The following is a 57,671-nucleotide window of genomic DNA, read 5'->3' on the forward strand; positions in this document are numbered from 1 at the left end:
CCGGCCGTTTTCGCTGAGGCAGGAGCCGAATCGAAAACCCCGCCCGGCGCGACGGGCGCGACGGGGCGCCAGCCATAAGACACGGCCGCGCAGCGGCTTCCCTTCCCGAGCGACGGTGCAACCGGAGCGACGAGGGTGGCGGCCGACGGCTCTGCTCGCACATCCCAGCGCGAGGGCGAAGCCGAGCCGAAGCGGGGCCCGGGACATTCCTCGACGAATCGTTACTCGAGTCCCGCGTAATGGCCGCGCATGGTGTCGAGGTAGGCCTCGAGGTTGCGGCCGGGAAGATCGGCGAAGGTCTCGCCCGCGTCGCGGCAGTCGGCGATGCGGTCGGGGCGGAAATTGCGGAACGCCTGGCGGTGGCGGCACCAGGTACCGAGGGTCCACGCGCCACCCCAGAAGGACAGGCACAGCGGTTCCACTTCACGCGTGGTGCCGCGTCCTTCGGCATCGCGATAGTCGAGGCAGAGCACGCGGCGCGCCAGCACGGCCGCGTGCAGGCGGTCCAGCATCACCGCGACGTGGTTCTGAAAAGGGTCGCGCCAGATGGGCGCGAAGATCTTCGACTGCGCGGATTTTTCGCGCAGGTCGGGCGGCAACACCGCCTCGATCTTGATCAGGGCGGCCTGCGCCTCCCGCGCCAACCGCTCGCCGGCGAAGGCCCGGACGAAGCGGGTCCCGGCGACCAGTGCCTCGAGTTCGTCGGCGGAGAACATCAGCGGCGGAATGTCCGAGCCCTTGCGCAGGATGTACCCCACGCCGGCCTCGCCTTCGATGGGTACACCCGAGAGCTGGAGGTCGGCGACGTCGCGGTAGACCGTACGCAGCGAGACCTCGAGGGTGCTGGCCAGCTGCCGCGCGGGCAGTGCGGTGCGCCGCCCGCGCAGGGCGTTGATGATGAGGAACAGGCGGTCGGCACGGCGCATGCCCGAATCATCGCCTCCCGCGCGCGGCGCGGGAAGCGGCGATGGTCACGGCCGCGCATATCCGCCGGCTCAGGCGGCGGCCAGGGTCTGGGCGCGAGCGAGCGCCGCGTCCTGCACCACGGCACGGACGATGGCCGGTCGCACCATCAGCCTCGCCACGTACTGCTCGAAGACGTCCCGGCGCGGCACGATGCCGAACTTCATCGTCCAGTCCAGCGCGCTGGCCCAGAGGATGTCCGCCGCGGTGAAGCGCTCGCCGAACAACCAGGGGCCCGGCGTGAGTTGCGCTTCGATGGTGTCCATCACCGTGTCGAAGTCGCCATAGGGACAGGTCGAGACGGGCGCCGGCTCGTGCTTCATGAAACGGTCCATCACGGCCGGTTCGAAACACGAACCGTAGAACGCCAGCCAGCGGAGGTACGGTCCACGCAGGGGATCGCGCAGCCCCGGTGCCAGGTCCGCTTCCGGATAGAGATCGGCGAGATAGGTGAAGATCGCCGGGCGCTCGGTGACCAGGCCATCGAGGTGTTCGATAGCGGGAACCTTGCCCATGGGATTGACCTTCAGGTACTCCGGGCGGCGCTGCTCACCCTGGGAGAGGTTCATCACGTGCATGTCGTACTGCGCACCCAATTCCTCCAGCAACATCAGCGTGCTGCCCGAGCGGCTGTTCGGCGCGTGGTGGAACTTGATCCTGTTGGCGTTCATGCGGTGATTCCCTTGTCTGTCAGCGATGAAATGGATGGGCGATGCGGAGGACGAGCGAGCGGGTGGGCGCCGTGGCGGCTCCCGCTGGCGGCGCCGGTGTCGTCGTCGGGGGCGAAGCGGTACTGGCCATCCATCAGCATGCCGCGGCGCCCGAGTGGCGCGTAAAGGTCGGCGAGCCGTTCGAGGAACCGATTCATGCGACTACCCCTTCCCGTTGGTGTGAAGGAGAGTCTGCGCGGGGGCTGCTGACAACGTACTGTCAGCAGTCCCTCTGGCGCCATTCACCCGCCACCCGGACAATGCGGGTTTTCGCGCCAGGGCTCCTTCCGATGACGAAACCCATTTCCCTGATCCAGTTCCTGATCGAAGAGAAGCGCGCGGGGCATATCAACGCCCAGCTCAGCTTGCTCATCGAGGTGGTGGCCCGCGCCTGCAAGCGCATCTCCGTCGCCACCGGCAAGGGGGCGCTGGGCGGGGTGCTGGGCAACGCCGGCTCGGACAACGTCCAGGGCGAGGCGCAGAAGAAGCTCGATGTGATCTCCAACGAGATCCTGCTCGAGGCCAACGCCTGGGGCGGTCACCTGGCCGCTTGCGCCTCGGAGGAAATGGAAGACCCGCAGCCGATCCCCGACGCCTACCCCAAGGGCAACCACCTGCTCCTGTTCGACCCGCTCGATGGCTCTTCCAACATCGACGTCAACGTCTCGGTGGGCACCATCTTCTCCGTCCTGCGCTGCCCGGATGGCGTCACCGAGCCGAAGGTGGAGGATTTCCTCCAGCCCGGCACCGAGCAGGTGGCGGCGGGCTATGTCGTCTACGGCCCGAGCACCCTCCTGGTGCTGACCTTCGGCCACGGGGTGCACGAGTTCACCCTCGACCGCGAGCACGGCAGCTTCGTGCTCACCCGCCGCGGCATCACCATTCCCGCGGAGACGGGCGAGTTCGCCGTGAACATGTCGAACCAGCGCCATTGGGAAGCGCCCATGCAGCGCTACATCGGCGAGTTGCTGGCCGGTGCCAACGGCCCTCGGGGGCGCGACTTCAACATGCGCTGGGTCGCCTCGATGGTGGCCGACGTGCATCGCATCATCACCCGTGGCGGCGTCTTCATCTATCCGCTCGATGCCAAGATCACGGCCAAGGGTGGCACCGGCAAGCTGCGCCTGATGTACGAGGCCAACCCGATGGCCTTCATCGTGGAGCAGGCCGGGGGTGCCGCCACCACCGGTCGCGAACGCATCATGGATATCCAGCCCAGCGCCCTGCACCAGCGTGTTCCGGTCTTCCTCGGTTCGCGTAACGAGATCGAGGTGGCGACCCGCTATCACCTCGAGGCCGACCAGACCCGCGGTTGACGTTCCGGCCGGGCGGCCACGCCGCCCGGCTTCCGCCATGAGCCGGTCATGCCGCCGCCGCGCGCATGCCCGATGATCCGCCTGCCATCCTCCCGGTCCCTTCCATGCCCTTCCGCCGCGCCCGTCATTGGCTTCCGCTGGTTTTCGCCACCCTGCTCGCCGGTTGTTTCGGCGGCAGCAAGCCGGACACCCGCCCCGACACCGCCCTGCCCGTGCTGGCGGCGAAGCCGCGCATCGGGCTCGCCCTGGGTGGCGGCGCGGCCAAGGGCTTCGCGCATATCGGCGTCATCAAGATGCTGGAAGCCAGCGGCATCCATCCCGACGCCGTCTCCGGCACCAGCGCGGGCAGCGTGGTCGGCGTGCTCTACGCGAGCGGCATGGATGGTTTCCAGCTGCAGGAACAGGCTTTCGCGCTCGACGAGGGCAAGATCCGCGATGTGCGTTTCTTTTCGGGCGGCCTCGTCCAGGGCCAGAAGCTGCAGGACTACGTGAACGAACTGCTCAGGCAGAAACCGATCGAGAAACTGCGCATACCGTTCGCCGCCGTGGCCACGGAACTGGAGAACGGCTCGCGCGCCGTCTTCATCCGAGGCAACGCGGGCCAGGCCGTGCGCGCGTCGAGCAGCATTCCCGGCGTGTTCGAACCCGTGGATATCAACGGCAAGCACTTCGTCGACGGGGGCGTGGTCAGCCCGGTGCCCGTGGACGCGGCGCGCCAGCTTGGCGCCGACATCGTCATCGCCGTGGATATCTCGGCTCGCCCCGACGGCAGCAATCCCGACAGCATGGTCGGCATCGTCGGCCAGTCGATCACGATCATGGGACGCAAGCTGGCCGAGCAGGAACTCGCCCGGGCCGACATCGTGATCCGGCCGAAGGTGGGCCAGATCGGCCCGACCGACTTCGACCAGAAGAACGTCGCGATCCTCGAAGGCGAACGTGCCGCGCTGGCGGCCATCCCCGCGATCAGGGCGAAGATCGCCGAGAAGACGGCCGCGATGGGCAAGCCACCCGTCGCGGCGGCGACGCACTGATCAGCCGGCGTCCACCAGCGCCAGGGCGGATTGACGGCCCAGCGAGAGGATCTCGTCGGAGAGGGCCGGATCGGCCACCGCCCGCGACAGCGACAGCGAGCCGACCAGGGAGGCGAACACCGCCATGGCCAGGGTGCGGCGACGCTTGCCACGGATGCTGTCGGGAAGGGTCGAGACGATGAGTTCGACCATCTCGGTATAGCCGTCGGTGAAGGCCGCGCGCGTTTCGACGGGACGCCGCGCCATCTCCGCCGACAACGCGGCGGCGACGCAACCGGCTTCGGGTGCGTCGCGATGTTCCGCCGACAAATAGCTGTTGACCAGCGCGCGGTAGCTTTCGCCACGCGATGCCGCCACGCGTTCGCCCAGCCGTTCGACGGCGCTGGCCGCCGCCATCGCCACGCTTTCGCGGACGAGGTCTTCCTTCGAGCCGAAGTGGTTGTAGAAGCCGCCCTGGGTCAGGCCGACCTCACCCATCAGGCTGACCACCCCGACGGCGTCGATGCCGTCGGCGCGGAAACGCTGCGACGCCGCCTCGACGATCTTCTGGCGCGTCTGTTCCTTATGGCCTTTTTCGTAACGCATGCTGCTCGCTCCCCAGGGATTCTCCCTGCCCGGAGCTATTGTAGCCAATCCTTGCGCGTTGAAATGTCGAGCGTCATGGGGCCTTCCCGGCGGATCACAGCTGCCTGCGATCCGCCACGTCCTTCGCCGTCACCGTGCCTTCCTTGCCACCGAAGTGGCGGATCACGTAATTGGCCAGGGCCGCCACCTCGGGATCGCTATAGGCGTGGCCGAAGGCGGGCATGTAGATGTCGGTCTGGCCGATGCGCATCTTCACCCCTTGCAGGATCGCCTGGGTGACATTCGCGCCACGCGGATCGTTGACGCCGCGCGTACCGGCCAGGCCGGCGTTCGGTGTCTGCTGTCCCGCGCCGTTCCACTGGTGGCAGCTCGCGCAGGCACCCTCGAACAGGCGCTGTCCGTCCACCTCGGCGGTCGGATCGTCGCCGCCCGGTGCCACCGCGCTGGAGGCGACCATGGCCTTCGGCGCCGGATCGACCACGATGGGGTCCTTGCCTTCGCGTGGCGGCACGGTGCGCAGCCATGCGACGAGGGCCGCGGTGTCTTCCGGTTTGAGGAACTGCAGGCTATGCGCCACGGCCTCGCCCATCGGGCCGTTTGCCGAGGCATGGCCGGCGGCGTAGCCCGTGCTCAGGTACTGGACCAGGGCTTCGTCGCTCCACTTGCCGACGCCGTGCTCCGGGTCCGAGGTGATGTTGTACGCACGCCAGCCCTGCAGTTCCTGACCCGCCAGTTCGTCGCGATGGTTCAGCCCATAGCCGAGATTGCGTGGCGTATGGCATTCGGCGCAATGGCCCAGCGCACCGGCCAGATAGGCGCCTGAATTCCATTCGGGCGAACGCGAGGCATCCGGTTCGAAGCGCTGGCTGCGGAAGAACGCCGCGTTCCAGAAACCCATCGCCCAACGCTGGTTGAACGGGAAGCCGAGATCGTTCGGCGTCTCCGGCTGGCGCACCTTGGGCAAGGTGAAGAGGTAGGCCTTGATCGCCAGCACGTCGGCTCGGCTCAACTGCGTATACGAGGTGTACGGGAAGGCTGGATAAAGGTGCTTGCCATCCTTGCGCACGCCTTCGCGCACCGCGCGCACGAATTCGTCGTCGCTCCACCGGCCGATACCGGTTTCCTCGTCGGCGGTGATGTTGGACGAGTAGATCGTGCCGAACGGCAACTTGAAGGCGACGCCGCCGGCAAACGGCTTTCCCGTTTCGGGAACGGTATGGCAGGCGATGCAGTCGGCGGCGCGGGCAAGGTATTCGCCTCGCGCCACGGGATCGGCGTTGGCGGGCGCACCGGCGATCGCCGGTGCCGTGCCATCGGCTTTATCCGTGCGGTTGAGCACGAAGTAGGCACCGGCGCCGATCACGATCAACAGAAGGACGATGATGAGGAAACGTTTCATGCCACGTCCTCCTTGCCCGTGAGGATGCCAGCTACTTTCTTCAACGCGTCCGGCGACTCGGCCAGTTGGGTGCGCGACACAGGCAGCTCGCGCAGGCGAATGCCGGTCGCGGCGAAGATCGCATTGGCCAGGGCCGGCGCGGCGATCGCCGTGCCCACTTCACCGATACCGCCCGGCGCTTCGTCGTTTTCCACCGAATACACGTCGATCTGCGGCACCTCGTTCATACGGAGGTTACGGTAATCGTGGAAGTTGCTCTGCTCGATGGCCCCGTTCTTCAGGGTGATGCCGCTGTAGAGCGCCGCGCTCAGTCCGAAGAGCAGGCCACCCTGCATCTGTGCCTGCACCGAACTCGGGTTGATGGTGATGCCGTTGTCCACCGCCACCACCGCGCGGCGCAAGCGCACCTGGCCTTGCGCGGTCACTTCCGCTTCCACGATCGCGCAGACGTGGCTGCCGAAGGGCGAGCCCACGGCGATCCCGCGTCCGACGCGTGCGGGCAAGGGCTGGCCACCCCAGCCGATCTTCTCGGCGGCGAGGTTCAGGACGCCAAGGGCGCGCGACCCAGGCTTCATCAGCGACCGGCGGTATTCGAGCGGGTCCTTTCCGGCCGTGTGCGCAAGTTCGTCGATGAAGCTCTCGACGATGAACAGGTTGTGCGTGGGGCCGACGCCGCGCCACCAGCCCACGACCAGGCCGGGAGGCATGACGTGATAAGCCCACTCGACCAGGGCGTTGTCCATCTCGTAGGGAAGGTCGGCGGCGGACTCGATCGCGTCGCTGTCCATGCCGTCCTTGCCCATCGCGGCGGGCAACCAGCGGCCCAGCACCGTGCCGCTGGTGATGCGGTGTTGCCACGACGTGGGCTTGCCATCGTCGCCGAGCGTGGCGGAAATGCGGTCGTAGTACAGCGGACGCACGCGGTCGTGGCGGATATCTTCCTCGCGGCTCCAGATCACCTTCAGTGGGTAGGACACCTGTTTCGCGAAGGCGACCGCCTGTTCGACCTGGTCGGTTTCCAGGCGGCGACCGAAGCCGCCGCCGAGATACTGGTTATGCAGCACCACGGCCTGCTCGGGAATACCGCAGATGCGAGCCGCTTGCCTTACCACGCGCGTGGGCACCTGGGTGCCGGTCCACACTTCACAGTGGCCCGGCGTGACGTGCACGGTGGCGTTCAACGGTTCCATCGTCGCGTGGGCGAGCATGGGCGAGACGAAGGCAGCCTCCACGCGCTTGCCGCCCGTGGGCGCTTCGCCTTTCGGCTTGCGGCCGACCAGCGCCTTGCCGTTGCGCGAGGTCTCCTGCAGCGCGGCGATGAGGGTCTGGGTGTCCAGCTTCGCGTTGACGCCGGGCTTCCACTCGATGTCCAGCGCCTGCAAGCCCTGCTGGGCGGCCCAGTAGTGCTCGCCGACCACGGCCACCGCGTCGCCGAGCTTGATGACCTCGATCACGCCGGGGATGGCGCGGGCCTTGCTGTCGTCCACGGCGCCCAGCGTGCCGGCGAGTTCGGGGCTGGTCTTCACCGCCGCGAACTTCATGCCTGGCACCTTCACGTCGATGCCGAACTGCGTGCCACCGTTGACCTTGTCCGGCGAATCGACACGGCGCAAGGGCTTCCCGATCAGCGTGAAATCCTTGCGTTCCTTCAGCTTGACGCTGGCGGGCTGGGGCAACCGTCCGGCCGCATCGGCCACGGCGCCGAAACCCAGCGTGCGTCCGGAAGGAACGTGGGTGATGACACCGCGGGCCACCGAACAACCTTCCGGATCGACATGCCACTGCGCGGCCGCCGCCGCGATGAGCATCTCGCGCGCCACCGCGCCAGCCTCGCGCAGGGCCTGCCACTGCCCACGCGTACTGGTGGAGCCGCCGGTGGCCTGTTCGCCGCCGAGCAACGCCTGGCCATAGAGCGCGTCGTTCGGTGGCGAGTGCTCCACCTTGATCTGGTCGAGGCCTACGCCGAGCTCCTCGGCCAGCATCATCGCGATACCGGTATAGATCGACTGGCCCATTTCCGCCGAAGGCATGACCAGGCGCACGCCACCGTCGGCGTCGATGCGGATGAAGGCATTGGGGGCGAATGGCGGGTTGCCATCGGCTGCCGCGACGGCTTCGTCGCCAGGCTGCCGGCGCGGATTCATCTGCGCCACGGCGGGCCCCATGCCCGCGCTCCACAGGAAAGCGACGGCGAGACCGCCGCCAGCGAGGCGGAGCGCCTGGCGGCGTCTCTCGTCGATCGAGCCGCTGCGATCGTGCGCGCTCATGCGGCACCTCCCTCGACGATCACCTGCAAGCCGTTGGGCTGGCCTGTCGCGGCCTGCTTGATCGCCTCGCGGATGCGCACATAGGTGCCACACCGGCAGATGTTGCCGGACATGGCGGCATCGATATCGCGATCGGTCGGGTTGGGCGTGCGGGCCAGCAAGGCCGCCGCCGCCATGATCTGGCCCGACTGGCAGTAACCGCACTGGACGACATCGATGGCCAGCCATGCCTGCTGCACCTTGGTGCCTTCGGGCGTGGCGCCGATGCCTTCGATGGTCGTGATCGCCCGGTCGCCCACGGCCGATATCGGCAGCTGGCACGAGCGCACGGGCTGGCCGTCCAGGTGCACCGTGCAGGCGCCGCACTGCGCGATGCCGCAGCCGAACTTCGTGCCGGTCAGGCCGACCACGTCGCGCAAGACCCATAACAGGGGCATATCCGGCGGCACGTCCGCCTGACGATCCTCACCATTGACGCGCAACGTGACCATGACGGCTCCTTGGGGCTAGGCGGACCAAACGGTTCCGCTGGCGGGATGCATGACAACGTGCAGCTTACGACGAAACCCCATGCGGGCGTTTTGCTGGAATCGGCGCATTTGAAAAAAACGCTCGCGCCTGGTGGAACCCGGTTGCTCTTGTGGGAGCCGACCTTGTCGGCGATGGGTGCTTGCCTCGACCTGACCCGCTGCCGCGGGATCGCCGACAAAGTCGGCTCCCACCAGGTTGCCTCGATCCTGCCCCCTGCCCCCTGCCCGCGCCGCTATCGGCGCAAGGGATTCGCCTCGACGCCCTCGTTGGTGATCTTCACCGGGAGGATGTGGCCTTCCTTGTCGAAGTACATGCGGTCGATCGAGGTCTCGCGATCGTTCGCCTTCGTGTGTCCAAGAGGACGGCGGTGGTAGACGATGTACCAGCTGTCGTCCTTCGCGACGTGGAAGAGCGAATGGTGGCCGGCACCGGTGGCGATCTTCGGGTCTTGCTGCAGGATCTTGCCAAGTCGCTTGAATGGTCCCATCGGTGAATCGCCGATGGCATAGGCGACGGAATAGTCCGGGCCGCCCCAACCGCCTTCCGACCACATGAAGTAATACTTGCCGTCACGCTTGAACATCATCGGCCCTTCCACGTACTCCGGCGCGGGCGTGATCTCCTTGAACAGTGTGCCGTCGGCCATCGGTTCCACGGTGGTGAAGTCGGCTTTCAGCTTCACGATGTTGGCATGCTTCCAGCCCCCGTAGATCATGTACCAGGTGCCGTCGTCATCGCGGAACACGAACTGGTCGATCGGCTGCGCACCATTGTGGAACGCACCGATGAGCGGCTTGCCGAGCAAGTCGCGGTACGGACCGTCGGGCTTGTCCGCTACCGCGACACCGATGCCGCCGAGCTCGTGGTCGTTCTGGATATCGTTGGCGGCAAAGAAAAAGTAGTACTTGGCCCCCTTCTCGACCACCGATGGTGCCCACAGCGCCTTCTTCGCCCAGGGAATATCCTTGATGTCGAGCACATCGGCGTGCTTGGTCCAGTGCACGAGATCGGGCGAGGAAAACGCATCGAACCCTGTCTGGGCGGCGTATGCCTTCGATGTCGTTGGATAGATCCAGTAGGTGTCGCCGAAGATGGCGGCCTCCGGATCGGCGTACCAGCCAGGGAACACGGGATTGCCCGCATGTCCCGGCGGTGGTGCGGCGACCGCGGCGGTCGACATCGATACAGCCAGCAGCATGCTCTGCCAAACCTTCCGAACTTCCATCCCGATCATCCCGTCGTTCGTGTGGAATCTCCGATCGTAACGGGTTTGGGTAATGGGATGCGACCGACGCGGCGGGTACCTGCCTCGGTGGAAACCGACTCCACGAGCCCCTCACCGAAGCCTCGAGCTTGGTGATCAACAAATGCAGCCTTTTACGTACCGGAAATGAAGGTTTTTACGTACCGAACGATATCCTCTACCGTCTTTAGCGTTTCGGCCTGGTCCTCTCTGATCTGGATGCTGAAATCATCTTCCAGGGCACATATCAACTCGAGGCGATTGAGTTCGCCCAAGCCGAGGTCGTCTATCAACTTCATATCCGGTTTGATATCCGCCGCTAACTTGTCAGCTGCGTCCGCGACAAGTGCCGTTACCTTATCCAGCGTGGTATCCGTCATGGAATGTTCCTCCTTGGTTGAAAACCTGTCGCGACATGCGCGGTCCCCTGCTCCATCAGGTTCGTCCCACGAACGTTAACTCATGGTCTGAATCTTATTAACCATTACATCGTTCGCGATGCGATTCCGGCATCGCCGAATATACCCACTTGAGCGACATCGACTTTGTCTGTCACGGTCAAAATTTGTAACGTGCGGTGCCGACGATGCTGCGGCGTGGGCCATAGAAGCAATCGCCGCGGGCAAGGCACGTGGCGTTGTATGCCTGGTCGGTGAGGTTGCCGGCGTTGAGCGAGAAGCGCCACGGTCCCTGCGTATAGGCCACCATGGCATCGAACAGCGTCTTCTCGGGAACCTTCAGCGTCCCGGTCTCGTCGTAGTTCGTTCCGATGTAGCGTGCGCCGACACCGAAGCTGAAGCCGTCGCTATCCGCGTCGTTCACGTGATACACGCCCCATACCGAGCCCTGGTGCTTCGGCAGGCCGGCGACGATCGAGCCATCGTCCGGACGCGCCTTGGTCCGGGTGTAGGTGCCGATCAGGTCCACATGCCGGCCGATGCGTGTGGAGGCCTCGAGTTCCACGCCGCGGGTCTTCGCCTTGCCGGCCTGGACCTGGTTGAGCGGGTTGGCCGGGTCCGGTGCGAGACGGTTTTCCTCGCGCAGATCGTAATACGTCGCCGTGACCAGGGTGGACGAGCCGACCGGCTGGTATTTCACGCCCGCCTCGTACTGCTTGCCGCGCAACGGTTCGTAAGGGCGATTGTAGAAGTCGAGACTGTCCAGCGGCTGGAACGATTCCGTGTAACTCACGTACGGCACCAGTCCGTTGTCGAAGCGGTACATGACGCCGAAGCGCGATGTCGTGGCGTTGTCGACGGAGCGACTGTCGCCGGTGGTCAGGGTCGCGCGATCGTGGCGCAGGCCGACCGTGGCGATCCAGTGTTCGCCCCAGTTGATCTGGTCCTGCACGTATACGCCCGTCTGGCGTGTGTGGCTCGAGGCGACGGGGAAGATATCCGGAGCGACGAAGCCGTTGCCGTAGACGGGCGCGTAGAGATCGAACGGGACGCCATCGAAGCCGTTGCCCTGCCTGCTGTCGGTATGCGAATAGCCGACGTCCAGTCCGATGAGGACCCGGTGGTGCATCGAGGCGAGGTCGAAGTCGGCTTCCGCATGTGTATCCGTGACGAAGCGCTTGTGCCGATCGATGCTGACGTAGCTGTAACGCGCGACCGTGCGCTGCGACTCGTCGAGGAAGGGATACGACGGATTCGAATACACGTCCGGGTAGAGGCTACGGTAGTCGACGTTGTCGTGCGAGTAGCGCATGTTCTGCACGAACTTCCAGGTGTCGTTGAAGCGGTGTTCGAACAAGGAGGTGAGCGACCGTTGCTGGGTATCGTAACGATCGAAACCGGGTTCGCTGACGAAACGCCGCGTATCGATCCGGCCATTCGGATTGGGCAACAAGGTGCCCGCATGCGGCAGGAAGTTCAGCGACGTACCGTTGTGATCGAACTGGAAGTTGGCCAGCAGCGTCCAGCGCGTATCCGCGTCGGGCATCCATGTGATCGAGGGCGCGATCGCTTTGCGGTCGTCCGGCACGTGGTCGATCTGGGAGTCCGAGTCGCGATAGACGCCGATCAGGCGATAGGCCCAATGGCCCGCGGTATCGAGGGGGCCGGTGAAATCGAATGCCACCTGCTTGCGCGCGTTATTGCCCAGCTGCGCTTCCACCTCGTGCGACGCCGTGAACTGCGGCAACTTGGACGAGAGCGCGATCAGGCCACCCGTGGTTCCCTGCCCGTACAGTACCGACGACGGACCACGGACGATCTCGAGGCGGTCGAGGAAATAGGGTTCCGTACGGGCATAGGCATAGCCGAAGTTCTGCTTCAGGCCATCCAGGTATTGGGTGAACGAGGTACCGCGCAGGAAAGCGTCGTCACCACGGCTGTCCACCCCGTAGGCATCCGCGCGGACACCGGCCGAATAGCGCAAGGCATCCTGCACCGTGAGCACGCCCTGGTCGATCATCTGCGTGTTCGAGATCACCGAAATCGCCTGGGGCGTCTCGATGAGGGGTGTGTCGGTCTTTGTGGCGGCGGAGCCATCGGTGCGGGCATAGCCCTCGTCCAGTCTCTGCCCGTGGACGTCGACTGGGGCGAGTTGCACGGCCTTGTCTCCCGACGAGGGCGGTACCGCCTCCTGGGCTTGCGCGGCAAACGATATCAGCGCCCCGGCAAGCAGCGTGGGCAAGAATTTTTTGCGTAGGATCATGGACTTTCCCTGGTCGGGCGCACGGCGGCATCGCCGCCGGCACCCGGTCATTATTGCGAATGAATCTCATTACAATAATGACTTAAAAGCCCTCGATTGCGCAATAATGCGAGTGAATCTTATTTACTTCCGCCAGCCGGGGCCTCCACAAGGCCTACCGGAAGCTCGAGATAACTGCTGCCCAGCCACTCGATACGCAGGGGCTCTCCCGCATCGGCGGCGCTTTCCATGCCGACATCCTTGCCGGTTCCCATGTTGATCGACGAGCCGGGTTCCTTGACCACCGACACCACCGCGACGAGTCGGCTGCCGGGTTCGAACAACCGGCTGGTGGTGCGCCCATTGGTGAACGCGAGCGTCGTGCGTTTGCCCGGGACCAACAGGTGCCGCCGCGAGCGATCCTCCATGTAGCTGGCGCGTGCCACATACCATGACAGCTGGAAGTACTCGCCGCTGGCCTTCTTCTCATACAGCGTGATGCGCAGGTCGAAGTCGCGCTTGTTCGTCACCACATCGACCTTGCCGGAAAACAAGCCGCTCAACTCGGTACCGGCGGGTAACGGTTCGCTGGTGAAGACGAGGGCATGGCGATTGTCCAGCGTGGCCGGCGGCGCATCCTCCACGGGAAGATCGTCTCGATTGCCAAGGTCGACGGTAAGAACCGAGGTGCTTGCGGAAGGACGATCCCTCAACTTGGCCGTTCCATCCTCCGTCACGAGGAAGAGCCGTCGCTTTCCCGGCGCCATCCTGTCGATGCTGGGCGCATGCTTCCACACGTTCGCGCCCATCACCTCGTAGTTGATCCGGTCCCCCAGCAGGGCCGGCTTCGCTCCGCCACGGAAAACATAGTCGAACCACTGGTAGCGAAGCACGCGGCTGATGTCGACCTTCGCCACCGGGTCGATGGCATAGCCGTCGACCACGGGCCGGGCCTTGCGTTGCGCGCCCACGTGGTCCCACGGGCCGATCAGCAGGTAGTGTTCCGCGCGCGGGTTGTAACGCTGGTGTTCGCGCACGTAATGCAACGCGCCGATCTGCCCGCCGTCGAAGTAACCGGTCGTCGTGAGGACGGGAATGTCGATCGCGGCGAACTCGCGGCCTTCCGGAATCATGTTCCGCCAGTAGCCGTCGTACGAGGGATGGTCCAGCCAGCGCTGGAAGACCGGATTCGGCCTGCCTTCCAGTTCATCGATCGCCCGGTAGCTCTTGCCGCTTTTGTACCAGCGCCGGTAGAGGTCGTTCCAGTGGGCATCGTCGCCGTAATGTTTCTCGTCCAGGCCCTTGCCTTCGGCTACGTACGGCGCCCATGGATAGACGAAGCTCAGCGATACGTTGCCTTCCATCGGCACGTCGATCCCCGGTGCCACCGTGACCGACGGCATCAGCGCGCGTAGCGCCTTCGGCCGGTGTTTCGCGGCGGCCCATTGGGTGAAGCCGTTGTAGCTTCCGCCATACATGCCGACACGACCATCGCTCCATGGCTGCTTCGCGATCCACTCGATCGCGGCGTCCGCATCCACGCCATCGTGTTCGTATGGCACGGCCAGTCCTGGCGACAGCCCCTTGCCACGCGAATAGCCGACCACGGCGGCATAGCCATGCGCGGCGGTGAGGCGCAGTTCGGTCGCGGACCACCATGGATTGGCGTAGATGGTGAAGCCGAGCAAGGTGGGCAGCGGCGCGGCGCGATGCTTGGGCAGCATGACGAGCACGGTGACCGATGCGCCGTCAGGAGTCGACACGAGCCTGGGTTCCCACACGTCGTAGCGGCGGCGATCGTCCTCGTCGATCAGCTTCCCGGTGAACGGCCGGAATGCCGCGTAGGCTTCGGCGGCCTGGTACGCCTTGACCAGGGCGACCGCGTCGGCCAACGCGACGTCACTCCCCTTCCGCTGCGCGAGCAATTCCAGGTAGTCCGCGTGCAACTGAGCAGGTTGTGGTCCGTACGGCTCCACGTCCGAACCGAAGCTGGAGATGACCTGCGACGCCATCACGTCATCAAGTGTGGCGAACACTTCGCGGAAGGCACGCGCATATGCCTCGCCGAACGGGAGATGCATGGTGGCCTCGATCTGGCGTGCACGTGCGTAGACCTGCCAACGGATGGCACCTACCGCATCGAGCGGCTGGGCGCCTGCCTTGCGCAGGACGACGAGTTCACCAAGGCTGCGCGCGGCATCGTCGTAACGGCGCGCGACCAGTTGCAAGGCCGCCAGGTTGTCGAGATACGTCGCGCGATCCGGCTCCGCGTAGGCAAGGATCGCCTCGGCCGCGAGGTCACGTATGCCGGTGTCGCCATTCGACCCGCCTTTCCACGGCAACCTCGCTGCTCCCGCCAGCGCCGGGACTGCGGCGAGCAGGAGGGCAAGACCCATGATCCAGTATCGTACGGCTCGCTTCGGCATGATCGGACATCCATGAATTTACCGCGAGATTGCCCACGTGCACCTGCCCCGGACAGTGCCGTCGGGCATGGCTTGCCGGTGCGCTGGGGTAGCACACGGCAACGGTCAGGCTATCAGCAGGTCTTCGAAGAAGGCACCCATGGGCGAGGAGGGATGAGCGATCTGTACCTCGAGAATCCACAGGCCCGGCGCAGGCGTGGCGTCGAACTGGCCCAACGGACCCGCCTTGTGCACCGCATGCGGATAGTCGCCAACGCGGTGCCCCTTCGTCTCGTGGTTGAGGCGCCAACCCATGGCCGTGGCCTCGTCGTCCGCATAGGCGTACAACGCCGTGCCGGTGACCCCCTCGCGCCACCTGGCCGCCGTTCTTGTGAAGAGTTCGCGGGCAGCATTCGCGCAGGCGTGCATATCGGCATCGTCGCCGACGACGAAAGTGTCGCCCACGTCGCCTTCATGACCATCGAAGACAGGGCCGAGATCGATGAAGAAGATGTCGTTGTCCTGGAGTATCGCGCCCGGCACGGAAGGCTGCCGGAAGGTCTTCAACGTGTTCGGGCCGAAGCGAACGATGCTGGGATGCCAGATGCGCTGCATGCCGGCGGCATCGAGATGCTCCTTCGCCAACGTAGCGGCATCGGCTTCGTTCATGCCCGGGAGGATGCGTGCGGCGATGTCGCGCAAGGCCGACCAGGAGCGTTCGCGGGCGGCGAGCATGCGCTCGCGTGAGAAGTCGGTGCCGACGTTTTCGGCGGTGGGAGTCGGCATGGTCGCGGGCAGGCGTGGGTCGGTCGCTATTATCGGTGCTTCGCGCCCGCCTGGGTACAGGCGAATAGCCCTGGTGGGAGCCGCTTCAGCGGCGATGGGTGCTTGCGAAGACAACACACGAGGGCGAGGCCGAGCCTGTCAGTCGACCCCCGCCAAGGCCAGGGCCGCGCGCATGCCTCCTTCGAGGACGCGCTTGGAAAGGGTTTCGTCGTTGGTGGCGCGGGCGACTTGCATGGTGCCTGCCATGAGACCGTAGACGGCGGTGGCGCGCGATAGCGCTTCGTCGTGCGGGAGGGAAGGCCATTGCGTGGCCATCAGTTCGATGAATTCGGTTACGCCGTCCGTATAGGCGCTTCGCACGATGTCGGAATGCCTCGCCACTTCGGCGGAGAGGGTGGCGACGGGGCAACCCGTGCCGGGATGATCGCGATGGCGCGGCGAGAAGTAGCTGCGGATCATGCCCGCCAGGCCTTCGCCCGATTCCATCCAGTAACGCAATCTGCCCAGGCGCTCGTTCATCGCCGCGGTGATGGCTTCGCGCGCGAGGTCTTCCTTCGAGTCGAAATGGTTGTAGAACGCGCCATTGGTGAGGCCGGCGGCGGACATCAGGGATTTCATGCCCTCGGCTTCGATACCGTGTTCGCGGAACCGTCGTGACGCGGTGTCGACGATGCGCCTGCGCGTCCGCTCCTTGTGGTCTTTTTCATAACGCATGGGTCGTGTCCCGCTGCGGAGGAAGGCTCAGTGCGCGTCGGCGGAAGGCGCCTGGGGCGACTGCACCTTGCGCATCAGGGGGACCATCACGGTGGCGATCGCGAAGCACACCATGATGGAAAAAAAGGCATCGCTATAGGTCAGCGTCTGTGCTTCGCGGAACGTCAGCTGCCATAGCGAACGTAGCGCGACGGTGTACGCCTCGGTGTCGGGCTGTACGCCGTCGAACAGGCGATTCATCGGCTCGTTCGCTGGGGTGAGGTGCTCGGCGAGCCGGTAGAAATGCAGGTTGGTACGATCGTTTAGGATGGTCGCGCAGGCGGCGATGCCCATCGCACCACCCAGGTTCCGCATCAGGTTGAACAGGCCGGAGGCCTGCTTGAGCCGGGCCGGCGGCAGGCTGCCCAGCGTGAGCGTTACCGTTGGCGCCACGGCGAACTGCTGACCCATGCCACGGAAGGCCTGCGGCAGCATCAGTTCCGTGGCGCTCCAGTCGTGCGTGATCGGCGTGAACTCGAACATCGACAGCGTGAACAGCGCCAACCCCACCATGAGTAGCCAGCGCAGGTCCACGCGGTTGGCCAGCATCGCGTACACGGGGATCGCCATGACCTGGAAGACGCCGGTCGAAAGTACGGCCTTGCCGATCTGCAGCGCGCTGTATCCCTCCACGCGCCCCAGGAACAGCGGCGTGAGGTAGATCGTGGCGAACAAACCGATGCCCGTCACGAAGGAGAAGAAGCAACCCAGGGCGAAATTGCGTTCGCGCAAGGCGCGCAGGTCCACGATGGGGTGTGCCGCCGTCAGTCCGCGCCAGACGAACAACACGCCGGCCACGAGGCTGGCCCACGCGGTGGCACGGATGGTGTCGTCTTCCAGCCAGTTCCAGCGCTGACCTTCTTCCAGCGTGTATTCCAGGCAACCGAGGAAGATCGCGATCAGGGCGATGCCTATCCAGTCGCCGGCCTTCAGCAGGGAAAGATCGGCCTCGTCGATCTTCACCAGGAGCGGAACGGCGATCGTGACGAAGGCGCCCGGCAGCAGGTTGATGAAGAACAGCCAATGCCAGGAGTAGTTGTCCGTGATCCATCCGCCCAGCGTGGGGCCCAGCGTGGGCGCCAGCGAGGCGATCGCGCCGATGGTCGCCGCGGCGATGACGCGTTGCTTGCCCTGGAAGAAGACGAAGGCGGTCGTGAAGACGAGCGGGATCATCGACCCGCCGAGGAAGCCCTGGGCGGCGCGGAACCAGATCATGCTCTGGATATCCCATGCCATGCCGCAGAGCAGGCTGGTCAACGTGAATCCCGCAGCCGACGCGGCGAACAACCAGCGGGTGGAGAACACCCGGCTCAACCACCCCGACAGGGGAATCACGACGATTTCCGCGATCAGGTAGCTGGTCTGCACCCAGGCGGTATCGTCCGCCCCGGCGGACAGTCCACCACCGATGTCCCGCAACGAGGCCGAGACGATCTGGATGTCCAGCAAGGCGATGAACATGCCCAGGCACATCGACGCGAAGGCGAAGATCTTCTGCCCCGGCGTCAGGTGCGCGACCGGGCTCATGGTGCCTTCGTGTCGATGCGCGCGGTGACCGACAAACCGGGACGGAGCACGCCGAGATCGCCATCGCTACCGTCGAGGGTCACCCGCACGGGCACGCGCTGCACGATCTTGGTGAAATTGCCGGTCGCGTTTTCCGGCGGCAACACGCTGAACTGCGCGCCGGTGGCGGGCGCGAGGCTACTGACGTGGCCCTTGAAGCCCTTACCCGGCAGCACGTCCGCGCGCACTTCGACTTCCTGGCCCACATGCATCCGCGCCAGCTGGTCTTCCTTGAAGTTGGCGTCCACCCATAAGCCGTGCGAAGGCACCACCACCAACAGCTGGCTGCCGGTGGCCGCGTAGCTGCCGACGCGCGCGCGGCGATTTCCGATCACACCGTCGACCGGTGCGCGCAATTCGGTGTACGAAAGGTTCAAGCGGGCGATATCGGCTTCGGCGCGCGCCTGGGCCAGTGCCGCTTCCACCTGCCGCTTCTGCGTGTCGATTACGTCGAGTTGCCGTTGTGCGGCTTGCACGGCCGCCGAAGCGCTCGCCGTTGCCGCATGGGCCGTCTGGAAGGTCGCCGTTGCACGTTGTGCGCTTTCCACCGACACCGCTGAGCGGCCGACCAGGAGGCGATAGCGTTCATCGTCGAGCTTCGATCGTGTCGCTTCCGCCTGTGCGGCGGTGAGCCCGGCGTGCGCTTCCGCGATATGGCTGTGCTGCAACTCGAACACGGCGTCGAGATTGCGCAGCGCGGCCTCCTGGGCCGCCACCGCCGCGCCGGCTTTCTCCAGGGCGGCGCGGTAGTCCCGGTCGTCGATCTTCACCAGCAGGTCACCCTTGTGCACGACCTGGTTGTCCGTGACGGCGATGGTCTGGATATAGCCCGGTGCCTTCGGTCCTATCACCGTGATGTCCCCACCGACGTAGGCATCGTCGGTGGTTTCGAGGAAGCGTCCGCTGGTCCACCAGTGCGCACCGTAGAGGGCAATGCCAAGCATTGCCGCTCCCATGGCGATGAATTTCAAGGGATTCTTGCGTGCCCTGACGGGAACGGCTGAGTCGGCGACGGCGGCCACGGGGCACCAGGAGGGAAGTTGAATTACAGCTGTAATCTTATGGATGATGGGGATAATTTCAAGGGGGTTGGGTTTACTGCGGGGTGCCCGCTGCCGCGGGATCGCCGACAAGGTCGGCTCCCACAAGGTCCCGGCTGGCTCGGCTGGCTCGGCTGGCTCGGCTGGCTCGGCTGGCTCGGCTGGCTCGGCTGGCTCGGCTGGCTCGGCTGGTGCGGCTGGTGCGGCTGGTGCGGCTGGTGCGGCTGGTGTGGCTGGCTGGGGTCAGCGCAGGTCTAGCAGATGGCCGATGTCGCGCAGGGCCTTGAAGCGCCGGACCAGGTTGAGCGGCTTCCGCTTCAGCAGTCCGAAGTCGCCGCGGAGGAATTCATCCACGGCATCGAGCACGCGTTCGCTGGAATGGCCGTCGCGATAGGGATGGATGTCGTCGCCGTGCGCGCGAATGGCGGCCATCAGTTCGGGGGGATGCGAAAGGGCGTGATCGATCGCGGCGTCCACGTCGCCTGGCGTCGGCACGTCGAGCATGAAGGGCTGTGGCACGCGGTTGGCGATCGTGACCACCGGCTTCCCCATCACCGCGAATTCGTGCACCACCGACGACGTATCGCATACGAGCACGTCCGCCGCACGCTCCATGTCGACGAGCCGTTCCGAGGTGAAGAAGCGCGCGTTAGGTGCTTCCAGGCCGCGGTAGGCGGCGAACAATTCCTCTGGACACTTCGGATGCAACGTAAGCAACCAGTGCCGGTCGCCACGCGCGATCATGTCGCGCAGCGGTTCGACCATCGCGGGCGCGCTGCTCAGGCGGTGGCTGAAAGTGGATGCATACATGACGACCGGACGGCCGTCAGGAGGTATGTCGAGCGCCATTGCCGACGCCGGCCCGAAAAGCGGGTCGAGCTTCGGCCAACCGGTTTCGCGTACCGCGAAGTAGCCGTGTTCCCGCGCAAGCTCCTCGAAGGGAAGCGTGGTGGACGGACCCTGCGTGACATAGAGATCGAAGAAACCGCGAATTGCGAAATGGCCACGGTCGGGTTCGCGTTTCTGCGCATTGAAGCCGTGGAACACCTGCACCTTGATGCCGGGCAAGGCGGGCGAGACCCAATTGGCCGCGCAGTACACCGCTTCCGGATGCAGCGCCCTCGCCTCGCGCAGGCTGCGCACGCGGCGTTCGTCCGCCGCGAGTTCCGCAGCGACCGCCGCCGGCACCACCCAGCCCACCTCCTGGCCACGAGCCCGCGCGGCCGCGGCCAGCGGACGCAGGATCGGCAAGGCATAGGTTTCGGTGGCGAACATCAGGCACGCGCTCAAGGGCGGCACTCCACGCTGGGCGACGTGGCATTATGACGGCTCGTTAGCCAAGCCCGCATCCCGATGACCCGACGGCCCCTTTCCCTTTGCGTGATCACCCAGAACGAGGCCGATCGCATCGGAGATTGCCTGGCATCGGCCGCACCGTTCTGTGATGACCTGGTCGTGGTCGACGGCGGTTCCACCGACGATACCGTCGCCATCGCGAGGCGTGCGGGGGCGCGGGTGATCTCACGGCCGTTCGACGGTTTTCGCAGCCAGAAGGCCTTCGCCGTAGCGCAGGCCATGAACGATTGGGTGCTCTGCCTCGACGCGGACGAGCGCATAGGACCCGAACTAAGGGCCGCGATCGAGAAGGCATGCGACGAGGGATTTCACAGCGCCGCCGGCTTTCGCTTTTATCGCCGCAACGATTTCTTCGGCCGTTTCATGCGCCACGGCAACGCGGGAGCCGACAAGGTCCTGCGCCTGTTCGACCGCCGCCAGGGCGGCTGGCGCGGCCCGCGAGAGATCCACGAGTCCGTGAGTGTCGACGGTGAGGTGCGGATGTTGCCTGGCTTCCTCGACCATTACCCGTATCGCTCGCTTTCGGAGCTGATGGCCAAGCAGGAGCGCTACGCGCACATGATGGCCACCGAGGAATTCGCCGCGGGCAAGCGCGCCACGCTCACCCAGATCATCGTGAGCCCGATGTGGCGGTTCTTTCGTGGCTACGTGCTGCGCGCGGGCTTCCTCGACGGTTGGCGCGGCATCGTCTACGCCCTGCTACGCGTGGAATACGTGCGACGCAAGTACGTGAAGCTCTGGCTGCTGCAGCATGGCCAGAAAGCCTGATCCCGTCAGAGCCTGAGCAGGCGCGCGGCGGTATCGACGATGTCCGCCGCGATCGCGGTCGCCGAACCCTCTCGTGCCATGGCGGTCGATTGGCCCGCCCATAGCGGCTGGAAATCGCCGTTGCCGCGCGCTTCGGCGATCTTGCGCAACGGCGCCAGCGGCCCGCCGGCCAGGGGAAACGGCAAGGCATCGCCGGACAACGGGCCTACTTCGCGCATGATCCGGTTGATCACGCCGCGCGCGGGACGGCCGGTGAGCACGTTGGTGATCGCCGTGTTGTCGTCGCGCGCCGAGCGCAAGGCCTGGCGATGCACGTCCACGCTGGTCGCCTCGTCCGAAAGCAGGAAGGCGCTGCCTACCTGCACGGCCGACGCACCCAGGCACAGCGCCGCGGCCATGCCGCGTCCGTCGGCGATACCACCGGCCGCGATCACGGGAATGGTCAAGGCGTCGACCAGTTGTGGCACGAGGGCCATGGTGCCCGGCTGGGCCGACATGTCGTCGGTGAGGAAGTTGCCGCGATGGCCGCCGGCCTCGTAGCCCTGCGCGATGACCGCGTCGCAGCCTCGCTGCTCCAGCCAGCGGCCCTCGGCCACCGTGGTCGCCGAGGAAAACACCACCGAACCGATGGCCTTCACGCGCGCCAGCAGGTGTTCCTCCGGCAGGCCGAAATGGAAGCTCACCACTTCCGGGCGCAACGCCTCGACCATGGCGCACATGGCATCGTCGAACGGCGCGCGGCCACCGGCCGCGGGCAGGTCGCTCGCATCGATGCCGAACTCGCCGAAGTACGGCGCGAGCCGCGCCAGCCAGCGCGCCATGGCCGCGGCATCCGGCGTGATGGGCCGGTGCGCGAAGAAGTTGAGGTTGATCGGCGCCCGGACCGCGGCACGGTAAGCCTCGACTTCCGCGGCCGCCTTCTCCACGCCGATCGAGGAACAGGGGATGGCGCCGAGTCCACCGGCCTGCGCCACGGCGATGGCCAACGCGGACAGGCCGGACCCCGCCATCGGTGCCAGCAGGAGGGGCTGGTCGATCGACAGGAGGTCGAGGATACGGCGGTCGGTCCAGGCAGGCACGGGGAAGCTCGCGGGCGACAGGTACTGGGTGATTATAGCTCGCCGTTCATCACCGCAGGCCCGCCTTTCGTCCCTGAACCCGCTGTTTTCCTCACTTCGTGAGCGACACGCGCTCAGCACGGTGCAAAGCTCCGTCCATCCCAACGGACGCCCGCACGTCCTTCACGAGGTTCCTTCCATGGATCGACGCACCCTGCTCAAGACCGCCCTCGTCCTGCCGCTGCTTCCCTATGCCCTGAAGCTGGACGCCTTCGCCGCCGCGCGCGCAGCCACTCGCGTGCGGCCGGGCTCGGCGGGTTGGCCGGCACCGGCGCAATGGCAGGCCTTGAGCCGTCAGGTCGGAGGACGCCTGTCCGTGCCTCGTTCGCCCTTCCTCGGCGATGCGGCCACCCGCGCCGAAGCCGTCGCCCAGCTGACGAACCCCTTCTATATCGGCGACCAGGTGGCACTGACCCAGACCAGCGGCTACTTCGGCGCCTGGACGTCACGACCGAGCGCTTACGCCCTGACCGCCGAGAGCGCGGAAGATATCGCCGCCGCCGTGACATTCGCCCGCAAGCATGGCGTTCGCCTCGTCGTGAAAGGCGGTGGCCACAGCTACCAGGGCACTTCCTGCGCCGCCGATTCACTGCTGGTCTGGACGCGGAAGATGAACCGCGTGGAGATGCACGATGCCTTCGTCCCCAATGGAGCGGCGCCGGGTACACGCCCCATGCCCGCGGTCAGCGTGGGCGCGGGCGCGATGTGGATCGATGCCTATAGCGAAGTGACCACCCGGGGTGGCCGCTACGTGCAGGGCGGTGGGTGCACCACCGTCGGCGTCGCTGGCCTCGTGACCGGCGGCGGTTTCGGCAGCTTCTCCAAGCGCTTCGGCACCGCCGCGTCGAACTTGCTGGAAGCCGAGGTGGTCACCGCGGACGGCGAGATCCGCGTGGTGAACGCCCACCGCGAACCCGAACTGTTCTGGGCCCTCAAGGGTGGCGGCGGTGGTTGTGCCCGCGTCGTCACACGATTGACCTTGCGCACCCACGACTTGCCGGCCACCGTCGGCGCGGTGTTCGGCGAGATCCAGGCCGATTCCGAGGAAGCCTATCGCGCGCTGGCGTCGGAGACCTTGCGCTTCTATCGCGACGCCTTGTGCAACCCGCACTGGGGCGAGCAGATCGGTTTCCGCGACGAACGCAGGATGTCCGTGTCGATGGTGTTCCAGGACCTCGACCGCGCGGCCGCCGAGGCCGTCTGGGCACCCTTCATCGACTGGGTGAAGCAGCGCCCGGCGTACTCGTTCCGCAAACCGCTCCAGGTGCTCGCGATGCCGGCGCGCCATTACTGGGACGCGGACTTCTTCCGCGAGCATGCGCCTGACGTGGTCGTCGCCGATGCGCGCGAGGGTGCGCCGCGTAACCATGTCCTCTGGAAAGGTGACCAGGGGCAGGTGGGCTGGTACATCCATGGCTATGCGTCGGCGTGGATGCCCTCGCGCTTTCTCGACGATGCCGAGCGGGATACGTTGGCCGCGGCGATATGCGAGGCCGCCAGCAAGATGGACGTGGGGCTGCACTTCAACAAGGGCCTCTTCGGTGCCCCGGCCGAAGCCCTCGCCGCAAGTCGCGACACGGCGACGAATCCCGCCGTCCTCGATGCCTTCGCCCTCGCGATCATCGGCAACAGCGGCGACCCCGTCTATGAAGGATTGCCGGGTGCGCATGTGGACGAGGCACGCGCGAAGGACGGCGCGGAACGCGTGAAGGCGGCCTACGCGCGACTCACGAAGACAGTGACGAACGCCGGCTCGTATGTTTCGGAAAGCGATTATTTCCAGAAGGACTGGCAACGCGCCTTCTGGGGCGGCAACTACACGCGGCTCGCCGCGGCGAAGCGCCGTTACGATCCCGACCGCCTGTTCCTGGTACATCACGGCGTCGGCAGCGAGGGTACCGACGCCTGATCGCCGCCCGGGTCAGGCCACGGGCGGCAACTTGTCGATGAACTTGTCCAGGGTCACCGGGTAGTCGCGCACGCGCACGCCCGTCGCGTTGTACACCGCGTTGGCGACGGCGGCGGCGACCCCGCATATACCCAGCTCGCCGACGCCCTTGGCCTTCATCGGCGAGGACATGGGATCGGTCTCGTCGAGGAAGATCACCTCCTGGTGTGGGATATCGGCGTGCACGGGCACTTCGTACCCGGCGAGGTCGTGGTTGACGAAGAAGCCCAGCCGCCGGTCCACCACCAGTTCTTCCATCAGCGCCGCGCCGACGCCCATCGTCATCGCCCCGATCACCTGGCTGCGTGCGGATTTCGGGTTGAGGATGCGCCCGGCGGCGCAGACCGCCAGCATGCGCTCGACACGGATTTCACCCGTGGCCGCGTCGACGCGTGCTTCGACGAAATGCGCGCCGAACGTCGATTGCTGGTAGCGCTTGCTCAGGTCGCCGTATTCCATGGCGTCCTCGGCGACCACGTCACCGTTCGCAGCGGCCTGGGCGATCGGGACGCTGCGCCCACCCACACCCACCTTGCCGTCCTCGAAGTTAGCCGCGTTCGGGTCCAGCCCCAGCTTCTGGGCGATGGCCTCGCGCAACTTCACACAGGCGGCATAGACGCCCGCCGTCGAGCTGTTTCCGCCCCACTGTCCGCCCGAACCGGACGAGACGGGGAACGTCGAGTCGCCGAGGCGCACGTCGATGCGATCCAGCGGCAGGCCCATCATTTCAGCGGCGGTCTGCGCGATGATCGTATAGCTGCCCGTGCCGATATCGGTCATGTCGGTTTCCACCGTGACACGCCCGTTGCGATCCAGACGCACGCGGGCGCCGGACTTCATCACGAGGTTGTTACGGAACGCGGCCGCCACGCCCATGCCCACGAGCCAGCGCCCGTCACGTGTCGTCGCGGGACGCGGCGCGCGGCGTTCCCAGCCGAAACGTTTCGCCCCCGTACGCAGGCATTCGACCAGCCGGCGCTGCGAGAACGGACGGTCGGGCTTTTCCGGATCGACCTGGGTGTCGTTGAGGATGCGAAATTCAATCGGGTCCATGCCGAGCTTCCCGGCCATCTCGTCGATCGCGATCTCCAGCGCCATCAACCCCGATGCTTCGCCGGGCGCACGCATGGCGTTGCCTTCGGGAAGATCGAGCACGGCGAGCCGGGTGGCCGTCATGCGGTCGGCACCGGCGTAAAGCAAGCGCGTCTGCTGCACGGCGGTTTCCGGATCACCGCCCGGGAGGTCGCCCGACCAGCTCTCGTGGCCGATGGCCTGGATCTTCCCGTCTTTCGAGGTACCGATACGGATGCGCTGGATCGTCGCCGGGCGATGCGTGGTGTTGTTGATCATGAAGGGACGCGGCAAGGCCACCGCCACCGGACGTTTGGCGGCACGTGCGCCCAGCGCGGCCAGCAATGCGTCGGCACGAACGAAGAGCTTGCCGCCGAAGCCGCCGCCGATATACGGCGAGATGAGCCGTACGTTCTCCTTCGGAATGCCCAGCGTGAGCGCGACGTCGCCACGCCCCCAGTCGATCATCTGGTTCGACGTCCACAGCGTGAGCTTGTCGCCTTCCCATGCCGCGATGGAGGCATGCGGTTCCATCATCGCGTGCGAGTGGTCCGGCGTGGTGTACATGGCGTCGAGTTTCACCGCCGAGGCCGCGAAGCCCGCGGCGAAGTCGCCCACCGCCGTATCCGACTTTCCTCGTTCCGGTTTTGTAGCGGTGTCTTTCGCCGCGGCGAGGTCGAACTTGCCGGGAGTGCGGGCATAATCCACGCGCACCAGCTGTGCCGCGACGCGTGCCTGCTCGAAGGTCTCCGCGACCACCACCGCGACCGCCTGGTGGTAGTGCTCGATCTCGGGGCCGCCGAGCAAGTGCGCCGTATTGAACTTGCCCTTCTCGAGTTTCCCCGCCGTCTTCGCGGTGACGATCGCCAGCACGCCGGGCGCGCGTTGTGCACGGGTGAGGTCGATCGAGACGATACGGCCCTTGGCGATGGACGAGCCAACGACATAACCATAGGCGTGATGGGGCACGGCTTCGTGCTGCTCGTACGCGTAATGCGCCGTGCCGGTGGTCTTGAACGGTCCGTCGATGCGATCCACCGGCTGGCCGACGACCTTCAGGCGGTCGATCGGGTTGGTGGTGGCGGGAGTGTCGAATTTCATGCCTTCGTCTCCTTCGCTTCGGCGAGGCCCGCCGCGATGGTCCGCTCGACCAGGGTGACCTTGAAGGCATTGCCTTCGGTCGGCTGCGCGCCGGCGAGCAACCGCGTCGCGACCGCCTTGGCGCCCTTCGGGAGTTCGGCTTCGGCCGCCTCCACCCGCCATGGCTTGTGCGCCACGCCACCGAGCGCCACGCGGCCACTGCCATCGGGCTGCACGATCATGGCGACCGACACCAGGGCGAACGCATAGGACGCGCGGTCGCGAACCTTGTGATAGAGCTGCGTGCCACCGACAGGCTTCGGCAAGGTGACGGCGGTGATCAGCTCTCCCGGCGCCAGGACGTTTTCGATGTGTGGCGTGTTGCCGGGCAACGTGTGGAAGTCGGCGATGGGAATGCGTCGCGTGCTGCCATCCGGGCGCATGGTTTCCACGGTGGCATCGAGTGCGCGCATGGCCACGGCCATGTCGCTCGGATGCACGGCGATGCACGACTTGCTCGCGCCCACGATCGCATGCTGTCGGCTGAAACCGCCGATCGCCGCACAGCCGCTGCCGGGCAAGCGCTTGTTGCAGGCCTGGTTGGTGTCGTAGAAGTAAGGGCAACGCGTTCGCTGGAGCAGGTTGCCGCCCGTGGTGGCCTTGTTGCGCAACTGGCCGGAGGCGCCGGCGAGCAAGGCCCGCGAGAGCAAGGGATAGTCGCGCCTGATCCTCGCGTCGGCCGCCAGGTCGGTGTTGCGGACCATGGCACCAAGTCGCAACCCGCCCTCGTCAGTCGGCTCTATCTTGTCGAGATCCAGGCCATTGACGTCGATCAGGTGCGCCGGCTCCTCGATGCCGGTCTTCATCAGGTCGAGGAGGTTCGTTCCGCCCGCGATGAACTTCGCTCCGGGAACACGTGCCGCCGCGGACGCGGCGGCAGCCGGGGAGTCGGCACGCTCGTAAGTGAACGGTTTCATGCCTTCACCCCCGCCACTTCGGCGATCGCTTCCTGGATATTGGAGTACGCACCGCAGCGACAGATGTTGCCGCTCATTCGCTCGCGCAATTCCAAGGGACTTATCCGGGCCTTGGCGGTCAGGTCGGTCGTGGCATGGCTGGGAATGTCGTCGCGGATCTCGTCGAGGACCGCCACGGCCGAGCAGATCTGCCCCGGCGTGCAGTAGCCGCACTGGTAACCGTCGTGCTTGATGAAGGCGGCCTGCATCGGATGAAGGCGCGCCGGCGTGCCGAGGCCTTCGATCGTGGTGACCTTCGCGCCCTGGTGCATCACCGCCAGGGTGAGGCAACTGTTGATACGGCGGCCATCGACGATGACGGTGCAGGCGCCGCACTGGCCGTGATCGCAACCCTTCTTCGTGCCGGTGAGGTGCATGTGCTCGCGCAAGGCGTCGAGCAGGGTCGTCCGCGTGTCGAGGTCGAGTTCCTGCGCCTTGCCGTTGACCTCCATGGCGACCTTGGCGGTGGCGGTCGGGCGCGTGCCGTCTTTGGCGGCGGGGGCGGCGACGAGTCCGGGCACGGCGAGGGCCGTCGCCGAGACCGCTCCCATTTTCAGGACTTCGCGGCGCGTGAATTTCCAGTCGTTCGACGGATCCATGGGTCGGTCCTCAGCGCTGTTGGGGTTTGCCTGGACAGGCGGCCGGGGCTAGCTCACCGAGCGTAGGTCATTCGCGGCCGGCTTTGTAGATCTCGAATCCGCAAGATCTCATATCGACAATTCATGAATGAGGCCGCCGAGATAGGCACCTTCGCGGCGAACCTGGTCCAACGGTATGGGCACGCCGCCCGGCGGATCGTGCTCGACGAAGAGATGCCCGATCCCCGCCTGTCGCGCGGCCCGCAGGATCGGCCGGTACGGGACGACACCGTGGCCGAGTTCCACGATGTGGCCGCTGGCGTCGAAGTCCTTGATATGCGCGGAGAGATAGCGCTTCGGATAGCGGATGAAATAGGAGACGGGGTTCGCTCCCGCCTTGCTCATCCAACCGCAATCGGCCTGGAAATGCACCAGGCTCGGGTCGGTTTCGGCCAGCAGGATGTCGTACCCGCTGCCGCCGGCTACGAATTTTCGGAACTCGAAATCGTGGTTGTGATACGCGTAGCGCAGCCCCGACTTCTTCGCCGCTTCGCCGATCCCGTTCGCACGCTCGGCGACACGCTTGAAGTCGTCGGCGGTGAGCGCGCCCAAATCGGCATGCTTTTCCTCGACCGACGGCGAGAGCACCGAACTGACGACCTGGTTCACGCCAAGCCGATGTGCCGTGTCGAACAGCTTCGCCGTGTCGCGTTCGCCCGAGAAATCCAGGTGGACGCTACGGAGCTTCATGCCGGCCTCGTCGACGCGGCGGCGGAGTGTCTCCGGCGGCAGGTTCGCGTAGGTGATGGCTTCCAGCTCCCCGTAGCCGAAGCTGGCCAACTTGGCCAGCACCGCTACCGTGTCGGTGACGATCGCATCACCCAGCGTATAGAGCTGGAATCCCACGGGCTGTCGCGCCGGGCGTTCATTCCGCGGGTCAGCGAGCAGGGGCATGCCTGTTCCCAGCGCGGCAAGTGTGAGGGCGGTGTTCTGCAGGAAGGTGCGACGGCTTTTCAACATGCATCCGGTCTCCCTCGGGCTCAGTCTTCGATGTCGAGCCAGCGTCGGCTGGTCGCCGAAGCGACGACACGGTCGGTGATTCGGGCGGCGCGGAGACCGTCGTCGAACGTGGGAAGACCTTCCGGCCGCTCGCCCCGTATCGCCGCGTAGGTATCGGCCACGAAGGCCTCGAAGCATTGGGCGTAACCCTGCGCGTGGCCAGCCGGCAATACCGCCAGGCGTCGTTGCTCCGCACTGCCCGCCGAAGGGTCGCGCACGAAACACGCGGAGTGATCCGCATACCCAAGCCACAGGCGCTCGCTGTCTTCCTGGTCGAAGCTCACGCTCGCCCTGGAACCATCCAGTTCGAACCACAGACGGTTCTTCCGGCCCGGCGACACCTGGCTGACCGTGACATTCGCCAGCACGCCTTCGCGGGTGCGGAACATCGCCGCCGCCACGTCCTCGCTGGACACCGCTTCCATGGCACCACCGCTCGCCGCCACGGTGAAACTCTGCCGTGAGGATGCCGCGCGTTCGGGAACCACCGTGGCGAACGCGGCGCTCACTTCCGCGAAGCGCTGCCCGCCGACCCACTCCACGAGATCGCACCAGTGCGAACCGATATCGGCGAAGACGCGCGACGGACCGCCTTGCCGTGGATCGACCCGCCAGTTATTCGCACCGGCGTCCATGAGCCAGTCCTGCAAGTAGCTGCCGTGGATCAAGCGGAGTGGCCCCAGCTCCCCGGCGGCGATGCGGTCGCGCGCTTCGCGGACCACGGGGTGATACCGGTAGACGAAGGGCACCGTGGCGACCAGGCCGGTCCGGCGCGCCGTCTCCGCGAGCGTCGCCGCATCGTCGATACTCGTCGCCAGCGGCTTTTCGCAAACGACATGCTTGCCCGCCTTCAAGGCGGCCTCCGCGTAGGGTTTGTGCAAGGCGTTCGGTGTGCATACGTGCACTACCTGTACCTGCGGGTCGGCGATCACTTCGTCGATGCCGCCGTAAGCACGCGACACGTTCCATCGGTCGGCCACTTCCCTCGATCGCTCCGGCGTCGAAGCGCAGACACCGCGCACCTCGGCACCCGCCAGCATCGCGGCGCGACGATGGACCGCGCCGATCATCCCCGCGCCGACGATGGCTATGTTCAACCGTGGCATGTGCTTTCCTCTCATAACGGCTCGGCGGCCGCGGCGCGGGCGCTGCGCTCCTTGAACAGGAACAGGAAGACCAGGAGGACGGCGAAGGCGATACTGGCCGGCACCATCCAGATGCTTCGCCAGTCGTGTACGCCATCCACCGTGAAGCGATCGACGACGAAGCCGGAAAGGTAGGTTCCGATCAACATGCCGACGCCGTACGTCGCCAGGGTGATGAATCCCTGCGCACCGCTGCGGAAACGCGCTCCGGCGTGGGCGTCGGTATAGATCTGCCCGGTGACGAAGAAGAAGTCGTAGCAGATGCCATGCAGGATGATGCCGCCGACCAGCAGCGCATACCCGGCGTTCACGTCGCCATACGCGAACAGCACGTAACGGGCGACCCAGGCCGCCATGCCCAGGGCGAGCATCTTCTTTACGCCGAGGCGGGTGAAGAAGAACGGCATCGCCAGCATCAACACCACCTCGGACGCCTGGCCCAGCGATTGCAGGCCGGCGGCACCGCGCACGCCGAGGTCGTTCAAGAACGGGTTGGTGAAGTTGTAATAGAACGACAACGGAATGCAGATCGCCACCGACGCCAGGAAGAAGACCAGGTACGAACGGCTCTTCAGCAGGCGCAGCGAGTCCAGGCCCAGGATGTCGCTCATGGACACGTTGGCGCCCCGCTTGAGTGGCGGCGTATCCGGCAAGGTGAAGGCGTAGAGGCCGAGCAGCAGCGAGGCCATCGCTGCCATGCGGAACGTCCATTCGAGCCGGTGCGCGTGCTCCCAGCCCAGCCATGCGATCAGCACGCCGGCGACGATCCAGCCGACGCTGCCGGCGACGCGGACAGGCGGGAATTGCTTCTCCGGGTTCTCCATGTGGCGCATGGCCACGCTGTTCACGAGCGCCAGCGTGGGCATGAACAACACCATGTACACCATGATCAGGGTGAGGAAGGCGGGAAAGGTGGCCGCTTGCGACGCCCACCACAGCAACGCGGCACCGGCGACCTGGAGAACGCCGAGGATGCGTTGTGCCGCGAAGTAGCGATCCGCGATCAGGCCCACCACGAAGGGCGCGATGATCGCGCCGATGGACTGGCTGAGGAAGGCCGCGGCGATCTGCGACCCATCGGCATGCAGTGGCCCCTGGCCAAGGTACGTGCCCAGGGTGACGAACCAGGCGCCCCAGATGAAGAACTCCAGGAACATCATCGAACCCAGGCGGAACAACATCGGTCGCATAGCGTCTTCCTCGATGGCGGTTCAGAGACCGAGCAGGCGCCGTAGCGTCTCGGGCGGGGTGGAGGCACCGGCGAAATCGTCGAACGCACGGTCGGTCACATGGATGATGTGGTCTCGGATGAACGGTGCGCCTTCCCGCGCTCCGTCTTCCGGATGCTTCAGGCAGCACTCCCACTCCAGCACCGCCCAGCCGGGAAAGTCGTACTGCGCGAACTTGGAGAAGATCGCGCGGAAATCGACTTGTCCGTCACCCAGCGAGCGGAATCGCCCCGGCCGGTCGAGCCAGGACTGGTAGCCACCGTAGACACCGCTACGCGCGTCCGGGCGGAACTCGGCATCCTTGACGTGGAACATGCCGATGCGCTCGTGGTAACGGTCGATGAAGCCGAGGTAGTCGAGCTGTTGCAGCAACAGGTGGCTCGGATCGAAAAGGATCTTGGCGCGAGGGTGGTGGTCCACTGCATCGAGGAAGCGCTCGAACGTCACGCCATCGTGCAGGTCTTCGCCGGGATGGATTTCGAAGCAGAGGTCGACGCCCTGCTCGTCGAACACGTCGAGGATCGGACGCCAGCGTCGTCCGAGTTCGGCGAAGGCTTCCTCCACGAGTCCCGGCGGGCGCTGTGGCCACGGATAGAAATACGGCCAGGCGAGCGCGCCTGAAAACGTGGCATGGGCCTTGAGACCGAGACGCGCGCTGGCTTTTGCCGCGAGCTTCAACTGGTCCACTGCCCAGGCCTGCCGGGCCGTCGGGTTCCCACGCAACGGTTCCGGTGCGAATCCGTCGAACAGGAGGTCGTAAGCCGGATGCACGGCGACCAGTTGTCCCTGCAGATGCGTGGAAAGCTCGGTGACTTGCAAGCCGTGTCGATCGAGCATGGCGCCGATCTCGTCACAGTACGCCTGGCTCGTGGCGGCCTCGGCGAGGTCGAAGACATGCGGCGTACTGGTGGGTATCTGCAAACCCGCGTATCCGAGATCGGCTGCCCATGCAGCGAGCGTATCCAGCCGGTTGAACGGTGCCTCGTTCCCTATGAACTGAGCCAGGAACAGGCCAGGGCCTTTGAGCGTTTTCATCGTGTCGCCTGCAATGAAATCGATTTCATAGATACTATCAGCGGAAATTCGCAAGATCATGATGCAGTGCGTCAGGACGGAACGAGGTAGTGCGTGGCCACCATTTACGACATCGCGAACCTGGCCAAGGTCTCTCCAGCCACTGTGTCGCGAGCCCTGAGCCAGCCCGACCTGGTTTCCGAAGCCACCCGCCGCCGCGTGCAGGCCGCGGTGGCCAAGCTCGGTTTCGTGCCGAACGCGGCCGCGAAGAGCTTGCGCACGCGACGCACGGGCAAGCTCCTGGTGACGGTTCCCGACGTGTCCAATCCGTTCTTCGCGGAAATCGTCAAGGGCGTCGAGGAAGCCGCGCAACCGAAGGGCTATGCCGTGCTTCTGGGCGATACGCAGCAACAGCCGGAACGCGAAGAGAGCTACGCGCAGATCCTGCGTCGCCAGGAGGCCGACGGCCTCATCGTCCTGGGGCACCGCTTGCCTCCCACCGCGCGCGAACTCGTCGACGAACTCGGTGACGCGGCGCCCGTGGTGAATGGCTGCGAGTTCACGCCCGACCTCGGTGTCCCCAGCGTACACATCGACAACGCCGCCGCCGCGCAAGTGGCGATGGAACACCTGTATGCCCTGGGCCATCGCCGCGTAGGTATCGTGGGTGGGCCGGAGACGAATCCGCTGCACCATCAGCGCCTCGATGGCGCGCGCGCGGCGGCGAAGGTGCATCGGGCCGTGCGCTCATTGATCGTGGAACGCGGCGACTTCTCCGTCGAATCGGGCTATGCGGCGGGCCGGCGATTGCTCGCGCTGCCGCAACGTCCGACCGCGGTGTTCTGCTTCAGCGACCAGATGGCCATGGGCGTGTTGGCCGCCTGCCGGGAACACGGCGTGAACGTACCTGGGGACCTTTCCGTCGTCGGCTTCGACGACCTGCGGACGACGCGCTACCTGGCGCCCGCGCTCACCACCATCAGCCAGCCCATGCGGTCGATCGGCCACGAGACGGTGCGCGTGCTACTCGGCATCCTGGCCGGGAAACCTCACCCCGATGGGGTCGAGTTGCCGTTCGAACTCATTGTCCGGCAGTCGACCGCGCCTCCGCGATAGCGCCCCGGCCGATGGGTGACGCCCCTCGCTGATGGCGCCGTTGCGGGAGATACCGACAACGGCGCCACACCAATGGACCGGCTTTCCCTTATTCGACGCCGGTCACCCACACCTCCACACGGCGGTTCGGCGCGAGGCATCCGATCAGTTGTCCGCGAGGTGCATCCTCGCAGCCCTTCACCGGATCGGCCTCGCCCAGGCCCTCCGCGGTGACGCGATCGGCGGGGATGCCCTGCGCCGCGAGATAACCCTTCACCGCTTCGGCGCGGCGCTGTGACAAGGCCCGGTTGTAGGAGTCGCTGCCGAGGCGATCGGTATAGCCGACGATGCGTACGGACCGCAGCTTGTCACCTTGATCGCGCAACGTCGTGGCCATCTCGTCGAGACTGCCCTTGCCGGCCGGCGACAACTCGGCGCTGTCGAACGCGAAGAGTGCATCGGCGGACAGTACGCGTGGCTTGCGCGCCGCGACCGGTTCGGCGGCTACCGGGGCGGGAGCGGGCGCTGCTTCCTTCAGGAAGTCGGCACACGCCTCGGGTTTCCAGTAGAAGCTGCGAGCCAGCTTGTCATCGTCGAACAACACCTTGTATTGGCACACGGTCACTTCGTCGCTGCCGGGCTTGCGGAAGTTGAACACGTAGTTCCACTCCCGCACGCCCCAGATGCCTTCGCTGAAGTGTGGATAGCCGATCAGGTCGGATACCTGCTGCTTGTTGAGCCCCGACTTCACCTTTCGCAGGTTCGCCAGATTGGGAAACGTGCCGCCCTTGTGCATGGGCGTGACCTCGCCCACCGCGGGCCACACCACTTCGCCTGCCGAGCGGCCGTCCTTCGCCACGTCGTGGCTGATGTTTCCACAGGCCGCCAGTGCCAGTGCGAGCGAGACCACGGAGATGCCTTTCAACGATGCGCGCATGTTCTTGATTCCTTGGATAGCATTCATGGGTTCGCTCCTCACCACACCACGCCCGCGCCGATACCCGCGCCGGCATCGCCGCGCGAGTTCGTCGTGGCGTTGAGCTTCATGATGTAGCGTCCGCTCTCCGTGATCGTCGACATGCCGACGGCGATGCCGGTTTCGCCGTGGAAACTGCCGACCGCCACCGCCGCCGCGTTCTGGTTCGGCTGGTAGGCCTGCGGCAGGCTGGCCATGGCCATAGCCGAGGCGATGCCGGCGTTGGCGCGGTTACCGATGCGATTGAGTTCCTGGTCCACGCCTTGGAAACGCTGGTCGACGTAGCTCTTGGTCCAGTTCTTCGCGCTTTCGATCGCCTGGTCCAGCTGGCCCACGTTCACGGCGTCGGTGGTGTTCACGCCGGCCGCCACGTTGGTGATCGTGCGCTCGTTACCCACCGAACCGACGGAGACGGTGTTGGACTGGTTGGCCACGGAACCGGCGCCGATGGCGACGCTGTTGTCACCCGTGGCCGACGAGCCCGCGCCGATTGCCGTGCTGTTGTCACCCGTGGCAGTCGACGACGTGTTGTTGTCACCACTGTTCTGGTAGGTATTGTTGGTGGTGCTGCCGCCGCCTCCGGCCGGGAAGTTGTTGACGACGTTGGACAGGTTGATGATCTGCGAGCCCAGCAACTCCAACGTCTGGTTGGTCGCGTACAGCTGCGAGCCATTGATCGCGTCCGTGCTGCTGCCACTGATCCGGCCGGCCGCCAGGTTGGTGATCGTACGCTCGGCGCCCAATGCACCCACGCTCACCGTCGAGCCGGGTGTCGTGCCCGCGAAAGCGTAGGTGGTGCCGTTGAGCGTGGTGCTCGCCGTACCCACCGCCGCATCCGTCGACGAACCCGCTCCCAGCGCCACGCTGCCGGCGAATGCCGCCTGCGAACCTGCGCCCAGGGCCAGGGCCTGGATACCGTTCGATACCGCGTTGGTACCCAGCGCCACGCCATCGGCGAGGTTCACCGTCGCGTTCTGGCCGATCGCCGTGCCACCCGGCGCGGTCTGCTGCACGATCGCACCGTTGCCCATGCCGATGCCGTTGTCGCCGTTCACCGTGGTCTGCGGACCGATGGCGACCGACTCCGCACCTGCCGCCAGCGAATCGGAAGCGGTGGAATTGGCATGGAAATACTTGATCGGCGTGACCGAGAACGAACTCATCGCACCCTTCAACTGACGCAACGACACCGCGTCCTGGTCTTCCGTGCCGTCCGCCAGGTTGGTGATCTGGCGGAAATCCGTGGCGTTGCCGACCGATACCGCACCGAGCAGGGTGCGATCGGTGGTGTTGTACGGGATGACATTGGTGCCGACGAGGATCGAGCCGGAGGTGGGAGCGATCGCGCGATCGGACACCGCGCCGGAACCGAGCGCCACGCCACCTAACACGGAGACGCCGGTGCCCTGGCCCAGGGCCGTCGCGTTATCCGCGGCCGCCGTGGCGCCGACACCCGCCGCCAGGGCGTTCAGACCGGTCGCGCCATCGTTGGCGTAGTTGCCACCGGGCGTGCCGTTGTCGTTGACGCTGTAGTAGTGGATGGCGTTGGCGGCCACCGTGTCGTTCAACGTGTCCAATGCTTGGTTGGTGGCGAACAGCTGCGAGCCGTTGATCGCATCCGTGCTGTTGCCGTTCACCTGTCCTGCCGCGACATTCGTGATGGTTCGCTCGGCACCCACCGCACCGACACTCACGGTGCTGCCGGGCGTGGTACCCGCATAGGCATAAGTGTTGCCCGCGATGGTTCCACTGGCGGTCTGGACCACCGTACCCGTCGTGCTGCCCGCGCCCAATGCCACGTCGCCCACGTTGGCACCAGCGGTCGCACCGTTGCCGATCGAGACGGCATTTTCCGTGTTGGCCGTGGATACCGGGCCAATCGCCACGCTGTTCAATCCGTTCGGCAGGGAATCGGCCAGGTTGGAGTTGGCGTGGAAGTACTTGATACCGCCGGTGTCGATCTGGTTGAAGACCTGCTGCAGCGAGCCGTACGTGTTGCCGCCGTAGGTGATGCTCGTGTTGATCGTGCCGGTGGCAGGGTCGTACGTGGTGCCGCCACCATAACTGTTCGCAATGGAATCACCGAGGTTGGTCACGGTGTTGCCGAGGTTGGTGACGCTCGTACCGACGGTACCGATCGCCTGGTTCGTCGCGAACAACTGCGAGCCGTTGATCGCATCGGTACTGCCACCGTCGATGCGGCCCGCCGCCACGTTGGTGATGGTCCGCTCCGCACCCACCGCGCCCACGCTCACCGTCGAACCCGGCGTCGTGCCTGCGAACGCATAGGTGGTGCCGTTGATCACCGCGTTGGGGGTACCCACCGCCGCGTCCGTCGCGGAACCCGCTCCCAGTGCCACGCTGCCGGCGAATGCCGCCTGCGAACCCGCACCCAAGGCCAGGGCCTGGATGCCGTTGGACACCGCATTGGTACCCAGCGCCACGCCATCGGCGAGGTTCACCGTCGCGTTCTGGCCGATCGCCGTGCCACCCGGTGCCGTCTGCTGCACGATCGCGCCGTTACCCATGCCGATGCCGTTGTCGCCGTTCACCGTGGTCTGCGGACCGATGGCGACGGACTCCGCACCGATGGCCGCCGAGTCGGTGGCGGCGGAATTGGCATGGAAGTACTTGATCGGGGTGACCGAGAACGAACTCATCGCGCCCTTCAATTGGCGCAAGGTGACGGCATCCTGGTCCTCCGTGCCGTCCGCCACGTTGGTGATCTGGCGGAAATCCGTGGCGTTGCCCACCGATACCGCGCCCAGCAAGGTGCGGTCGGTGGTGTTGTACGGAATCACGTTGGTGCCGACGAGGATCGAGCCGGACGTGGGGGCGATGGCACGGTCGGACACGGCGCCCGAACCGAGCGCCACGCCGCCCAGCACGGACACGCCCGTGCCCTGGCCCAACGCCGTGCCGTTGTCGGCGGTGGCGGTGGCGCCGACACCTGCGGCCAGCGCGTTGAGGCCGGTGGCTCCATCGTTGGCGTAGTTGGCGCCGGGGGTGCCGTTGTCGTTGACGCTGTAATAGTGGACGGCGCTCGCGGATATATCGCCACCGATCTGGTTGAAGATCTGCTGCAGCGAGCCGTAGGTGTTACCACCATAGGTGACGCTGGTGGTGATGTTGCCGGTGCTGGGATCGTAGGTGGTGCCGCCGCCGATCGTCGTGGCGATGGTGTTGCCGAGGTTGGTGACCGTGGTACCCACCGTACCGATCGCCTGGTTGGTCGCGAACAGCTGCGATCCATTGATGGCATCGGTGCTGCCGCCGTCGATGCGTCCCGCCGCGACGTTGGTGATGGTCCGCTCTGCACCGGTGGCACCCACGCTCACCGTGCTTCCGGGGGTGGTGCCGGCGAACGCGTAGGTGGCGCCGTTGATGGTCGCGCTCGCCGTGCCGACCGCCGTCGTGGTGGTCGACCCGGAACCCAGCGCGACGTCGTTGGCATTGTTCGCCGTGGCGGTGTTGCCGAAAGCCACCGAGCCGGCGCCGAGAGCGCTGCTGGCGTTGCCCAGGGCGACGGAGCCGACACCCTGGGCGTTGTTGCCGTTACCCGCCGCCACCGCGCCGTCGCCGTTCGACGTGTTGTTGGAGCCAACAGTCACGGCGCCATTACCTATGGCGGAATTCGGATCGCCGATGGCGACGGCACCATTGCCGTTGGCGATCTGCGCCTCGCCCAGCGCGACGGCGCCCAGACCGCCGAGCACCTGCGAGTTGTGGCCGGCGGCGAACGAACCCGCGCCGGCACCGGTCGCAACCGTATTCGTATCGCCAATCGCGACCGTGGACGCCGCCTGCGCCTTCGACGACGTACCAGCCGCCACGCTGTTGGCTCCCGATGCGGTGTTCGCGCGGCCCAGCGCCAGCGCGTTCGTCGCCGTCGCGGAACTGCCGCCCACGGCGGTACTGTTCGTGCCCGACGCCAGCGTGAAGTTACCTATGCCGACCGCGCCCACGCCGCTGGCGACGATGTCGATACCGAACGCGATGGCGTTGTTCGCCGTGGCACCACCACCCGCCACACCGCTTTGAAGCGCGCCCACGTAGATCGAATTGATACCCGTCGCGTTTGCCTGCCTGCCGATGGCGATCGCGTCGGCCTGGCTGGCGTTCGCCTGCAAGCCCATGCCGATCGAGTAGAGACCCGACGAAGTCACGTCCGTGCCGATGGCGATGGCCGATTCGGCCGATGCACCCGTCCCAACGGTGCGGGCTCCCAGGTAAACCGCGTTGAGGGCGGTCGAGTACGCCTGCCAGCCGATGGCGGTCGAATGGGCGAAAGTGGCTTGCGACGATAGGCCTACGGCCGTCGCTCCTTCCCCCGTGGCTTTCGTGAAGCCTCCCAGGGCGGTGGCCTGTCCATTGCTTGCCGCAGCGGACGTGCCGAGGGCGACGGCGTTTATCGCACCCGTGACCTTCGCACCCCAACCGGCAGCGAAACTATTGGTCGAAGCGGCATCCACCATGACACCAGCATTAGCGCCGATGGCGATGCTCCCGTCGGCTGCGGCGGTGATCTGGTTACCGATGGCAGTCGAATTGACCCCGGTCGCGTTGGTCGCATAACCGAGTGCCGTACCTTCGAGCCCGGTCGCGTGAGCTGACAGGCCAAGCGCAACGTTGGATGAATCGTTCGCAATGGCCTGTGTTCCGATGGCGACCGCATTCGGTCCGGAAGCCGTGACGTCCGTGCCGATGCCGATGGCACCGCCAGCGAGCGCACCCGTGCCGCTAGCGGTACGTGCGCCGATGTAAACGGAATTGATGGCATTGGAATAGGCTCCGAAGCCAACGGCTATGCCGTTCTGTGCATTCACGGTCGAGCTATAGCCGAGCGCCAGCGCACCCAATACGTTAGCTCTTGCCAGCGACCCGACGGCCGTGGCCCCGATCCCGCTGGCGGCGGAGGTATAGCCCATGCATGAGGCGGTACCGTTATAGGCGTTATAGGGTGCCGCGGTGCAATCGACCGCCTGTGCCGCCGCCGATCCGCTCCATCCGATCCACCCGGCAGCCATCAACAGGGTCAAGGCCACGGGAGCGAGGCCGTGAGACGGCGACCCGCGACGGCCCTGTCCCGAGCTGCCACCGCGGTGGCACGTCGCTATCTCCGAAGCGACCACGAGCTGATTGAGCGCGCGGTTCCAGACTTTGCTATGTATCTTGTTCATACGATTTCCTTCTGCATGGGCTGATGCACCGGGGGGAGCGTGGTTGGGAACTGAAACGCAGGCGCGCAAAGGGCCGCGAACGCGGGAACGCGTCCGGGTAGGAGGTTGCTTTCTTCTTATTTACGGCCGCGCACGATCACGCGCGGACGTCATCCGTCCCGTCGAACGACGAGAAGACTCAAGCCAGGGTTGGTCGTAATCGATGGCGTGCCGAGGGCGGGGGATGTTGGGCGCCGGTGCGGACGAAGCCGGGGGCCCCGGCTCGAGGAATGCAGGAATGGCTTCGGTCCAGGCAGCCGCCTGTCCGGAAATTCCGCTCGCTGGTCCGCCTGGATGGGTACGAATTATCCATCGCGTGTGCTACTCCCCCTGCAGCTTCTTCCATGGTTCAGCCGGCATGGACGCCGGAACGTGACCCGTGGTTTTTTATAGCTCAAATACTCCTACAGGAAAGATATGCACGATCTAAATCGTGACGCTCCTCTCACAAAAACATCACGTTTTTTTGATGTCGATTTTTAGGACAAAGGTGGCACGTCGGTTGCTTCGACGTGCAAGGATGCACCGTTCCGGCAAAGGCGGTAGTGGGGCAAAAGGACAAGCCTTTTGCCCCAACGGCTTCAACCCTTCTTGCCTACCGCATCGGCGGCTTCCTCGATCACCTTCGCCACCTCGCGCGGATGCGAGAGCAGCGAAACGTGACTCGAAGGAAGCACCGTCGTATGCGCGTTCATCCGCTTGGCGACATCGCGCTCCAGCTGCGGATTGATGACCCGGTCGTTGGCCGAGACGATGTACCAGGTAGGGTGGGTCTTCCACGCGGCGGTGGTGACCTTGTCACCGAACGTGCTGGCGGCCAGCGCACCCTGCGTCACCGCCATCGTCTTCGCCTCGGCGCGCGGAAGGTCCGGGGCGAAGTTCTCGAGCACGCCCTGTTCCGTCTGGTAGAGGAAGCCATGGCCGTCGTCGCGGATGGTACCGAGCGCCGGCGTCTTCGCATAGGCATTGACCAGCTCCCCGGCTGATTGACCGTCGTCGTTCGCGAAGGCGGCGACATAGACGAGCGCCGCGACCTTGGGATCGTTCCCGGCTTCGGTGATCACCGTGCCGGCCCAGCTGTGCCCGACGAGAACCACGGGCGCCGTGGCCGACTGCAGCACCTGTTTCGTGGCGGCGACATCCGCCGCCAACGACGTGAGCGGGTTCTGCACCGCGAGCACGGTGTAACCCTTGGCCTGTAATAACGGAATGACCTTGCTCCAGCTGGAGCCGTCCGCCCATGCGCCATGGACGAGGACGATGGTCGGCTTGGCTGCTTCCGCGGCCTGTACGGAAGCGAACGATGCGCCGGCGAGTGCGGCCGCCGCGGTCAGACGAAATAACGTGTTCTTTTTCATGGGCTGCTCCTGGTCGTGAAGGGTCGTAGGAATGGGTCGACCTTTCACGAGCTTAGGCAGCGGCTATCGCACGCGATTGAAATATCGGCAGGCATTCGCACGCGCGAGCCAGCAGATATCACCAACCGTTTCAGTTCCCCGCGCTATGGATTTCCGCGACGTAGCCGCCGGGGAACCTGACCATCGCTGCGCGACGGTCGCCTTCGGGGTGGGCTTCCACGACGACGGTCGCTCCGCTGTCACGTGCGCGGCGAAGCGTGGCGTCGAGGTCGCCGACTTCATAGCCGGTAAGCTCGGTGCCGTAAGGCCAGTCGAGGTGGCCATCGGTCACCAGCACCGTGGCCTTGCCGAAACCCGAGGCGAGCCGGATACGCCGGTAGGTGCCGGCGCTGCGGCCGATTTCCACCGCGGGTGCGTGGCGTTCGTCCGAGAGCACCTTGCCATGCGTGAATGCCACGAACGACTTCACGAACGCGTCGGCCGACTGGACCGGCAGGTAGATCCTGTTCTCCGGCACGTGTTCGAGCGGGGCCGATGTCGACTTCGCCGTGTGCCAGTAGAACTGCGTGTTCACGCCACCGGGAAAGGTGACCACCGCGTCGCGCCCGATGGGATCGTCGAAGGGCGCGACCAGGGTCGCGGCGCCAGCGGCGTTGGCGGCCTTGACGGCCTCGTCCACGTTGGTGACGAGATAGCCCGTGCGCTCCTGCCCGAAGGGATACGGCACCGGCGTCTGGAAACCGAATACGGAGATCGCGCCGGAGGATGTCCGCACCACCTGCGACGTCGTCTTCGACGGTGTCGGTGTCACCGTGACGACCACCGGCGGCGTCGGCTGACCCGCGAAGGTGGTGGTGAAACTACGGACGAAGGCGTCCAGGTCGGCAGCGGCGACGTACACATGGGTCGTGTCGTATTGGGGGCCGACCGAGAAGTCCCGTGTCGAAGCGAAGGCGGCCGGCACGATCGCCAGCGCCAGGGTGGCAAGAAGAATGTGTGCTCGATTCATGATGCGTTGCCGCGCCTCCGGTAGACGTTTGGCGTGATCCCCAAGGAGCTCTTGAAGGCACGTGTGAAATGGGCCTGATCGTTGAAACCGAAGGCTATCGCGATATCGGCGATGGCTTCGCTGGAATGGACGAGCCGGTGGCACGCTTGTTCCAGGCGCTTGCCGTGGCGCCACCGGTGGGGGCTTTCGCCAAAGGTCGCCTTGAACGCACGGCTGAAGTAGCCTCGCGACAGATTACAGGCAGCAGCCAGTTCGGCGACCGCGAGCGGCGTGTCGAGTCGCGAGAGGGCGAGTTCCTTCACTACCTGGACTTGCCAGGGCGCCAGACCACTCCCTTGGCGCCATTCACCATGCCCTTCCGTCGATTCCCGGTGTATGCGCAACGCCTGGGCGATGTAGTGCGCGCAGGCGGCGCGGTCCGCGCGATCGAAGTCGGCGAGTTGGCGGAGCGCCTGGTTCAGCAGTTGCCGCACCGCGCGCGTCCGGGAGTGGCTTGGGTTGGCAGGCGGCGCGAATGTCTCGTGTTGCATCTTGGCTCGGATGCTATCCGGCCATGGCATGGGCGTGACCCCCTGTATGGGGGGAGGCGCGTGCACCCGGGTCAGCGGAACCAAGGCCTGGAGCGAAGGCGCGCCACCGTCCGCTCGGGCAACCAATAGGCCACCGGCCCCGGCACCCTCAGGATCGCCTGCGTACCATGCGGCGGACGTGGCTTGATCGTCAGGCGGCTGGCCAGTTTCTCGGCGCGTTCGCGAATCCCGATCAGTCCGAAGGACGGGCGATCTTCCCGGCGCCCCGCTTGCATGCCTTCACCGTCGTCGCGCACTTCCACTTCGAACCAACGCCGTGCGAAGGCGATCCGCACCTCCACCCGTTGCGCCCGCGCGTGCCGCACGGCGTTGGACAGAAGCTCGAAGGCGATCGCCTCGATATCGTCTTCCGCGGCCGGGTTCAGCGAACGCGATGGCCCCGTCGTGGATACCGCCACCACCGCACCGCCATCGCCCGTCACATCGGCGGCGTAAGCCTGAAGACGCTCGGCCAGGGTGCTGGCGTCGCCACGCGCCCCACGGAGGCCGACGATCTTGCGCCGCCCTTCCACGAGGGCATCCTGCGTCGCGCGCAGGGCCAGTTCCAGCTTGTCGCGAGCCTCGGGTTCCTTGATGGCATCGGCGGCGACCTTCACCCGCAACAGCACGCCTTGCATGCTTTGCAGCAGGGTGTCGTGCAAGTCACGGGCGATCCGCTCGCGTTCGAGCAGTCGCGCGCAGATCAACACGCCGAGGCTTCGTAGCCGCCAGAGATAGGCCAGGTACAACAGGCCAAGCAAGGCGAGGACGCACAGCGTCCGGAACCACCATGACTGGTAGAAGAAAGGCGCGATACGTATATCGACGGCAGCAGGCACGCGCGACCAGACTCCGTCTTCGTTCGCCGCCTTCAATTCGAAGCGGTACGTGCCCGGGCCCAGGTTGGTATATGACACGTGGCGGACGTTGCCGACGTCCTGCCACGCCGTCTCGAGTCCTTGCAGACGATAGGCGAAATGCGCACGTGTCGGCACGCCGAGTACCGGCGCGGAATACGCGATATCCAGGCGGCGGCTACCGGCGGGCAGCTCGACGGGCCCATCCACGCTCTTGCCGTTGATCTCCTGTACGACGGCGACGGGAGCGACGGTATTGCGTGGTATTCGATCCGTATCGATGGATGCGATGCCCGTGTCCGAGGCGATCCAGAGCAAGCCGCCTGATCCTGGCACGATCGACGGGGCTGGCCGCGAATCGCGCACGCCCTGGAGTCCATCGCGCTCATCGAAACGCTCGTAGTCGACCTCGGTGTCGTGCGAACGCCACCATGCCGCCATCGACGCGGGACCGATGCGATAGAGCCCGTGGATCGTGTTGATCCACAAGGAACCGTCCGGACGCTGCACGATACCGGATGCCTCGCGGACGACCTCACCGCCGCGCAGGCGAAGGTTCGCGATGGGGTGGCCGGGGCGGAAGAACTGCACGCCACGCTGGCCCGTGATCCACACGCCGCCGCCGTGCGGCCAGATCGCATAGATGTGGCCGACATCGATGCCATCGGTGGTGGAGAACACACGGGCTCCGCTGCCATCGTCCTCGGACATGGCGAGCACGTTGTCGTTATAGGCCAGCCACAGCCCGTGGTCGGTACGCCGCGCGATGGCCCACACGTGGTTCGGCCGGTCTGGCAGGCCGACGTTCGCACCCATCAGGCGGGCGTCGCCGTCGATGTGCCGATACGCCGGGCCGATGCCTACCCAGACCGACCCGTCGCGCGCCTGCGCCAAGGCGCGGAATCCGGTGTCGCCCGTGCGGATCGCCGGGAAAAGCGGGATGTGCGCGACCGTCTTGCCATCCATGCGGACGAGGCCGCCGCTGCCGACCATCAGTACCGATCCGTCGATGCCCGTCGCCGCGACGCCGACGCGCTTGCCCGCCTCGGGCCATGGTCGCGGGCCATCGCTACCGAATTCGATGACGGTGTCGTTGAGCCGGCTGGCCCAAAGCTGGCCGCGTCCGTCGACCGCGATGGCGGGCAGGTAGCTGTCCGTGGGCAAGGCCAGGCGGTGGAACTTGCCGAGCCGGAACTGTTCGATGGTGGCTGGCGTGGATACCCAGAGGTTGTCTTCGCGGTCGCGCAACGTGGCCAGCGCCTGCGCTCCACCGAGACCCTCGGCGCGGGCATACGATTCCTTGATGGGCTCTTCGCCGGTATCCCCGGTCCCTGGCCAGGAAAGGCGCTCGATGCCTGTCTCGGTGCCGATCCATAGCGCGCCTTCGCCGTCGGCGACTTCATCGGCGATCATCGTCTCGGGGCGCCACGACGTACCCTTGCGGCCGAGCATCGCGTCCCGTGCCGTGTCGATGGTGGTCGGCCCGAAGTCTCTGTGGCCAGGCCCGAGGCGCCAGGCCGTACGATCGTTCGGCGCACGGCTCAACAGGAACAACGAGCCATCCGGCGCATGTATCGCCTGCATGAACGGCCCAGGCTTTCTGTTTTGCCACCGTGCGCCGTCGAAGCGGTAGGCGGCACGTGTCGTCACCGCCCAAAGTGAACCGTCGGCCAGTTCGGCGAGCTGCATCACCGTCGACTTGTCGTCGTCGAGCGCGTAGACGGTGACCGTCCCGTGGTCCACGTGCGTGATGTAGCCATGCCGGTCGCCGACCCACAGGCTGCCGTCCCTCGCCGCGAGCAAGGACATGATCGACTGTTGGGGCAGCCGCCCGGTGAGGCTGCCGTCGAAGGATACGCCATCGAACCGGAACAGCCCGGTCGAGCCACCGAACCACAGAAAGCCATCGCGATCCTGTGCCATGGCCTTGATTCCCGCGGGCGCGCCATCTTTCGCGGCGAAAACCGTGTGCTGCCATTGCGTGATCGGCGTTACCGGTGCCGCCGGGGTGACCCCGGTCCACGCGAAGAGCCAAAGCAGCGAAAGAAACGTCAGCCTTGCCAGCGAGCGGCGTGCCATGAGGGGACCCTGGAGAACGAAAGCCATTCTGACCTCTGGCACGCCGCGCTTCCAGCACCGGCCCGAAACCGCGACGGCCTGGCTAGGGTAAGCTCGCGCCCTCACCGATTCGACGGCTCCCATGACCTCACGGCCCCTCCGCATTCTCGTTGTCGACGACCACCCACTCTTCCGTGCGGGCGTGGTGGCGATGTTGTCTTCCGATCCCGGGATGGTCGTGGCGGGTGAAGCGGACACGGGACGATCGGCGATAGAAGCCTTCAAGACGCTGCGTCCGGACGTGGCGCTGGTGGACCTGATGTTGCCCGACCTGTCCGGCGACCAGGTCATCGTTGCGATTCGCAAGATCGATCCGCTGGCCCGTGTGGTCGTACTGACCACCTATGCCGGCGACGCATCGGCGCGGCGCGCGCTTGCCGCAGGCGCCCAGGGTTACCTCCTGAAGACCTCACTGGCCGACGACCTCGTCTCGACCGTCCGGTCCGTCTACGCCGGCGAGCAGCGTGTTTCCTCGGAGGTAGCGCAACAGCTCGCGGAACACAGTGCCGACGAGTGCCTCACCGAGCGGGAGATCGCCGTGCTACGGGGCGTCGGCGCCGGGTTGTCGAACAAGCAGATCGCGCGGCAGCTGGGACTTTCCCCTGAAACAGTGAAGGAATATCTATCGAACGCGATGGGCAAACTACACGCAAGCAACCGTGCGCACGCGCTGGCCATCGCGCTCGCGCGGGGGTTTCTGCGCTAGGACCTGGTGCGAACGGCGATGCGTCTGCCCCGGCATGCTAGCGTTAGCGCCTGGCTCATCGCCTTTTTCGGAATGCACATGCGTGGATGCGAGGCACATGACGCGGTCATCTTGGCAGCCGAGGGGAACTCCCGGCTGGGCCGGCCGAAGCAACTGCTGACCGTCGCCGGTGAAACCCTGCTCCAGCGTACCGTCCGCATGGCCAAGGCCACCGGCCCTACCCACCTGATGGTGGTGCTGGGCGCGCATGCCGAACAGCTGGCTCCCCTTGTGACGGGTACCGCCATCCTGTTCGACCCCACGTGGGAAGAAGGCGTGGCCTCGTCCTTGCGCCGGGCGGTGGCGGCACTGTCCGGCCGGTCGTACCCCTTGCTGGTCACCGTGGCCGACCAACCTTGCCTCACCCAGGAGCACCTCGACAAATTGCTGGTCGCTTATGACGGCAGCTGCGACGTGGTGTCGGCGTATGGGGATGCGCTGGGTCCGCCGGCATTGCTTCGTCCACAGACGCTGGCCCAGGCGGGCGCGCTCCCGGGAGATGCCGCCTTCCGCCGCCTGTGGACTGGCGGGCATCCGGCGGCTATTCGTCGTGATGCCTTGGCTCGCGGCCTGGATACGCCTGAAGACGTGGCCGATGCGGTCCGTGCGGGGCTTATCGACGGGTAGCGGGGCGGGCGGCGGCGCAATCCACACATGTCAGCAGTTCGCCATGCCTTGGGCCTGCCCGCGCCCGCTTCCGTGCGGTCTAATGACACCGCTGGACGATGCCGTGGTTGTGGCTGGTACCGATGACAGGGGAATTCGCTTTGAACATACGCACCCAGGCTCCTGGCTGCCACTGGACTTTGGCAATAATGCTGCTCGTTGGCCTGGCGTTTTTTGGCCATGCCACGGCAGCCCGAGCCGACGATGCAGACGACCCTTACGCCTGTGAGACCGGGATGTTCACGGAAACCGCCAAAGCCATCGGGTTCGCTGGCGGTGACGCCTTGTGGGGCGACAGCATGTTCAATGCGTGCCGCTACGACCCAGGCCGCGACAACCGCATCATCGTTGCCCTGACCTATCTCGCGGGCGAGGAGAAGATCGGCCGGAAATCCAACGACGATTCCAAATTCATGCGCGATCTCGATGTCGTTGTCCTTGAACCAGACCAGCACACGGTCATGGCGCATGCGCACGAAGACACGGCTGTCGAAGACGGCGGTGCCCGCCTGGAAGGCATCACCATCGATACGGCCCGGTACATGCTGGCCCCCGGTCTGCGTGCTTTTGGCGTGAGTGTGAGTAATGGAACTCACTGCACCTGCGCGAACAGCAACTCCACCAACCTCAAGCTGTACCTGCAGCATGGTCACCGGCTCGACAACGTCGCCACCATCGAAACCTCTTCCTGGCAGGCCGGCTACGAGACGGGCACGGAAGCTCCGCCCGTTTGCACTTCGACCGCTACGCAGAAGAAAACCGTCATCAATATCGCCAAAACCCGTAGCCACGGTTTGGCCGATCTGCAACTCGTCACTACAGTGACGGCGGAGTACGACTTCGACGAAGATCCTTCGAAGTGCCCGGTCATTAAACCGACGAAAACGACCACGACACTTCGTTTCGATGGTGCGACGTATAAATAGGGCGGACGCTAGAACGCCCCACCCGACGCTACTTGCGCGCGGCGATGATCTCGCTCAGGTAGTCGGGCGTACCTTCGATACGCACCAGATGCGGGTATTGCAGACCGCCGTGATAGTCCACCGGGATCGTACGGAAACGGCCCTGGTACTTCACCGTCAGCACGATGGGTGTCTTGCTGTCCTTGGCGGCGGTGATCGCGCTGGTCAGGGCATCCTTCGAATAGGTGTTGCCGTCGACGGCGACCACGGTGGCGCCGGTGCTTACGCCCGCCTTGAACGCAGGACCATCCCAGCGCACGTCGTTCACCTTGCCACCGTCGGTCATCGTCAGGCCGATCGACCACGTGAAGTTGAGTAGATGGCGAGAGGATTCGGGCCGTCCGTCCGCTTGCTTCTCGTACTCGCTTTCCTTCTCGTCATAGACCAGCTTCCAGCCCGTGGCGGCGAGGCCGTCCTGCAGCGGGGGATCGAGTGCGTTGACATGCGCCGTCAGGAAGTTGGTCCAGTCGTACTTGGCGACACCGTTCAGGGCAGCCACCACGTCGTCGAACGTGTAGGTCTTTGGCACATAGCTACCGTTATCGACACCGAAGAACGCGCGTGCGAAGTCATCGAGCGACTGCTTGTCGTGCGTCAGGTTGCGCAGCTTGGCGTCGACGGCCAACCACATCAACTGGCCGCCGCTGTAGTAATCCTCACTCATCTGCCAGCTTCGGTAAGGCAGGGCCGAGCGCCTGGCGACGGTCGGATCGTTGGTGGTGTCTTCGAGCGTGCGCCAGTGGAAACCCTCGCGGTTGCGCTCGTAGTTGGCCGCGACCATGGCCAACCCGTCGCGGAACTGTTGTGGCGTCCACATGCCGGCGCGAGCGGTCAGCACGAAACCCCAGTATTGGGTCTGGCCCTCGTAGACCCACAGGAGCGAATCGCCCATGGGTACGTTGAAGTTGGGCGTCCACAAGTCAGCCGGGCGACGGAACTTGCCGTTCCACGAATGCGTGTACTCGTGAGCCAACAGGTCGCGCTCCGACGCTGCATCCTTCCATGCCGTGAAGTAGTCGGCACCCAGGCCGTCTTCGCTGGACTGATGGTGTTCCGTGCCGTTGCCAGCCAGTTGATCCGATAGCGAGAACAAGAAGTCGTAGTGATCGTAATGGTGCGATCCGAAGAGCTTCACCGCCTGTGTCACCAACACGCGATGCACCGCGACCTGTTCAGGTGTCATCTCCAGGTATTTCGGCTCGTCGGCGACAACGTCCAGATAAACCGGCGCCTTGTCGCCCGGGTTGAGCGCGACGCGCTTGAAGTACTGGCCCGCATAGACCGGCGAATCGATCAGGTTCTCCAATGTCACGGGCTTGAAGGTCGTCGTATCGCCCGACTTCGAAGCCGTTTCCAGTGCGGTACCGAGTTGCCAGCCGTGCGGCAACGTCAGGCTAGGCGCAAAGGTGATGCCGCGCGAATAGTAGCCTGCGGGGTATAGCGCCACCTTGCTCCATTCCATGGCCATCATGCGGTCGGTGATTTCAAAGTCCGCGCTGTCCTCGCGCTCCGACAGGTACTGGAATTCCGCGTCGATCGTGGAGACATCCGCGGGTACGTCGAGGTGGAATGCATAGACGTTGTACTCGTCGCGCTTCCACGCGAGTGGCTTGCCATTGGCGCTGAGCTTGAGGCCGGCGAGCATCGCGATCGGACCGGTCGGTGAGTGATCGCCGGGAATCCACTGCGGGTATAGCAGGGTCAACGCGCCCGTTTTTACCGGAATGGTTTCGTGGACGCGGAAGATGCCCTGCACCGTATCGTTGGCATCGACGTGGATCGCCACCGTTCCGACGTATGGCGAGTCCTTCGGCGGTGGCACTTGATCGGAACCCACTTGTTGCGCATCTGCGGTGATCGCTGCGAGCGCCATCGACAGGGCTACGACAGGGCGCAAGAACTTGCGGCGCGCGCTAGCCGGCGAACCAGCAGGAGTGATTGGGTGCATGAAGGACTCGCAGTGAGTGGTGAGGGACGCGAAGCGAACGATGCGTCGGCTGCTCATCATAAACCGGCTGAGTGGATTACTTCGCTTTCTCTCGTTCCTGGAACATGGCGGCTTCGCGAATAAATGCGGCCGCAGACGCATCGATTTGAGCTTGGTTTCGCCCCCGCTGTGTTTCAAGACGCTCATAGTAGGGGCGCGACAACTCTTCCAGGCCGGCCACATGGAAAAGGTATGCAGTCTCGGCGGCACGGTAGTCGCGGCTAACGTGAATATCTGCAAAAACGCCTGTTACTCGCAGAACGGCTGCGTGCCAGGGAAACATCAACGGCCAAGTCATATCAGGTCTTGCGGCAACCCCATTGGCCCCTTTCATCAATATGGCCGCTTCAGCCACGCGTCCCTCTCGGTACCGTGCGATTGAAGCATTTACCAAATCCTCGCGAATACCGATAGATTCGTTGTAAGACCAGACTGGACTGGCGTAGCGGCAAAGAGTGATACCGGCTGCTATCCCCGAGCAAAACAGAAACACGCCCATGAGCAATTTAATAGCCAACGCCACCACTCCTTCCAATGGGAAACTCTTGCATGCGACGGAATCCGTAAATCCCAATAATGACGCAAATGAACTAATGCGCTCGATATATAGACGCGCAATGCGGTCACTTCCGTCTGGAAGTCGACGAGGTCCGATGTGATCGTCGCTTACGGATCGGGGGTAAACGCCAACTAGGCACATTCGCCCGTGGCCGAATATGCGTTCCGCCACGGTCACGCCATCGGCGCCAGCCCGCTATGCCAAATCCGCACGCGACTGCAGCAGCTAGCACAATCCAGCTCTCACGATGGCTGAATAAGCCAGAACCCTGTCGAAGGAATAGCATCGGTGCGGCGAAAGTCATTGTATGTCTCGGTGCAGGTCGTTCGCGTCAAGACGCGGCAAGCATACTGACTTAAGCCATGCTCGATTCCATCGTTCATTGACGGTGGGCTATCAACATCTAGCCTTCGAAAACTAGTGCTTGGGAAAAGGTGATTCGGAGACGACCTTCAGGCCAGAACGTCACAAGCAACGTTCAAGCAATCGTTCCTTCCGAATCTTTTCCGTCACGGCTTCGAACACTTCACGCACATCCTCATCGGTAGTGGCATTCCGTTCGCCAAAACCTTCGAGGACGATCAGACACGCAGTACTTCCTCCGTATTCGAGAAGACCTTTGAATGCCGCATTCACATCTTGAATTTTCAGGCTGATCTTACCGTCGCGGTGATCGCTCACTGAAACGCTGCAGTCGTGCAGCACTCCTTTGTTGAAAAGATAGTCGCCGAGTTCGCTCGGAGACGTTCGTCGCGGCAACGAGACATTCATTCCCGTGCCATGGCCTCAACTTCTCTCAAGACATGGCCTGCCGAGAACTCAGGCCTCTAATTCCATGCTGCCGGCCCCTTTTTTGGTGGAGGGAGTCGATCGAGGATGATCAGCTTATTTACTTCCCAAGCCGACACGGGGATTTCTCGTCGCGTGACCTCCTTGCTGATCGCGTCAACAAGACTGCCTACATCATCGATCATTGACGTAATTCTTACGCCCCCGAACGGACTCCCTATCCGTGTTTGCAAGTGATAGCTCCCGACTGAGCTGTCGCCTTTCGAAACGACCCCGCAGCGCACCGCCTCTACCTTCTCCCAATGGACGAATCGAGTCTGAAAGCCGAAGAAAGCTCTTCCGACGCCTTCGTCAGAGACTATGACGTCGCGATATGCCAGTAAGGGAGAAATCACAAGAACTGCCACAAAGGGAATTCCAACGGCGAAATAGATTAAGTCACCGTCTCGAGGTGCTTGGGCGGCCCGCGTAAAAGCATAAATGGCCATCCCCGTCACCGTGAGCGACAGCGCTAGGGCTAACCAGGAAAGCCTGCCGTATCTGAATCTCTTGTACTTAGCCATTCGTCTCAAGACTCGTGCTAACCGGAGGAAGGTCACTATCTGGAAGTAGCGGTCTTAGAGTCCCCGCTCGGCCGATGTGCATGCAAACAGTGTCAGGCAGAGGCCCAGCGCTCGTTTCATGTCGGCAAGACTTACTGGCATAGAGCTCTCCCTAGGCATGGCAATAGTTGAGATTGTGCTACTAACAAGCCGGCCACCGATAAAGCCACCACCACGGCATAGCTAATCGCCCAGGTCAGTCGAAAACGCGTGTGGAAGATACGGCAGATGAGCAACGCGATGCAGGCGGCGATCACTGCACCGCACACGATGACACCTTGTGCCCTCGGGTCATCCCCGGGATATATCGCATAGGTCCGCACGGCGGTGATCAGCAAGAAGGGCAGACCGATCAGGGTGAAGGAGAGCCAGGAGATGTCTTGTTTCGCTGTGCCCGCAATGGGGCGGGTACTCTTGGAAAGACTAGGCACAATTAATGTAGGGGTCGCGCACGACACACACTCGTTGGCGAACGGCGCCAATTCAGCACCACACTTAGTGCATAGCATTTCACGCCCCCTGTGTCGTCCATTATCACGCCGGCAGCCCACCCCAATCGTATCGGGACACTGTCAAAATGGCCAGGCTCACGATGCGCCTCAGAACAGTTCCCCCTGGGGTGAAGTGACCCTAGGCGCCGCAAACCCCGACGTATCCAACACCGTATCCCACGCCCGATCCAACCCCGCCTTCCGCGTCGCCACCTGCACCCGCTTGCGAATAATGTCCGCAAACACCCCCTGCCCACGCATCCGCGTCGCAAAGGTCGAGTCGTAATCCTTCCCGCCATTCATCTGCTGGATCAGGCTGATGATATGCGCCGCGCGATCCGGGTAATGCAACTCCAACCACTCCCGGAACAGCTGCTTGAGCTCGTGCGGCAAGCGCACGCACGTATATCCGATCGAGTTCGCCCCAGCCGCACCTGCCTGTTCGATGATCGCCTCCAGGTCACGCTCGTTGAGCGCCGGAATGATCGGTGCAACGAGCACACCCACGGGAACACCCGCCTTCGCCAAGGTCTCCACCGCCTTCATCCGCCGATGCGGCGCACTTGCACGCGGTTCCAGCTTCGACGCCAGCTTGTTATCCAGCGAGTTGATCGAAACGAATACCTGTACCAGCTTGCGCTCCGCCATCGGTACGAGGATGTCGAGGTCGCGCTCGATCAGCGCGTTCTTCGTGACGATGGTGCACGGATGATTGCACTCGTTGAGCAGCGCCAGCGCGGCGCGAGTGAGACGCCACTTCTTCTCGATCGGCTGGTAAGGATCGGTATTGCTGCCGATGTTGATCGGCTTGCATACGTAGCTGCGCTTGGACAGTTCCGCGCGGAGGATTTCTTCCAGGTTGGTCTTGGCGAACAACTTGGTCTCGAAGTCGAGGCCGGGCGACAGGTTGAGGTAGGCGTGCGAGGGACGCGCATAACAATAGATACAGCCGTGCTCACAACCACGGTAGGGATTGGTCGCCTGCTCGAAACCGACGTCCGGCGAATCGTTCCGCGTGATGACGCTGCGGGCCAGTTCCTCGCGCACTTCGGTCGCGGGCCGGTGCTCGTCGTCCTCGCGGTGCCAGCCGTCGTCCTCGGCTTGGTAGCGCGTGGTTTCGAATCGGCCTTCCGGGTTCGAGGCGGCGCCGCGGCCCTTGTGCCGGCGAATCATGGGGATTGGATCTGACATCGTACAAATGTACGACTCTCCTGTCTCAAATTGCGCGATACAGCGATGACAGGGCCAAGGCCGAGCGTGAATGCGACAAGAAACCCCTCGCGGGCGAGTGCTCCAATCGACGCCCATCGTTGGCCGACGTGCCGCGATGTCCGTCCCCAAAGGAGATCCGCCCCATGCTGCACCGCTCTCTATTTCGTATCGCCACACTGGCTGCCCTGGCCGCCAGCCCGGCAGCCTTCGCCGCCGACAAGCCCACCGTCGTCCTCGTCCACGGCGCCTTCGCCGATGCCTCCAGCTGGAACGGCGTCATCGAGCAGTTGCACAAGGACGGCTACACGGTGGTCGCCGCGGCGAATCCGCTGCGTAGCGTGAAGTCCGACGCCGCCTATATCGCCGACGTCGTGAAGGGCATCAAGTCGCCCGTCGTGCTGGTCGGTCATTCCTACGGCGGTTCGGTGATTACCGAGGCGGCCGAAGGGCAGGACAACGTGAAGGCCCTGGTCTACGTTTCCGCGTTCTCGCCGGAAGTGGGCGAATCCGCCGCGAGCCTCTCGGGCAAGTTCCCGGGCAGCACGCTTGGCCCCGCCCTGGCGCCGCCGGTTGACCTGTCCAATGGCGACAAGGATCTCTACGTACAGCAGGACAAGTTCCCGGCGCAGTTCGCCGGCGACCTCCCGGCGAAGCAGGCCACCGTGATGGCCGCCGAGCAGCGTCCGATCACCGCGTCGGCCTTGAATGAAACCGAAACCGCGGCGGCGTGGAAGCACATCCCGTCGTGGCACATCTACGGCGACTCGGACAAGAACATCCCGCCTGCATCGATGGCCTTCATGGCCGAGCGCGCGAAGTCGAAGAAGACCGTGGTGGTGAAGGGCGCGTCACACGTCGTGATGATCTCGCACCCGAAGGACGTGGCCAGCCTGATCGAGAAGGCCGCCAAGGGCGACTGAGCCAGACACGCTAGCGCTTCGCGAGATCCGGTGAGTCGTAACTCACCGACTTGAGCCCGTCCACCTGGCGTAATACATCAGCCAGCGCGGCAAGCTGGTCATGGCGGACGGGTTTGGCGAAGAAGATGGTGACGACGTCGTCGCCATCTTCTTCACGACGCAGCACGGTCTTGGCAAACGGCAGGTGCTGTTCGGCGAGCGCCCTTTCACACGCGGCCAATGCGTTCGTGCCGGTCAGTCTCGCAACGAGGCGTGGCCTTCGACCCTTCCTCCCCGTGAAGCGCCGCTCCACTGGTTTCAGCAAGGCGAGGATCACCCAGATGATCGCGGTGGCCATGACGGCTGCCGCATAGAGGCCGCTACCGGCGGCAAGTCCCACCGATGCCACGGCCCACAAGCTTGCGGCCGTCGTGAGGCCACGCACGATCTGGTCGCGTTCCACGAACAGGATCGTGCCTGCGCCGAGGAAGCCGACGCCACTGATGACCTGGGCGGCGATACGCGATGGGTCCAGCACGACGTGCGGTGCGTTGATGACGTCGGCGAAACCGAAGGCGGACACCACGATCGCCAGCCCGGCACCCACACCGACGAGCATGTGCGTGCGCAATCCGGCGGTCCATTCCAGCCTTCCACGGTTGAGGCCGATGATGCCGCTCAGGACGGCGGCGGTGGCCAGGCGAAGGAAGATGTCGATGGGGGCGAGGCTCATGAAACCAGCGTACGGCGCGGCCGATAAAGACGCCGTGACCTGCGACAGCATTAAATGCCCGGTGTAACCGATGCTGTGGTGTAACCGATGCTGTGGTGTAACCGATGCTGTGGTGTAACCGATGCTGTGGTGTAACCGATGCTGCGGTGTAACCGATGCTCTGGTGGGAAGCCGCTTCAGCGGCGATGGGTGCTTGCCGTGACCTGGCCCGCTGCCGCGGGATCGCCGACAGGGTCGGCTCCCACCGGAAAAAAACCGGCGGCCTTACGGCCGCCGGCTTGTATCACTCACGACGCAGCGTGGCTCAATGCTCCAGCGGAACATCCTTCGTTTCACGGACGCAGAACAATCCGACGATGAAGGTCATCAGCGCCACCGCCACCGGATACCAGAGTCCGTAGTAGATGTCGCCCTTCCAAGCTACCAGCATGAAGCCGATGGTCGGTACGAAGCCGCCGAACCAACCATTGCCGATGTGATACGGCAGGCTCATCGAGGTGTAGCGGATACGCGTCGGGAACATCTCCACCAGCCATGCGGCGATCGGGCCGTAGACCATCGTCACGTAGAGCACGAGGATCGCCAGCAGCAACACCAGCATCGGATAGTTCGATTGCGCCGGGTCGGCCTTTTCCGGGTATCCGGCGGCCTTGACCTGTGCCGTCACCTTCGCGGTGAACTCCTTGCTCTGCGCGGTGAACGCCGCCTTGTCCAGACCGGTGCCTTCGAACGATTCGATCACGTCGTCGCCGATCTTCACCGTGGCCAAGGTGCCCGCCGGTGCTTCCGCGTTGCTATACGGAATGCCCTTCTTGGCGAGAACGCTCTTGGCCACGTCGCACGAGCTGGTGAAGGTCTTCTTGCCGACGGGATCGAACTGGAACGTGCAGGCGTTCGGGTCGGCGGTGACCACCACCGGCGCCGAGGCGGCGGCGGCTTCCACGGCGGGATTACCGAAGTGGGTAAGGCCCTTGAAGATAGGGAACATCGTCAGCGCGGCGATCAGGCAACCGGCCAGCACGATGGTCTTGCGACCGATCTTGTCGGACAGCCAACCGAAGAACACGAAGAACGGTGTGCCGATGAGCAGCGCGGCGGCGATCAACAGGTTCGCCGTGGTGCCGTCGATCTTCAGGCTCTGGGTCAGGAAGTAGAGCGAGTAGAACTGGCCCGTGTACCAGACCACCGCCTGGCCGGCCGTGGCGCCGAGCAGGGCGAAGATCACAAGCTTGAGGTTCTTCCACTGGCCAAAGGCTTCCGTGAGCGGCGCCTTCGACTGCTTGCCCTCGGCCTTCATCTGCTTGAACACCGGCGACTCTTGCAGCTGCAACCGGATGTACACCGACACGCCGACCAGCACCGCCGAGATCAGGAACGGGATGCGCCAGCCCCAGGCTTCGAACTGCTCGGTACCCAGGCCGAGACGCGTACCCAGGATCACCAGAAGCGACAGGAATAAACCGAAGGTCGCGGTGATCTGGATGAAGCTGGTGTACAGGCCGCGCTTGCCCTGTGGCGCATGCTCCGCGACGTAGGTGGCCGCGCCACCGTATTCGCCGCCGAGTGCCAGGCCCTGCAGCAATCGCAACAGGATGAGCAGGACGGGCGCGAGCACACCCATCGTCGAATATCCAGGCAGCACACCGACCAGGAAGGTCGAGGTACCCATGATGACGATGGTGATCAGGAACGTGTACTTGCGTCCGATGAGGTCGCCGACGCGACCGAACACGATCGCGCCGAACGGGCGCACCGCGAAACCGGCGGCGAAGGCGAGCAGCGCGAAGATGAACTGGCTGGTCTCGTTCAGGCCGGTGAAGAACTGCTTGCCGATGATCGCGGCGAGCGATCCATAGAGGTAGAAGTCATACCATTCGAAAACCGTGCCGAGGCTGGACGCGAAGATCACGCGCTTGTGGCTGGTTCCAATCGTGCCGTCGGCTCGAAGGCCGCCTGCGGTAGTCGCCATATCGGTCTCCAATCAGAACCGGTAGTTGCCGTTGAGGGTGAACTCGTTCGCCGACGTCTTTTGCCGGCCGAGGCCGTTGGTCGTGGTCGAATCGAGATTGGAATGGATCCATTCCACGCTGAGGTCGTACGAACCGGCGGTGTATTGCAGGCTGAGCGCCTGCTGGCGATTCTTCAGCAAACCGGCCGTGTTCGGCGCACGCCAGCGCAGCACGTCGCCCTCGTCGGGCTTGC

46 protein-coding genes (1 of these 46 running past the window's edge) are annotated in these 57,671 nt (G+C 64.9%); 9 read left to right on the forward strand and 37 right to left on the reverse strand.

The features are described 5' to 3' along the window. Positions 1-221 precede the first annotated feature (221 nt). The 3 genes from AB6730_RS14495 to AB6730_RS14505 all read right to left on the reverse strand — a co-directional run bounded on the left by AB6730_RS14495 (position 222) and on the right by AB6730_RS14505 (position 1,831). The gene (locus AB6730_RS14495) at positions 222-926 is read right to left on the reverse strand and encodes a helix-turn-helix transcriptional regulator (protein WP_371024318.1); all 705 of its coding nucleotides are present in this window, start codon (positions 924-926) and stop codon (positions 222-224) included. 69 nt (positions 927-995) lie between these two features. Beyond that, the gene (locus tag AB6730_RS14500) at positions 996-1,634 is read right to left on the reverse strand and encodes a glutathione S-transferase family protein (RefSeq protein ID WP_371024319.1); all 639 of its coding nucleotides are present in this window, start codon (positions 1,632-1,634) and stop codon (positions 996-998) included. Continuing rightward, positions 1,631-1,831 carry a hypothetical protein gene (locus tag AB6730_RS14505; protein WP_371024320.1) on the reverse strand — a complete coding sequence of 67 codons (201 nt, stop codon included), beginning with the start codon at positions 1,829-1,831 and terminating at the stop codon, positions 1,631-1,633. The genes AB6730_RS14500 and AB6730_RS14505 overlap by 4 nt, the downstream gene beginning before the upstream one ends. Positions 1,832-1,963: 132 nt before the next feature. Here AB6730_RS14505 and AB6730_RS14510 point away from each other — a divergent pair, with 132 nt between their 5' ends. Further along, positions 1,964-2,989 carry a class 1 fructose-bisphosphatase gene (locus AB6730_RS14510; RefSeq protein WP_371024321.1) on the forward strand — a complete coding sequence of 342 codons (1,026 nt, stop codon included), beginning with the start codon at positions 1,964-1,966 and terminating at the stop codon, positions 2,987-2,989. A 104-nt stretch (positions 2,990-3,093) separates the two neighbouring features. After that, entirely contained in the window at positions 3,094-4,023 is a 930-nt protein-coding gene (locus AB6730_RS14515) for a patatin-like phospholipase family protein (protein WP_371024322.1), read from the forward strand. Here AB6730_RS14515 and AB6730_RS14520 read toward each other — a convergent pair whose 3' ends face one another. The 13 genes from AB6730_RS14520 to AB6730_RS14580 form a co-directional block, all read right to left on the reverse strand. Then, a complete protein-coding gene (locus AB6730_RS14520) occupies positions 4,024-4,608 on the reverse strand; it encodes a TetR/AcrR family transcriptional regulator (RefSeq protein WP_371024323.1) in 585 nt (194 codons plus the stop codon). A 94-nt stretch (positions 4,609-4,702) separates the two neighbouring features. Continuing rightward, positions 4,703-6,007 carry a cytochrome c gene (locus AB6730_RS14525; protein ID WP_371024324.1) on the reverse strand — a complete coding sequence of 435 codons (1,305 nt, stop codon included), beginning with the start codon at positions 6,005-6,007 and terminating at the stop codon, positions 4,703-4,705. Then, positions 6,004-8,274: a molybdopterin cofactor-binding domain-containing protein gene (locus AB6730_RS14530; protein ID WP_371024325.1), complete on the reverse strand. Its 2,271-nt coding sequence runs from the start codon at positions 8,272-8,274 to the stop codon at positions 6,004-6,006. Before AB6730_RS14530 ends, AB6730_RS14525 begins: the two co-directional genes overlap by 4 nt. Continuing rightward, positions 8,271-8,765, reverse strand: coding sequence for a (2Fe-2S)-binding protein (locus AB6730_RS14535; RefSeq protein WP_371024326.1), 495 nt, complete (start codon positions 8,763-8,765; stop codon positions 8,271-8,273). The genes AB6730_RS14530 and AB6730_RS14535 overlap by 4 nt, the downstream gene beginning before the upstream one ends. 272 nt (positions 8,766-9,037) lie before the next feature. Continuing rightward, on the reverse strand, positions 9,038-10,030 hold the full coding sequence (locus AB6730_RS14540) for a glycoside hydrolase family 43 protein (RefSeq protein WP_371024327.1): 993 nt from the start codon (positions 10,028-10,030) through the stop codon (positions 9,038-9,040). A 152-nt stretch (positions 10,031-10,182) separates the two neighbouring features. Beyond that, positions 10,183-10,428 (reverse strand): phosphopantetheine-binding protein, encoded by a 246-nt coding sequence (locus AB6730_RS14545; protein WP_371024328.1) that lies wholly within the window; start codon positions 10,426-10,428, stop codon positions 10,183-10,185. A 178-nt stretch (positions 10,429-10,606) separates the two neighbouring features. Further along, positions 10,607-12,709, reverse strand: a complete 2,103-nt coding sequence (locus AB6730_RS14550; RefSeq protein ID WP_371024329.1) for a TonB-dependent siderophore receptor — start codon at positions 12,707-12,709, stop codon at positions 10,607-10,609. 119 nt (positions 12,710-12,828) lie between these two features. After that, positions 12,829-15,084 (reverse strand): CocE/NonD family hydrolase, encoded by a 2,256-nt coding sequence (locus AB6730_RS14555; protein WP_371024330.1) that lies wholly within the window; start codon positions 15,082-15,084, stop codon positions 12,829-12,831. A 135-nt stretch (positions 15,085-15,219) separates the two neighbouring features. Next, a complete protein-coding gene (locus tag AB6730_RS14560; protein WP_371024331.1) occupies positions 15,220-15,879 on the reverse strand; it encodes a M24 family metallopeptidase in 660 nt (219 codons plus the stop codon). Positions 15,880-16,017: 138 nt separating this feature from the next. Continuing rightward, a complete protein-coding gene (locus AB6730_RS14565; protein ID WP_371024332.1) occupies positions 16,018-16,593 on the reverse strand; it encodes a TetR/AcrR family transcriptional regulator in 576 nt (191 codons plus the stop codon). Positions 16,594-16,620: 27 nt separating this feature from the next. Further along, positions 16,621-18,159, reverse strand: coding sequence for a DHA2 family efflux MFS transporter permease subunit (locus AB6730_RS14570; protein ID WP_371024333.1), 1,539 nt, complete (start codon positions 18,157-18,159; stop codon positions 16,621-16,623). After that, positions 18,156-19,142: an HlyD family secretion protein gene (locus AB6730_RS14575; protein ID WP_371024334.1), complete on the reverse strand. Its 987-nt coding sequence runs from the start codon at positions 19,140-19,142 to the stop codon at positions 18,156-18,158. Before AB6730_RS14575 ends, AB6730_RS14570 begins: the two co-directional genes overlap by 4 nt. A 339-nt stretch (positions 19,143-19,481) precedes the next feature. Then, entirely contained in the window at positions 19,482-20,513 is a 1,032-nt protein-coding gene (locus AB6730_RS14580; RefSeq protein ID WP_371024430.1) for a CDP-glycerol glycerophosphotransferase family protein, read from the reverse strand. A gap of 78 nt (positions 20,514-20,591) precedes the next feature. Here AB6730_RS14580 and AB6730_RS14585 point away from each other — a divergent pair, with 78 nt between their 5' ends. Further along, positions 20,592-21,362, forward strand: a complete 771-nt coding sequence (locus AB6730_RS14585) for a glycosyltransferase family 2 protein (protein WP_371024335.1) — start codon at positions 20,592-20,594, stop codon at positions 21,360-21,362. Between the two features lie 5 nt (positions 21,363-21,367). On the opposite strand, the gene AB6730_RS14590 is transcribed toward AB6730_RS14585, so the two are convergent. Then, positions 21,368-22,441 (reverse strand): NAD(P)H-dependent flavin oxidoreductase, encoded by a 1,074-nt coding sequence (locus AB6730_RS14590; protein WP_371024336.1) that lies wholly within the window; start codon positions 22,439-22,441, stop codon positions 21,368-21,370. 178 nt (positions 22,442-22,619) lie between these two features. Between AB6730_RS14590 and AB6730_RS14595 the strand changes: the two genes are divergently transcribed. Next, positions 22,620-24,389, forward strand: a complete 1,770-nt coding sequence (locus AB6730_RS14595; protein ID WP_371024337.1) for an FAD-binding oxidoreductase — start codon at positions 22,620-22,622, stop codon at positions 24,387-24,389. 12 nt (positions 24,390-24,401) lie between these two features. Here AB6730_RS14595 and paoC read toward each other — a convergent pair whose 3' ends face one another. The 7 genes from paoC to AB6730_RS14630 form a co-directional block, all read right to left on the reverse strand. Then, positions 24,402-26,600 carry an aldehyde oxidoreductase molybdenum-binding subunit PaoC gene (paoC, locus tag AB6730_RS14600; protein WP_371024338.1) on the reverse strand — a complete coding sequence of 733 codons (2,199 nt, stop codon included), beginning with the start codon at positions 26,598-26,600 and terminating at the stop codon, positions 24,402-24,404. Further along, the gene (locus AB6730_RS14605; RefSeq protein ID WP_371024339.1) at positions 26,597-27,556 is read right to left on the reverse strand and encodes a xanthine dehydrogenase family protein subunit M; all 960 of its coding nucleotides are present in this window, start codon (positions 27,554-27,556) and stop codon (positions 26,597-26,599) included. Before AB6730_RS14605 ends, paoC begins: the two co-directional genes overlap by 4 nt. Continuing rightward, positions 27,553-28,194, reverse strand: coding sequence for an aldehyde dehydrogenase iron-sulfur subunit PaoA (gene paoA, locus AB6730_RS14610; RefSeq protein ID WP_371024340.1), 642 nt, complete (start codon positions 28,192-28,194; stop codon positions 27,553-27,555). The genes AB6730_RS14605 and paoA overlap by 4 nt, the downstream gene beginning before the upstream one ends. A gap of 108 nt (positions 28,195-28,302) precedes the next feature. After that, the gene (locus AB6730_RS14615; RefSeq protein WP_371024341.1) at positions 28,303-29,193 is read right to left on the reverse strand and encodes a sugar phosphate isomerase/epimerase family protein; all 891 of its coding nucleotides are present in this window, start codon (positions 29,191-29,193) and stop codon (positions 28,303-28,305) included. A 20-nt stretch (positions 29,194-29,213) separates the two neighbouring features. Further along, a complete protein-coding gene (locus AB6730_RS14620) occupies positions 29,214-30,338 on the reverse strand; it encodes a Gfo/Idh/MocA family protein (protein WP_371024342.1) in 1,125 nt (374 codons plus the stop codon). An 11-nt stretch (positions 30,339-30,349) separates the two neighbouring features. Continuing rightward, entirely contained in the window at positions 30,350-31,567 is a 1,218-nt protein-coding gene (locus AB6730_RS14625) for a nucleoside permease (RefSeq protein WP_371024343.1), read from the reverse strand. A gap of 21 nt (positions 31,568-31,588) precedes the next feature. Next, positions 31,589-32,641 (reverse strand): sugar phosphate isomerase/epimerase family protein, encoded by a 1,053-nt coding sequence (locus tag AB6730_RS14630; protein ID WP_371024344.1) that lies wholly within the window; start codon positions 32,639-32,641, stop codon positions 31,589-31,591. Positions 32,642-32,734: 93 nt separating this feature from the next. On the opposite strand from AB6730_RS14630, the gene AB6730_RS14635 reads away from it, so the two are divergent. After that, positions 32,735-33,736, forward strand: a complete 1,002-nt coding sequence (locus AB6730_RS14635) for a LacI family DNA-binding transcriptional regulator (RefSeq protein ID WP_371024345.1) — start codon at positions 32,735-32,737, stop codon at positions 33,734-33,736. Between the two features lie 88 nt (positions 33,737-33,824). Here the strand turns inward: AB6730_RS14635 and AB6730_RS14640 are convergent, their stop codons facing one another. The 6 genes from AB6730_RS14640 to AB6730_RS14665 all read right to left on the reverse strand — a co-directional run bounded on the left by AB6730_RS14640 (position 33,825) and on the right by AB6730_RS14665 (position 45,809). Beyond that, complete coding sequence (locus tag AB6730_RS14640) at positions 33,825-34,679, reverse strand: OmpA family protein (protein ID WP_371024346.1); 855 nt, start codon at positions 34,677-34,679, stop codon at positions 33,825-33,827. An 11-nt stretch (positions 34,680-34,690) separates the two neighbouring features. Further along, positions 34,691-39,871, reverse strand: coding sequence for a YadA-like family protein (locus tag AB6730_RS14645; protein ID WP_371024347.1), 5,181 nt, complete (start codon positions 39,869-39,871; stop codon positions 34,691-34,693). A 620-nt stretch (positions 39,872-40,491) separates the two neighbouring features. Beyond that, entirely contained in the window at positions 40,492-41,268 is a 777-nt protein-coding gene (locus AB6730_RS14650) for an alpha/beta fold hydrolase (protein ID WP_371024348.1), read from the reverse strand. 130 nt (positions 41,269-41,398) lie between these two features. Then, positions 41,399-42,277, reverse strand: a complete 879-nt coding sequence (locus tag AB6730_RS14655; RefSeq protein ID WP_371024349.1) for a glyoxalase — start codon at positions 42,275-42,277, stop codon at positions 41,399-41,401. After that, positions 42,274-42,807, reverse strand: coding sequence for a helix-turn-helix domain-containing protein (locus AB6730_RS14660; protein WP_371024350.1), 534 nt, complete (start codon positions 42,805-42,807; stop codon positions 42,274-42,276). The genes AB6730_RS14655 and AB6730_RS14660 overlap by 4 nt, the downstream gene beginning before the upstream one ends. Before the next feature lie 71 nt (positions 42,808-42,878). Then, entirely contained in the window at positions 42,879-45,809 is a 2,931-nt protein-coding gene (locus tag AB6730_RS14665) for a triple tyrosine motif-containing protein (RefSeq protein WP_371024351.1), read from the reverse strand. A 94-nt stretch (positions 45,810-45,903) separates the two neighbouring features. On the opposite strand from AB6730_RS14665, the gene AB6730_RS14670 reads away from it, so the two are divergent. From AB6730_RS14670 to AB6730_RS14680, 3 genes are all read left to right on the forward strand, one after another. Further along, the gene (locus tag AB6730_RS14670) at positions 45,904-46,527 is read left to right on the forward strand and encodes a response regulator (RefSeq protein ID WP_371024352.1); all 624 of its coding nucleotides are present in this window, start codon (positions 45,904-45,906) and stop codon (positions 46,525-46,527) included. Between the two features lie 111 nt (positions 46,528-46,638). Then, complete coding sequence (locus AB6730_RS14675) at positions 46,639-47,193, forward strand: NTP transferase domain-containing protein (protein WP_371024353.1); 555 nt, start codon at positions 46,639-46,641, stop codon at positions 47,191-47,193. A gap of 188 nt (positions 47,194-47,381) precedes the next feature. Continuing rightward, the gene (locus tag AB6730_RS14680; protein WP_371024354.1) at positions 47,382-48,158 is read left to right on the forward strand and encodes a hypothetical protein; all 777 of its coding nucleotides are present in this window, start codon (positions 47,382-47,384) and stop codon (positions 48,156-48,158) included. 28 nt (positions 48,159-48,186) lie between these two features. Here the strand turns inward: AB6730_RS14680 and AB6730_RS14685 are convergent, their stop codons facing one another. The 4 genes from AB6730_RS14685 to AB6730_RS14700 form a co-directional block, all read right to left on the reverse strand. Further along, positions 48,187-50,070, reverse strand: a complete 1,884-nt coding sequence (locus tag AB6730_RS14685) for a M61 family metallopeptidase (protein WP_371024431.1) — start codon at positions 50,068-50,070, stop codon at positions 48,187-48,189. Between the two features lie 151 nt (positions 50,071-50,221). Next, positions 50,222-50,701: a hypothetical protein gene (locus AB6730_RS14690; protein ID WP_371024355.1), complete on the reverse strand. Its 480-nt coding sequence runs from the start codon at positions 50,699-50,701 to the stop codon at positions 50,222-50,224. 507 nt (positions 50,702-51,208) lie between these two features. Then, positions 51,209-51,514: a hypothetical protein gene (locus AB6730_RS14695; protein ID WP_371024356.1), complete on the reverse strand. Its 306-nt coding sequence runs from the start codon at positions 51,512-51,514 to the stop codon at positions 51,209-51,211. Positions 51,515-52,733: 1,219 nt separating this feature from the next. After that, positions 52,734-53,798, reverse strand: coding sequence for a PA0069 family radical SAM protein (locus tag AB6730_RS14700; RefSeq protein WP_371024357.1), 1,065 nt, complete (start codon positions 53,796-53,798; stop codon positions 52,734-52,736). Positions 53,799-53,980: 182 nt separating this feature from the next. Here AB6730_RS14700 and AB6730_RS14705 point away from each other — a divergent pair, with 182 nt between their 5' ends. Next, the gene (locus AB6730_RS14705; RefSeq protein ID WP_371024358.1) at positions 53,981-54,757 is read left to right on the forward strand and encodes an alpha/beta fold hydrolase; all 777 of its coding nucleotides are present in this window, start codon (positions 53,981-53,983) and stop codon (positions 54,755-54,757) included. A 10-nt stretch (positions 54,758-54,767) separates the two neighbouring features. On the opposite strand, the gene AB6730_RS14710 is transcribed toward AB6730_RS14705, so the two are convergent. From AB6730_RS14710 to AB6730_RS14720, 3 genes are all read right to left on the reverse strand, one after another. Beyond that, the gene (locus AB6730_RS14710) at positions 54,768-55,469 is read right to left on the reverse strand and encodes an MgtC/SapB family protein (RefSeq protein ID WP_371024359.1); all 702 of its coding nucleotides are present in this window, start codon (positions 55,467-55,469) and stop codon (positions 54,768-54,770) included. A 304-nt stretch (positions 55,470-55,773) separates the two neighbouring features. Further along, positions 55,774-57,438, reverse strand: coding sequence for an MFS transporter (locus tag AB6730_RS14715; protein ID WP_371024360.1), 1,665 nt, complete (start codon positions 57,436-57,438; stop codon positions 55,774-55,776). Positions 57,439-57,450: 12 nt separating this feature from the next. Continuing rightward, a protein-coding gene (locus AB6730_RS14720; protein ID WP_371024361.1) for a hypothetical protein crosses the window boundary here: on the reverse strand, positions 57,451-57,671 show its 3' end. It continues 1,255 nt past the right edge of the window; only the last 221 of its 1,476 coding nucleotides appear in the window; its start codon lies off the right edge, out of view; the stop codon is at positions 57,451-57,453.

Source organism: Luteibacter sp. RCC_6_2 (assembly GCF_041360655.1).
Taxonomy (GTDB): domain Bacteria; phylum Pseudomonadota; class Gammaproteobacteria; order Xanthomonadales; family Rhodanobacteraceae; genus Luteibacter.

Coding starts and splice junctions, on each gene's coding strand:
- AB6730_RS14495 (WP_371024318.1), bottom strand. CDS start 926: ATGCGCCGTGCCGACCGCCTGTTCCTCATCATCAACGCCCTGCGCGGG.
- AB6730_RS14500 (WP_371024319.1), bottom strand. CDS start 1,634: ATGAACGCCAACAGGATCAAGTTCCACCACGCGCCGAACAGCCGCTCG.
- AB6730_RS14505 (WP_371024320.1), bottom strand. CDS start 1,831: ATGAATCGGTTCCTCGAACGGCTCGCCGACCTTTACGCGCCACTCGGG.
- AB6730_RS14510 (WP_371024321.1), top strand. CDS start 1,964: ATGACGAAACCCATTTCCCTGATCCAGTTCCTGATCGAAGAGAAGCGC.
- AB6730_RS14515 (WP_371024322.1), top strand. CDS start 3,094: ATGCCCTTCCGCCGCGCCCGTCATTGGCTTCCGCTGGTTTTCGCCACC.
- AB6730_RS14520 (WP_371024323.1), bottom strand. CDS start 4,608: ATGCGTTACGAAAAAGGCCATAAGGAACAGACGCGCCAGAAGATCGTC.
- AB6730_RS14525 (WP_371024324.1), bottom strand. CDS start 6,007: ATGAAACGTTTCCTCATCATCGTCCTTCTGTTGATCGTGATCGGCGCC.
- AB6730_RS14530 (WP_371024325.1), bottom strand. CDS start 8,274: ATGAGCGCGCACGATCGCAGCGGCTCGATCGACGAGAGACGCCGCCAG.
- AB6730_RS14535 (WP_371024326.1), bottom strand. CDS start 8,765: ATGGTCACGTTGCGCGTCAATGGTGAGGATCGTCAGGCGGACGTGCCG.
- AB6730_RS14540 (WP_371024327.1), bottom strand. CDS start 10,030: ATGGAAGTTCGGAAGGTTTGGCAGAGCATGCTGCTGGCTGTATCGATG.
- AB6730_RS14545 (WP_371024328.1), bottom strand. CDS start 10,428: ATGACGGATACCACGCTGGATAAGGTAACGGCACTTGTCGCGGACGCA.
- AB6730_RS14550 (WP_371024329.1), bottom strand. CDS start 12,709: ATGATCCTACGCAAAAAATTCTTGCCCACGCTGCTTGCCGGGGCGCTG.
- AB6730_RS14555 (WP_371024330.1), bottom strand. CDS start 15,084: ATGGGTCTTGCCCTCCTGCTCGCCGCAGTCCCGGCGCTGGCGGGAGCA.
- AB6730_RS14560 (WP_371024331.1), bottom strand. CDS start 15,879: ATGCCGACTCCCACCGCCGAAAACGTCGGCACCGACTTCTCACGCGAG.
- AB6730_RS14565 (WP_371024332.1), bottom strand. CDS start 16,593: ATGCGTTATGAAAAAGACCACAAGGAGCGGACGCGCAGGCGCATCGTC.
- AB6730_RS14570 (WP_371024333.1), bottom strand. CDS start 18,159: ATGAGCCCGGTCGCGCACCTGACGCCGGGGCAGAAGATCTTCGCCTTC.
- AB6730_RS14575 (WP_371024334.1), bottom strand. CDS start 19,142: ATGCTTGGCATTGCCCTCTACGGTGCGCACTGGTGGACCAGCGGACGC.
- AB6730_RS14580 (WP_371024430.1), bottom strand. CDS start 20,513: ATGTTCGCCACCGAAACCTATGCCTTGCCGATCCTGCGTCCGCTGGCC.
- AB6730_RS14585 (WP_371024335.1), top strand. CDS start 20,592: ATGACCCGACGGCCCCTTTCCCTTTGCGTGATCACCCAGAACGAGGCC.
- AB6730_RS14595 (WP_371024337.1), top strand. CDS start 22,620: ATGGATCGACGCACCCTGCTCAAGACCGCCCTCGTCCTGCCGCTGCTT.
- paoC (WP_371024338.1), bottom strand. CDS start 26,600: ATGAAATTCGACACTCCCGCCACCACCAACCCGATCGACCGCCTGAAG.
- AB6730_RS14605 (WP_371024339.1), bottom strand. CDS start 27,556: ATGAAACCGTTCACTTACGAGCGTGCCGACTCCCCGGCTGCCGCCGCG.
- paoA (WP_371024340.1), bottom strand. CDS start 28,194: ATGGATCCGTCGAACGACTGGAAATTCACGCGCCGCGAAGTCCTGAAA.
- AB6730_RS14615 (WP_371024341.1), bottom strand. CDS start 29,193: ATGTTGAAAAGCCGTCGCACCTTCCTGCAGAACACCGCCCTCACACTT.
- AB6730_RS14620 (WP_371024342.1), bottom strand. CDS start 30,338: ATGCCACGGTTGAACATAGCCATCGTCGGCGCGGGGATGATCGGCGCG.
- AB6730_RS14625 (WP_371024343.1), bottom strand. CDS start 31,567: ATGCGACCGATGTTGTTCCGCCTGGGTTCGATGATGTTCCTGGAGTTC.
- AB6730_RS14630 (WP_371024344.1), bottom strand. CDS start 32,641: ATGAAAACGCTCAAAGGCCCTGGCCTGTTCCTGGCTCAGTTCATAGGG.
- AB6730_RS14640 (WP_371024346.1), bottom strand. CDS start 34,679: ATGAATGCTATCCAAGGAATCAAGAACATGCGCGCATCGTTGAAAGGC.
- AB6730_RS14645 (WP_371024347.1), bottom strand. CDS start 39,871: ATGAACAAGATACATAGCAAAGTCTGGAACCGCGCGCTCAATCAGCTC.
- AB6730_RS14650 (WP_371024348.1), bottom strand. CDS start 41,268: ATGAAAAAGAACACGTTATTTCGTCTGACCGCGGCGGCCGCACTCGCC.
- AB6730_RS14655 (WP_371024349.1), bottom strand. CDS start 42,277: ATGAATCGAGCACACATTCTTCTTGCCACCCTGGCGCTGGCGATCGTG.
- AB6730_RS14660 (WP_371024350.1), bottom strand. CDS start 42,807: ATGCAACACGAGACATTCGCGCCGCCTGCCAACCCAAGCCACTCCCGG.
- AB6730_RS14665 (WP_371024351.1), bottom strand. CDS start 45,809: ATGGCTTTCGTTCTCCAGGGTCCCCTCATGGCACGCCGCTCGCTGGCA.
- AB6730_RS14670 (WP_371024352.1), top strand. CDS start 45,904: ATGACCTCACGGCCCCTCCGCATTCTCGTTGTCGACGACCACCCACTC.
- AB6730_RS14680 (WP_371024354.1), top strand. CDS start 47,382: ATGCTGCTCGTTGGCCTGGCGTTTTTTGGCCATGCCACGGCAGCCCGA.
- AB6730_RS14685 (WP_371024431.1), bottom strand. CDS start 50,070: ATGGCGCTCGCAGCGATCACCGCAGATGCGCAACAAGTGGGTTCCGAT.
- AB6730_RS14695 (WP_371024356.1), bottom strand. CDS start 51,514: ATGAATGTCTCGTTGCCGCGACGAACGTCTCCGAGCGAACTCGGCGAC.
- AB6730_RS14700 (WP_371024357.1), bottom strand. CDS start 53,798: ATGATTCGCCGGCACAAGGGCCGCGGCGCCGCCTCGAACCCGGAAGGC.
- AB6730_RS14705 (WP_371024358.1), top strand. CDS start 53,981: ATGCTGCACCGCTCTCTATTTCGTATCGCCACACTGGCTGCCCTGGCC.
- AB6730_RS14710 (WP_371024359.1), bottom strand. CDS start 55,469: ATGAGCCTCGCCCCCATCGACATCTTCCTTCGCCTGGCCACCGCCGCC.
- AB6730_RS14715 (WP_371024360.1), bottom strand. CDS start 57,438: ATGGCGACTACCGCAGGCGGCCTTCGAGCCGACGGCACGATTGGAACC.